Consider the following 57,671-nt stretch of genomic DNA (forward strand, 5'->3'; position numbering starts at 1 on the left):
GACAGCTTCACCTACACCATCAAGGACCAGTCTGGCGTCGAGTCCAACCCGGTCACCGTCAGCATCGGCGTGACCCCGGTGAACGATGCGCCGGTCGCTGTCGCCGACACTGCCACCGTCAACGAAGGCGGCAGCGTCAACATCAATGTGGCCAGTAACGACACGGACGCCGACGACGGCCTCAACCTCGGCAGCATCGTCATCGGCACCAACCCGGCGCATGGCACCCTCACCGTCAATGCCGATGGCACCGTCAGCTACCAGCACGATGGCAGTGAGACCACCGCCGACAGCTTCACCTACACCATCAAGGACCAGTCTGGCGCCGAATCCAACCCGGTCACCGTCAACATCGGGGTCACCCCGGTGAACGATGCCCCGGTTGCCGTGGCCGACACTGCCACCGTCAACGAAGGCGGCAGCGTCAACATCAATGTGGCCGGTAACGACAGCGACGCCGACGACGGCCTCAACCTCGGCAGCATCACCATTACCAGTGGCCCGGCCAACGGCACCGTCATCGTCAACGCCAATGGCACGGTCAGCTACCAGCACAACGGCGGCGAGACCACCACCGACAGCTTCACCTACACCATCAAGGACAAATCCGGCGTCGAGTCCAACCCGGCCACCGTCAGCATCGGTGTCACCCCGGTGAACGATGCGCCGGTTGCCGTGGCCGACACTGCCACCGTCAACGAGGGCGGCAGCGTCAACATCAACGTGGCCGGTAACGACACGGACGCCGACGACGGCCTCAACCTCGGCAGCATCACCATCACCAGCGGCCCGGCCAACGGCACCGTGATCGTCAACGCCAATGGCACCGTCAGCTACCAGCACAACGGCAGCGAGACCACCGCCGACAGCTTCACCTACACCATCAAGGACAAGTCCGGCGCCGAGTCCAACCCAGTCACCGTCAGCATCGGGGTCACCCCTGTGAACGATGCGCCGGTCGCTGTCGCCGACACTGCCACCGTCAACGAGGGCGGCAGCGTCAACATCAATGTGGCCGGCAACGACAGTGACGCCGACGACGGCCTCAACCTCGGCAGCATCACCATTACCAGTGGCCCGGCCAACGGCACCGTCATCGTCAACGCCAATGGCACGGTCAGCTACCAGCACAACGGCGGCGAGACCACCACCGACAGCTTCACCTACACCATCAAGGACCAGTCTGGCGTCGAGTCCAACCCGGCCACCGTCAGCATCGGCGTCACCCCGGGCGATGACTCCCCGGTATTCGGCACCTCCACCAAGACCGCCATCGTCTCGGAAGAGGGCCTGGCCAGTGGCCTGCAGGACACTGCGGGCTCCCCGAGCGATAGCACCAATGCCGTGGTCTCCACCGGCACCTTCGCAATCACCGATGCCGACAGCCCGAGCCTCTCGGTCACCTTGACGGCACCGACCACCGCACTCACCTCCAATGGCGTGCCCCTGACCTGGTCGGGCAGTGGCACCTCGACCCTGAGTGCGAGTGCCGGCGGCCAGCCGATCATGACCATCAGCATCAACAGCGTGGGGGCCTATACCGTGACCCTGCTGGGCCAGTTGGATCATTCGTCAGCCGTGGCGGAAGACCTGCTGAACTTCGGGGTGAAAGTGACCGCCAGCGACGGCGTGAACAGCACTGACGGTACCCTGCAAGTCACGGTCGAAGATGATTCCCCGATCCTGGCGACGCCGATGCAGAGCATCGTGCTGGACGGTGCCGGCTCCACCGCCATCGGCAATCTGAACCTGTCCACCGGTGCCGACGCCAAGGGCGCCAGCGTACAGTTCAACTCCGCCATCAGCGGCGCTGTCGACGCCAGCGGCAATATCCTGAGCACCGTACTGGCCAAGGACGGAAGCGTCGTCAATTCGTCGAGCTACCTGACCTATCAGGGCAGCAAGCTGCACTACGTGTCGGGCACCAACTCCCTGACCGCCGTCGACGTAAATGGCACCGAGGTCTTCAAGATCACGGCCGACGTAGCCACCGGCCATTATCAGGTCACCAACTTCGTCGACCTGGACTCGCCCTCCTCGACCTTCACCAGCTTCAACCTGTCGGGTGGCAACTCAGGTTTGTACGACCTGGGTGCCGACTCCCGGTTCAGCCTCCAGGCCACGGCCACCGAAAACGGTGCGGCCTCCACGGTGAACACCAGCAACAACAGCTTCGGCGTGGGCAGTGGCCAGTCGATCGATACCGGTGATGTGCTCAAATTCACCTTCATCGACAAGACCACCAGCCAAGCCACGGACATGACCTCGATTTCGCTGACCACCGACAAGCTCGGCACTGGCGAAAAACTGACCTGGACCGCATTTGACAGCGCTGGCAACACCGTTGGCAGTGGCACCGTGAACGGGGTGAATAGCGGTACGACCACCTTCACCATCGATGGCAGCCAGCTGAACAGCGGTGTGCATGAGTTCAGCTCCGTCAGCTTCGGTGCAGGCAGCAGTACCACCTACAAGCTGCTGATCAGCTCCATCACCGGACAGACCGAGGCTTACGACCAGAAAATCAACCTGGGCGTCAAGGCCACCGACGGGGACTCCGACAGCACAACCAACCAGTCGCTGCAGATTACCTTCGATTCGGACAACACTGTCCAGGCAGGCTCCAGCGGCACCGCTCTGGGCGGAGGCAATGGTGCGGACAAACTGATTGGCGGCGCAGGCGACGACTTCCTCACCGGAGGCAAGGGCAATGACACCCTGACGGGTGGCAATGGCGGCGACACCTTCGTCTGGAAGTCCGGTCATGCCGGTAACGAGGGCAGCCCCAACCAGGATGTGGTGAAGGACTTCAACAAGGGCGCGGGCGACCGCCTCGACCTGAGCGACCTCCTGCACGGGGAAACCACGGCCAACATCGACAACTACCTCAAGCTGATTGTCGATAACGGCACAGGCAACGCCACCCTGCAGGTCAGTACGGAAGGTCACCTGAACCAGCCCGGCGGCGCAGCCAGCCACGCCGACCTGACCATCACCCTGGAAGGCGCGGCCGCTCAGCTCAGCGGGTCCTCCATCAACTCGTTGATCGCGGGCGCCGATCCGACCATCAAGGTCGACCACAGCTGATGGCTACCCTGTCCGCAATCGCTCCGGCGGTTGCGGACAGGGGGCGTCTGCCGTCATGCTCGCGGCAGTCCTTGACGGAGATTGCCATGCTCTACATCCAGCGTGACGAAGAAGGGAAACTGGTTCGCGTCGAAGCGGCCGAATTCGCAGAAATGACCGGGCAACTGCCTGCCAACGACCAGGAAATCCAGGCCTGGTACGCCAACCTGGCGGTGCAGAGCAGCCTGCTGCAACTGAAGCAGAGCGACCTGGACATGATCCGGGTGCTGGACGACCTGATCACCGTGCTGATGACCAAAGGCGTCATCCGCATCACCGACCTTCCACCGGCAGCGCAATCCAAGCTGCTCAGCCGTAACCAGGCGCGCGAAGCCCTGGGTGGCATTTCCCGCCTGATCGTGGAAGAAGACGACAACGTGGGTTCGGGACTGATCTGAACCTGCCGCTCCCTTTGTCCTAGCCCTGCAGTGCATTGAGGGGCGAATTCATTCGCTCTACAGAACTGCCCTTGGGAGTTTCCAGGGGCACTGCCGGCTTCGTCGCCCGAGACCGTTCACTTCCAACACCTGGCCGACCACTGTTCGCACCAAGCCGTCCCGGCGCACTAACGCCAGGGTGACGGTGCGCCGAACAGCTGGCCCTGGGCGCCCCGGATGCCCATCTCTCGCAGCACCTCAAGTTCCCCCTCGGTTTCCACCCGCTCGGCGATCAGCGGCAGATCGATGCTGTGGGCGGCGCGCTGCATGGCCTCGATGAACAGGCGCTTGTCCGCCTCCCGATCGATGGCGCGGATGTAGCTGCCATCCACCTTGAGGTAGGCCAATCCCAGGCGAGCCAGGTTGCCGATCATGCTGAAACGGCCACCGAAGTGCTGCAGGCTCAGGCTGAAACCCTGCTCCCGCAGGCGGCGGGTCAGTTGTTCCAGCACGGCCTGTTCAGGCAACTGGTCTTCTTCCAGTTCCAGCACCAGGCGTGCGCCGAACCGGGAATGCCGGCGCAACAGTTCGAACGCCTTGTCCAGTTTCTGGGCATCTCGCAGCAGGGCGCCGGACAGGTTTAGCGCCAGGGTTTCTCCATGGCCGGCCATCTGCTCGAACACCAGTTCGAGCATCAGCAGGTCCAGGCGCGCCGTCCAGCCGAAACGCTGCAGCCAGGGCAGGAAACGCCCGGCGGGAATGTATTCGCCGCGCTCGTCGCGCAGGCGCGAAAGCACTTTGTAGTGCAACACTCGCGTGCGATCGCGGCTGTCCACCACAGGCTGGAAGTAAAGCTGGAACTGGCGCTGGGCCAGCGCGTGGTCCAGCAGCCGATGCCAGGCGTGGCGCTCGTCGCCCACGCTGGGCGCCTCACCGCCGGTCAGGGTCGCCCAGGTCCTGTCAGTCTGACTTTCCGCCTTGGCCAGGGCCTCGTCAGCCAGGCGCAGCAGGTCCGCCAAATCGTCGCCAGGGCTGAAGGGCGCCAGGCCGAGATGGGCCACCGGCAGGGCATCCGCCGCCCCGGTGACCACCAGGTTGGCCAGGGCCGCATCCAGGCGCTGCGCCAGTTGCTGGGCCTCCTCGGCCACCAGGCCGGGCATCAGCAGGGCGAAGTCGCCGCCCCGGCTGCGCGCCACCAGTTGGCTGGCGCCCTGCTCCGCCATGGCGTGGGAGAGCAGTTCGGCCACCGCCAGCAACAGCTGGTCGGTGCGCTGGCCCCCCAGGCGCTGGTTGAGGCCGGCGAGGTCATGGACCCGCAGCAGCAGCAGGTAGCCGGCGCTGGCCCGGTCATCGGAGCTCAACCGCGCCTGTAGCTGCATTTCGAAGTAACGGCGGTTGGCGAGGCCCGTCAGGCTGTCCTTGTACGCTTCGTCCCGAAGACGTTCGCTACGCTCGGCCTGCTCCTGGAACAGCGCCTTGAGCTTCTCCACCATCTGGTTCATGGCCTGCACCACGCGGCGCAATTCGGGCGTGCGCGGTAGTTCGGGCAGGCTGAGGAATTCGCGGCGAGAGATGGCGTGGGATTGCTCCACCATGTAGTCGAGGGGTTTCAACTGGCGGCGCAGGAGGAACGCACCGAGGCCCGCACTGACCAGGCCGCAGGCCAGCAGCCAGCCGAGGCTGCCGAGGGCGCTCTGCCAGAGCCGGGCAATGGCGAACAGCGGGTGGCTCTGCACCTCTACCCGCGCCGCCTGCTCCCAGCCACGGCTGACAATGGCGTCACCGCCGGCCGAGTGCAGGTCGATCAGGTCGACGAACCACTGCGGCACCTCAGCGCCCACGGCGTCAGGCACGCCAGTGCGCTCCACCAGCACCTTCCCGGTAGCCAGGTCGATCACACGGATGCTTTCAAAGTAGCCGCTGTCAAAGATGGAGCTGACCATCAGCTCGACCATCGCCGAGTCGTCGATATGCGGGGTCAGCGACAGGCCAAGGGCCGTGGCGGCGTCCTGGGCGTGGGAGCGCAACTGGTTGTTGTACTGCTCCCGCGAGCTTTCCAGGCCGACCATGAAGCTGCCACTGAAAGCGACCACCAGGAACAGACAGATGGCGATCAACAACTGTTTGAACAGGGACATCTCGACTCCTATCGGTCCGGCTCCACTGGGAAGCCCTCGGCCTTCATTTTCCTGAGCAATTCCTGCCAGCGCGACAACCGCTTGGCATCGCCGACCTGTTTGCCGCCACCGCTACCCGCGATCCACAGGCCCTCGGCGTTGAAGGCGTAGACGGGCAACAGGTCGGTCCGTTGGCTGGCGGGGCGGATGATGCCCACCAGGTTGTCCAGCACCAGCGGCACGGAATCCGGCGTGGCGTAGTAGGTCACCACCATGTGCGCCTGGTTCAGGCGCAGCGCCTTGACGTAGGTGATGCGCAGTTTCTCGCTGGGCACCCCGAGCTCGCGCAGGCTGAAGTACTTGGCGATGGCGAAGTCCTCGCAGTCGCCGGCGCCAATGCGCAGCGCCTGCACAGGCGTGGCCCAGTAATCGCTCTCGCCCCAGAGTTCCTGGTCATCGCGGAAACGCAGCTTGGCGTTGAAGAAGCGGTTCACGTCTTCCAGTTGCTTCTTCTCGTCGGCACCCGCCAGGCGCGCCAGCGTGGCCTGCCACTCATCGATACGCTGCTTGCCGGGGCCAAGGGGACCGTAGAGGGCTTCGGCGCGCCGGCTGATGAGGGAGAAATCCCAGTCCGCCTGCAAGGCACCTGCCAGCAGCGCCAGGACCCATGGCACCGCCAGGGCCAGCTTCCGCCGCCCCCGACACCCACGCCAGGCCTGAACGCTACCTCGGAACATCCACCATCCCGCCTCGGGGGCCGTCAGGCCCCGTGGAACAAGCGGCGAATGGTGCGGGGTGAGGCGGGAAAAGACAATGGCATTATGCCGTCATTCGACGCATGCGCGAGATGAGTTGGGCTTCGCGAGCTCAGCCCAACCTGCGGGACTGATCAGCGCAATCCGCGCAGATGCAGGAAACCGAACAGCAGCACCTGTAGCCGCTCCAGCCAGGGGAATGGCCGGTCCTTCAACCTGCGGTTGAACAGCGCAACCTCGAGCACATGGGCCAGCAGCACGGCGCCAGCCGCCAGCAGCAGTGGCCGATGCAGGGGTTCGCCGAAGGGATAGAGGACATTGAGCAGCGCCACCAGCCAGAACATGGCCAGGGCGCCTTTGAGGAAGGAAGGCAGGTGCATGTCGACTCCTGTTGATGCGGACCAGGCGGCCAGTGTGCCGCCTGGTGCCTTCCGGCTCTCCGCACTTTTGGTTGGAGCCTTCCCGCCTCCGGGTCAGCGCAGGGTCAGGGCGATGGGCACTTCCTCGAAGTCGAAGCAGCCGAGGAAGGTCTTGATGTCCAGCAGGTTGCCGTCCACTTTCACGTCCCCGAGCATGGCGCCCTTCAGCAGGCCGTTTTCGCCGCTGATGATGGTGTCGAGGTAGCGCTTGTCGAAGGTCAGCTTGAGCGTCGTACCTTCAGGAATGCCCTCGTGCAGCTCGGCCACGCCGCGCCGGACCTCCAGAGCCCACTCCTCCTTGATGTCAGGGAAGACGAAGCCCAGGGTCAGGTTCACATCGGCGCTTTTTTCCGGGTCGATACGGGTCACCCAGTTCTGCAGAAAGATGCGCGCCGGCAGGTTTTTCAGCATGTCCGGCGAAAGGAAGGCGTTGCGCATGTGCTGGGACAATTCCAACGCGGCATCACCCTCCAACTTGCCCTCCAGTTCCATGGCGCTCATCAGGTACCAGTTGCGCCAGTTGGTGTTCATGCTGGCGTAGCCCAGGCGCCGGAAGCTGCGGGCCTTGATGTCACGGGCCAGCTTGTCGTCGTGGTCGATGCGGATGACGTAGCTGGCCAGCTCGGCGGCCCACTGGTAGTCACCTTTGAGGTAGGCCTCCCCGGCCGCCATCAGCACCTTGTCGCGGCCGCCCATCATCGTGACCAGACGCGTGGCTTTCTCCACCGGCGGCGTCGGATCAAGGTCCACCGGGTCGCCCTGGAACCAGCCCAGGTAGCCTTGGTAGATCTGCCGCACGCTGTGCTTCACGGTGCCGTAGTACTCGCGCAGGTAGGGCGTGTAGCCGGCCAGGTAGGTCGGCAGCTTGACCTTCTCCACCAGCTCGTCCGGGGTCAGTCCCTTGTTCATCCAGCGCACGGTCTGGTCGTGGACGTAGGCGATGGCGTCACGGGTCATGCGCAGCACCTCTTCCACCTTGTCCTTGCCGGACACCGGCCGGCCGTGCAGCGGCACCATGTAGTCGGCCTGGAAGGCGCGCAGTTTGTCGAGGCTGTTCACCCAGACCACCGGATCACGGAACTTGGTGCCGCGCAGGGTATGGATGTTCGGCAACGTCGGGCCCTGGGTCACCTCGGCGCTGATCAGCACCTTGTTGCGCGGCAGGAACAGAACGATCTCGTCCGGCGCTTCGCTGGGCACATGGAGGAACTGCACCGGCAGCCCGGCGATGGTGGTGTCGAGCTTGTCCTTGAAGGTGATTGTGGGGGCGATGAAGGTGGACTTGCCCTCCTGGGGCAGGGGGCCGAGGCCGGCGTTCATGTCCTTCCTGTCGGCGTCCTGCAGGGCGACGCCGAAGCTGTAGCCCGAACGCATGCTGAGGATGGGGCCTACCAACGCGCCCTGGGTCACCACGTTATCCAGCAGGGTTTCCTGGGCGTAGATCTGCACCTCGCCGCTCTCCACCTGCCCCTCGCTGATAAAGCCCTTCACGCCGTTGATATGGTCGGGATGGAAGTGGGTGTAGACGATGGCTTTGATGGGCTTGTCGCTGATCTTGCGGAACTCCGCCAGCACCTTGCGCGACTGCTCGGCGGACTCGCCGGTGTCGACGATGATCAGCCCTTCGGGCGCCTCGATCATCACGCTGTTGGCGAGGTTCCAACCCACCGCCGAGTACACGTTGTCGGCGATCTTGTAGACCTTCTCGCTGAAGTGCTTCGTGTGCTCGGCCAGCTCGGCGTTGATGCTGGGCTCGATGGACTCTTCCGGCAGGGCGGCGTCGGCGCCCAGGGGCAATGCAGCGGCGAGGAGCAGGCCGCTCAAACGAGTGGAGATGCGCATGGTTCGCTCGGATTGTTGTTATTGGGCGCAGACAGGCTGGCAGGGGCCTGCTAATAATTCCAATGCATTCTTTTCTCACCAGCGATGCAATCTGCGCATGAATGACCTTCGCCAGCTCCGCCACTTCGTCGCGCTCGCCGAGCACGGCCACTTCGCCCGCGCGGCGGAGGCGGTCAATCTCAGCCAGCCCGCCCTCAGCCGCAGCATTCAGGCCCTGGAGGCGAGCCTCGGCTGCGCCCTGCTGGATCGTGGCCCACGGCAGGTGAACCTGACCGCCCACGGCCGCCTGGTGCTGGAACATGCCCGACGCCTGCTGGATGGCAATCGGGCGCTACGCAGCGCCGTGACCCAGCTGGACAACCTGGACAGCGGCGAGCTGCGCCTGGGCGCCGGCCCCTACCCCGCCGCACGGCTGGTACCCCGCGCCCTCGGACGTTTTGCCAGCCGTCATCCCGGTGTGCGTGTGCAGCTCAGCCTGGAGAACTGGCACAGCCTGCGGCAACGCCTGCTGGACGATGCGATCGAGCTGTTCGTTGCCGATATCCGCGAACTGGAAGGCGATCCGCTGCTGGAGATCCTTCCCCTGCGCCGACACCCCGGCACCCTCTTCTGCCGGCCGGGCCACCCGCTACTGGGTCAGGAACAGGTGCAGCTGCCAGACCTCGCCCGCTACGCAATGGCCGGCACCCAGTTGCCGGCCGAGGTGGCGCGCGCCATAGGCACCCTCAGCGGCAGCGAAAGGCCCCTGGGCATCGAATGCGACAACTTCATGGTGCTGAAGGCACTGGTGGCCGAAAGCGAGGTGATCAGCATGGCGCCCTGGGACGTGGTGGCCGAGGACGTGCGCGCAGGGCGCCTGGCGGTGCTGAACACGCCCGTCAGCCCCCAGACGTCGTCGGCCTACGGCGTGGTCAGCCATGCCGCGCGCAGCCTGTCTCCAGCTGCGCGGGCGGTGAGGGATCTGTTGGTGGAAGAGGACAGCCGGTTCCCCAGCGCTTGAAGGCTCTGGGCAGAGCCGGTGAGGTGGCCGTTGCAACCTTCAGCGGCGGTTCTCCATCGACCAGTTGCTGCGGTTGCGTTCGTTGTGCCGCGGATTGTGCGGACGCGCATCGTAGCCGGGCTGCACCTGGTACTGCGGGCGGGCACCGGACCGGCGATACCCCGAGTTCAGGTCCCTTGGCTGACGGACATCGGACTGCCGAAAGCCGGACTGGCGGTCAACCGACTGGCGGAGCTCAATCTGGCGGTAGCCGGACTGCCGGTCGTTCATCTGACGGAAGTCAGCCTGGCGATTGCCGGATTGCCGGCCGTTGAACTGGCGGTAATCCGGTTGGCGATACCCCGGCTGGACGTTGTTCTTGCCCCAGGTCTGCAGGCGCGGCGTGTAGTCGTGACGGCGCTCCTGGTAGTCGTCATAGATCGGCTGGTCGTAACGGCGATACGGGCGGTACTTGTAGTCATCGTCGTAGTAACGGCGCTTGTCGTAACGATGCTTGTAGGGCTTGTAGTGGTCCTTGTAGCCATCGTAGTAGCGCTGGTCGTAGGAGCGGCGATCCTTGAAACGATGGTCGTAGTCACTGTCGTAATAGCGGTGGTCGACGATGTAGGCGCCGTTGCGCGGCGAGTCGTAGTCGTGGCGGTAAACCCGGTAATCGTCGTCGTAGTAACGGCGACCGTAGTAATCGTTGTCGTAGTCGTAGGCGGCGCAGCCGCCCAGGGCCAGGGTCAGCAAGGCAAGGAAGAGAGATCGGTAGGACATGGCGGCCTCCTTCGACCGCAAGGGACGGCGCAGACAGATGTCGGCGACAGGGACTTCTCCCACTGCGTTGGACAACGTGCCTACAAAACGGCACGCGCTACCTGTCGGAAAAATCCATTTCCACTTGTTGCAGAAACCCGGGCCGACGCTAACGCCAGGATGAGCGGACAGCCGGCGTTCCAGAGGGCCCGGCTCGCTCGCCCGACCCTGGGTAAGACGCTAGAGTTCAAAGCGGCACCGCACGCATAAGGACCCGCAATGCCGCCGCTCAGTCGCGACCAGGCGCAACACCGCGCCGACGATATCCAGGCCTTCTATCGCGAAGTCCAGCGCCTCCACGAGGAGCAGGTGCTGCTGCTCTCCCCCGCTCAGATCGACCACCTCGGCGACTACCACCGCCAGCTCCTGGCGGATTACCGCAGCGCCTACGACATCGACCCGGACGCCCACGCCCGCCGCCTGTCCCTGGGCATGCGGATCGCCTCGCTGCTGGGTGCCCTGGCGCTCGCCGCCAGCCTGCTGTTCTTCTTCTACCAGTTCTGGGGCCTGTTCCCCGAAACCGCCCAGGTGATCCTCCTCGCCGGCTTCTCCATGGGCAGCCTGCTGCTGACCCTGCTGCTGCGCCAGCGCTCGCCCTCCGGCTACTTCAGCAAACTGGCGGCGAGCCTGGCGTTTGCCTGCTTCGTGCTCAACGTCGTGATGCTGGGGCAGATCTTCAATATCACCCCTAGCGACAACGCCCTGCTGCCCTGGGCCGCCTACGCCCTGCTGCTGGCCTATGCTTGCGAGGTGCGCCTGCTGCTGGGTGCCGGCCTGCTGTGCATCCTGGCGTTGTTCGCCACGCGGATGGCGAGCTGGACCGGGCTCTACTGGCTGGACTGCGCCGAGCGCCCGGAGCACTTGCTCCCGGCCGGCCTGCTGATCTTCCTGGTGCCGCAGTTCGTTTCCCAGACCCGCTACAGCGGGTTCGCCGCGCTTTACCGGGTGATGGGCCTGCTGGGCCTGTTCGTTCCCGTGCTGGTTCTGGCGAACTGGAGCTCAGGCAGCTACCTGCCCTGGTCGAGCAACGGCGTGGAAGGCTTCTACCAGATGGTCGGGTTCGCCGGTGCGGCGCTGGCCATCTGGCTGGGCAACCGGCGTGACTGGACGGAAGTGGTGCACACCGGCCTGCTGTTCTTCGTGCTTTTTCTGTACATCAAGCTGTTCGACTGGTGGTGGGACGTGATGCCCAAGTATCTGTTCTTCCTCGTCCTCGGTCTTGTGGCCGTACTGATCCTGCTGGTGCTCGGCCGCCTGCGCCGAGCCCAGGCCAGGCAGGGAGGCCGGAGCGCATGAAGACACGCGCCGCCTTGCTCTCCGGCCTTGTGCTGATCGGCCTGACCCATGCCATCGCCCTGGCCGGCGTCTGGTACAACCGAAGCGGCGAACCGGAGAGTCGCCTGCTGCTGTCCGAGCGCGAACTGCAACGCAGCTACGACTGGTCCCAGCACGAGAGCAGCGGCCTGTCCTTGCGCCTGGATTGGCGCCATCCCAGCGACCCGAAAATCGACGAGCGCTACCGCAGCCGGATGCTGGATGAACCGCAGCTGCTCGAACTGGGCTTCGAGAAGCCCGTGGATGGCCGCCGCGACCGATTGAGCCGTGAAGTGCTGGTGGTACTGGAACTGGACGGTCCGGCGCGCAAGGCCGAGCTGGAACGCGAACGCCAGCGCCGGGATCAGGCCCGGGCCGCCCTGGCCGCCGCGCCCAAGGACCAGCACCTGCAGGACGCCGACCGCGCTGCCCGCGAGTTCCTTGAGCAGGAAGAGAACCGCGCGAGCCGCCTGTTCGCTGTGGATGTGGGGCTGGACCGAGCGGCCCTGCGCGCCCGCTATCCCGATCGCAGCCGCTACGCCCTGGCCCCCGGTAGCGTGAATGCCTGGATTCACGACGGGCACCTGACCGGACAGATCGGGCAACTGCGCATTGCCGAGATCAATGTGCCCCACGCCTGGAGAGAATGGCTGGATGAACAACTGGTACCGGAGCAACGAGGTTCCGTGCCGGCACGCTTCCGTCTGGAGCTCAGCTTTGGCCAGCGCCTGGAACCCTGGATCAGCGCTGCCCCCGGACTACCGGAGCAAGACCAGCAACGAACGGACACCCACGCCGATAGCCTGGCGTCAGGGACCCGTCCGTGACGCTCGCGTTACAGCAAGATAGCATTGCGCCACCACACTGAGGCCGCGCTTACGATGCCGTTACGAGAACACACCAAGTACAGTCACAGCCTGCTGCTGCTCGCCCTGGTCCTGCTGCTGGGCTGCGGTTTTCTGGCCACGTCCCTGGTGAGCTACCAGGCATCGCTCAAGTCCATCCGCAGCAGCATCGTCAACACCGAACTGCCGCTGACATCCGACAACGTCTACTCGGAGATCCAGAAGGACCTGGTCCGGCCCATCCTGATTTCCTCGATGATGAGCCGCGACACCTTCGTCCGGGACTGGGTGATGAAAGGCGAAAAGGACGTCGAGCAAATTACCCGCTACCTGCGTGAAATCCAGCAGCACTACGGCGCCTTTACCAGCTTCTTCATTTCCGACCGCACCCTCACCTACTACCAGACCAAGGGCGTCCTCAAGAAGGTGAACCGCGAAGAGCCCCGGGACATCTGGTACTTCCGCGTGCGGGAGATGAAAGAGCCGTACGAGATCAACGTCGACGTCGACCTGGCCAACCAGGACCAGCTGACCTTCTTCATCAACTACAAGGTGTTCGACTACGACGGCAAGTTCCTTGGCGCCACCGGTGTCGGCCTGACCGTGGACGCGGTGATCAAGCTGATCGACGAATACCAGCGTCGCTATGACCGCAGCGTGTACTTCGTCGACACCAACGGGCGCATCGTCCTCACCGGGACCGCCGGCGGCCCGATGGGCGCGAAGGTTGGCCAGAAGCTGGCCGAGGTACCGGGGCTGGAAGCACTCCAGGCCAGGCTGGGCCGCCCGCAGACCGGCAAGTTCGAGTATCAGGAGCAGGGCCGCGGCCACTTCCTGAATGTGCGTTACATCCCCGAACTGGACTGGTACCTCTTCGTCGACAAGCACGAAGGCGGGCTGCTGTCCGGCATCCGCAACACGCTTTATCTCAACCTGCTGATCTGCCTGCTGATCACCATCGTGGTGCTGGTGCTGGTCAGCCGCCTGGTGCGCCGTTACCAGCAGCGCATCAGCGCCCTGGCTACCACCGACAGCCTCACCGGACTGCCCAACCGCCGTGGCTTCGAGCTGCTTGCCGGCCAGGCCCTGCAGGAAGCTCGCCGCGACCGCCGGCCGCTGGTTGCGCTGCTGCTGGACCTCGATCACTTCAAGCTGCTCAACGACACCTATGGCCACCAGGCCGGCGATCTGGTGCTGCAGGGTTTCGCGCAGAACCTCCGGGACAGCCTGCGCCAGTCGGACATCATCTGCCGCTGGGGCGGCGAGGAATTCATCATCCTGCTCAAGGACACCGGCAATTCCACGGCCCACCAGTTGGCCGAGAAAGTCCTCGGTGAAGTGGCCTCCAAGCGCTACCCCTTCCGGGGGGTGAACCTGCAAATAACCAGCAGCATCGGCCTGGCCGAGATGCACCCGGACGATTCCCTGGACAGCCTGATCGCCCGCGCCGACCGGGGCCTGTATCGCGCCAAGCAGTCGGGCCGTAATTGCGTCTGCGTTGAGCCGTCCGGCCATGCTGACGTGCAGTGATCCCGTGGCCCTGTGGGAGCGACTTCATTCGCGACTCAGTTCGCCATCCCACCCTTGGTGACCGGTTTCAGGCCAGCAGCGCCACCGACTTGATCTGCGCCCAGATCGTCTGGCCGGGGTAGAGCCCTAGCTGGTCCCGCGAGAAGCGGGTGATGCGCGCCAGCATCGGCGTACCGTCCACGTCCAGACGCACCAGCACGTGGGCCGGATTGGCCGCCGGTAACGCTTCCACCACCCGAGCCGGCAGCAGGTTGAGGATGCTGCTGTCCCGTTGCTTGTCCAGGCTCAGGCTGACGTCCCGCGCCAGGACCCTGAGGCGCAGGTTGCGACCTTCAGGTACCGGGGAATGAGCCACGCGCATGCCCAGGGAACTGCCCGGCAGTGCCAGGGACAACAACTGGTAGCGCTCGTCGAAGCCCTGCACCCGTCCCTCGATCACCACGCCGGCATCGTCTTCCTGGGCGGTGGGCAGATCGAGCCGTGCGAGGGTCCGATCGAGCGGCCCGCTGGCCAGCACCTGACCGTTGTCCAGCAGCACCAGGTGATCGGCCAGACGAGCCACCTCGTCCGGCGAATGGCTGACGTAGAGCACCGGGATATCCAACTCGTCGTGCAGGCGCTCCAGGTACGGCAGGATCTCGCCCTTGCGCTTCAGGTCCAGGGCCGCCAGGGGCTCGTCCATCAGCAACAGGCGCGGACTGGTGAGCAGGGCACGGGCAATGCCCACGCGCTGCCGCTCACCACCAGACAAGCCGCCCGGCATGCGCTCGAGCAGATGGCCGATGCCCAGCAACTCAACCGCCTGGTCCAATTGCACGCGCCGTTCCGGCGCCGCAATGCGGCGCTGGCCGAATTCCAGGTTGCCCCGAACGGACAGGTGCTCGAACAGGCTGGCTTCCTGGAACACATAGCCGAGCGGGCGCTTGTGGGTGGGCAGGAAGTGGCGACGGGTGCTGTCCTGCCAGACCTCACCATTGATTTCCAGGTAACCCTCGGCTGCCCGTTCCAGGCCGGCAATGCAACGCAGCAGGCTGGTCTTGCCGGAACCGGAGTGGCCGAACAGGGCGCTGACGCCACGTCCCGGCAGTTCCAGATCGGCTTCCAGGGCGAAGCCGGGATGGTTCAGGCGAAAGCGTGCACGAATCGTTTGCATGACTCAGGTCCAGCCGGGTTTCAGGCGCCGGCTGGTGTTCAGCGCCAACAGGATGAGGAAGGAGAACAACAACATGCCGCCGGCCAGCCAATGGGCCTGGGCGTATTCCGTGGCTTCGACGTGATCGAAGATCTGCACTGACACCACCCGTGTCTTCTCCGGGATGTTGCCGCCGATCATCAGCACTACCCCGAACTCACCTACCGTGTGGGCAAAGCCGAGGATGGAGGCAGTGACGAAGCCCGGCCGAGCCAGGGGCAGGACCACCGAGAAGAAGGTGTCCCAAGGACTGGCGCGCAGGGTGGCAGCCACCTCCAGCGGGCGAGCGCCAATGGCGGTGAAGGCGTTCTGCAGCGGCTGCACCACAAAGGGCATGGAGTAAATCACCGAGCCCACCACCAGGCCGGCAAAGGTAAAGGGCAAGGTGCCGAGACCGAGGCTCTGGGTGAACTGGCCGATGAAGCCGTGGGGCCCCATGCTCACCAGCAGGTAGAAGCCGATGACGGTGGGAGGCAGCACCAGCGGCAGGGCCACCACCGCTGCCACCGGCCCCTTGAGCCGCGAGCGGGTGCGTGCCAGCCACCAGGCGATGGGCGTGCCCACCACCAGCAGGAGCAAGGTGGTAAGGATCGCGAGTTCCAGGGTGAGCCAGATGGCGGCCAGGTCGGTGCGGTCGAGGGGGAAGCTCATGGGTTGGCCAATTGATCAGATTTCGCTGTGTCGCGAACTATATAGCGAAGCCTGATGGCCAGCCAGAATCATGCGCGTTCGCCGCCTCACCCCTACCCTTTCCGGCGCAGTGCCCTGTCTGCTTCCTCCAGCAGCGCTTCGAGGTTCTTGCCCGGCGTCGACTCGGCGTGGCCGATGCGCAGGGTCAGACGCTGGCCCTCTGCACGATTGAACGCGCCAACGCTGGTACGCAGGCGCTGCACTACGGCTTCCGCGTCGCCGTAGCCGCTGGTCAGTACCATAAACTCGCCACCGCCCAGGCGCGCCAGCAGGTCACCCCGCCGGAACTGTTCCCGCAGCAGACGCGCGGCGGCCATCGGCAGGCTCTCCCCCTGGCTTCCGCCCTCGGCGCTCAGCACCAGGTAGAGCAGCAGGCAGGGGCTGTTGCGCTGGCGTGCCGTCTCCAGCTCTTCGGCAGCGAGGCGGAGAAAGCCGAGGCGGTTGTTGAGGCCGGTCAGCTCATCGGTCATGGCGAAACGCTGGATGTCCTGCTCCACGCGCTCGCGTTCGCAGGCTTCGTCATAGAGCAGACGGTTGGCCGCCACCAGGTCCTGGGTGCGGGCGATCACCCGCTGCTCCAACTCGTTGTAGAGCTGGACGTTTTCCATGGCCACCGAGGTGGAGTCCGCCAGGGCCTGCAGGAGGCCCACCTCCCGCTCGTTTGCGCGGCGTTCCTTGGCCCAGTAGGTGCCGATCGCCCCCACCGGGTCCAGGCTGCGGATGGGCACCATGACCAGGCTTTTCACGAAGGTGGGGCGGTAGGCGTCGTAAGGAATGCGTGAGTCGCGGTAGATGTCTTCGATCACCGCCGGCTCGCGGTTGAGCATGGCCCAACCGCTGATGCAGGTTTCCATGGGGAAACGCAGGCCTTTCCACAGTGGCGAAATGGCGTCCTCGTCCTTGTAGAAGCAGCGATCGCCATCGCGCAGGACGAAGGTGGCGCCGTCGGCGCCCACCAGCTCCCGGGCTGCGCTGCGCACGATCTCGGCGATGCGGTCGAGATCACGGGCCAGGGACAGCTCCTGGATGGCCCTTACCAGGCTTTCGAGATTGCGTTCATAGCTGACAGCGGAACCATCCATAGACCCACGCCTCCAGACCGGGACAAAGACGCCCCGGATTCATATCAGCACAGAGCTTCAGTCCTTGCGAGAGGGAGACAGCAGTTCGATCTTGTAGCCGTCCGGGTCCTCGACGAAGGCGAGGATGCTGGTGCCGTGCTTCATCGGGCCTGGCTCGCGGGTGATCTTGCCGCCGCGGGCGCGGATGTCTTCGCAGGCCTTGTACACATCGTCCACTTCCAGGGCGATGTGGCCGTAGCCGGTGCCCAGCTCGTAGCTTTCCACACCCCAGTTATAGGTCAGCTCGATCACGCTGTTGTGGGCCTCGTCGCCGTAGCCGACGAAGGCCAGGGTGAACTGGCCGTCCGGGTAGTCCTTGCGGCGCAGCAGGGTCATGCCGAGCACTTCGGTATAGAAGGCGATGGATTTGTCCAGGTCGCCGACGCGCAGCATGGTATGCAGCAGTCTCATCATTGGTTCCTCATCGGTTGCCCGTGATCCCGGGCTCAAAACACAAACCCCGGCTCGTGGCCGGGGTTTGTGGGCTCGCTCTGACAAGCTTATCAGAACAGCTTGCGGCCCTTGCCGGCAGCGATACGCATGCGCAGGGCGTTGAGCTTGATGAAGCCAGCAGCGTCAGCCTGGTTGTAAGCGCCGGCATCGTCCTCGAAGGTGGCGATGTTGGCGTCGAACAGGGAGTCGTCGGACTTGCGGCCGACCACGATGACGTTGCCCTTGTAAAGCTTCAGGCGTACCACGCCGTTCACGTTGGTCTGGGAGGCGTCGATCATCTGCTGCAGCATCAGACGCTCCGGGCTCCACCAGTAGCCGGTGTAGATCAGGCTGGCGTACTTGGGCATCAGCTCGTCTTTCAGGTGAGCCACTTCGCGGTCCAGGGTGATGGACTCGATGGCGCGGTGGGCCTTGAGCATGATGGTGCCGCCGGGGGTCTCGTAGCAGCCACGGGACTTCATGCCGACATAGCGATTCTCGACGATATCGAGGCGGCCGATGCCGTTCTCGCCGCCGATGCGGTTCAGCTCGGCCAGTACCTGCGCCGGAGTCATGTCCTTGCCGTCGATGGCGACGATGTCACCGGCGCGGTAGGTCAGCTCGATGTAGGTCGGGGTGTTGGGTGCGGCTTCCGGGGACTTGGTCCAGCGCCACATGTCCTCTTCGTGCTCGGTCCAGGTGTCTTCCAGCACGCCGCCCTCATAGGAGATGTGCAGCAGGTTGGCGTCCATGGAGTACGGGGACTTCTTCTTGCCGTGGCGCTCGATCGGAATGCCGTGCTTCTCGGCGTAGTCCATCAGCTTCTCGCGGGACAGCAGGTCCCACTCACGCCAGGGAGCGATCACCTTGACGCCCGGCTTCAGCGCATAGGCGCCCAGCTCGAAACGTACCTGATCGTTGCCCTTGCCGGTGGCGCCGTGGGAGATGGCGTCGGCGCCGGTCTCGTTGGCGATCTCGATCAGGCGCTTGGCGATCAGCGGACGGGCGATGGAGGTACCCAGCAGGTACTCGCCTTCATAGATGGTGTTGGCGCGGAACATCGGGTAGACGAAGTCGCGAACGAATTCTTCGCGCAGGTCGTCGATGTAGATTTCCTTGACGCCCATGGCCTTGGCCTTGGCGCGGGCCGGTTCGACCTCCTCGCCCTGGCCGAGGTCGGCGGTGAAGGTCACCACTTCGCAGTTATAGGTATCTTGCAGCCACTTGAGGATTACCGAGGTGTCCAGGCCACCGGAATAAGCCAGGACAACCTTCTTTACGTCCGCCATGCCATCAACTCCACGGGGGTTGTACGAAAAACTCGTGATTCTACTGACCCTGGCGGCCAAATTACAGTGGCGCGACAGCTTATGACGACGAGGCGACAGAATCTTTCGGCCGCGCGACGGACGGCGGGCTCAGGAGCCCGGCGGCGCCTGGGGCTTGGGCAGGACCTCCTTGACCCCGGGGCCTCCGGCAGGCGCACCGGATGCGGCGGCCGGAACGCCAGGTGCGGCGGGAGCGTCCGGCGCGGCCGCAGGTGCCGGCGCTTCGGCAGCGGCTGGCGTTGCGGCCGGTGCTTGCGCAGGGAGCTCCACGCGGGACAGCTGGACGGTGGCGCGGCGATTTTTCGTGCGGTTGGCCGCCGTGTTGTTCGGCGCCAGCGGATAGCGCTCGCCATGGAAGCGCATGACCATCTGGGCCTCCGGGAAGCCGTTGGCCCTGAAGTAGTCGTACACCACGAGGGCACGGCGACGGGACAGGTCGCGATTGGTCAGGCGATTGCCGCTATTGTCGGAATGGCCGTCGATCTCGATGTGGTTGACGCTGGGATCGGCTTTGATGAAGTCGAGGATGATGTCCATCTTGGCCCGCCCCATGGCGTCCAGCTCAACGCCGCCGTCCGGGAAGCCGACCTGCACATGCTTGACCTGGTCGAAGTTCACCGGCATCAGCTTGGCGGTGCAATCCAGATAATCCTGATAGGCCTTGTTGAACTTCACCGGCAGCAAGCGCACTTCAAGGGCATCGCCGCCCTGCAGGGTGCGGTGGCGAACCACGGGGCTGCGGCCTTCCAGCAAGCCGGCAAGCAGACGTCCGGCCTGCTGCTGTGAGCTGTTGAAGGGCACCTCACCGCCGCCGACGCTGACTGCGCCCAGGTTGATGTCCCCCCTCCCCGGCTGCCAGGGGGCGGCGGCCGCCAGCAGGGTCGCCGAACCGGCGCCCATCCAGTGCTCCCGGGCCTTCAGGCGGAAGGTGGCCTGCTCACCGGCGCGGCGCACGAACTCGCCGGCACCAAAGTCGGTGATGGGTTGCGACAGCCGGCACTCGAACTTGTCGCCTTCCACCTTCCATTCCACCTTTTCCAGGCGCGTCTGGAAGGTGACGGCCATGGCCGGCAGGCTGGCGAACAAGCTCAGGAATACGAGATAGCGCTGGCGCACGGCGGGCTCCACGGGGAATTGCGGCGTTCCTGATGGATATCGGTGCGGCGCGGCAAAACTTGAGCGGCAAATGGTCGGCGGGATCGCGCCGGCTCATGCCCCCGCGTGCCCCGGAAGGCCTTTTCCGGTAGCATGTCCGCCCAGTTCTGCCCGCCTGGAAGCCCCTCATGTCCGACCGTTTGACCCTCCTGCGTCCCGACGACTGGCACATCCATCTGCGCGACGGCGCCGTTCTGGCCCACACCGTCGCCGATGCTGCCCGCACCTTTGGCCGCGCCATCATCATGCCCAACCTGGTGCCTCCGGTTCGCAATGCCGAGGAAGCCGACGCCTATCGCCAGCGCATCCTCGCTGCCCGCCCGGCCGGCAGCCGCTTCGAGCCGCTGATGGTGCTCTACCTCACCGACCGCACCAGCCCCGAGGACATCCGCGCGGCCAAGGCTTCCGGCTTCGTCCACGCCGCCAAGCTGTATCCGGCCGGCGCCACCACCAATTCGGACTCCGGCGTCACCAGCATCGACAAGATCTTCCCGGCCCTGGAAGCCATGGCCGAAGTGGGCATGCTGCTGCTGGTCCACGGTGAAGTGACCCGTGGCGAGATCGACGTGTTCGACCGCGAGAAGGTGTTCATCGACGAGCACCTGTCCCGTGTGGTCCAGCGCTTCCCGACCCTGAAGGTGGTGTTCGAGCACATCACCACCGGCGACGCGGTGCAGTTCGTGCAGTCGGCCTCGGCCAACGTGGGCGCCACCATCACCGCCCATCACCTGCTGTACAACCGCAACCACATGCTGGTGGGCGGTATCCGTCCGCACTTCTATTGCCTGCCGATCCTCAAGCGCAACGTGCATCAGGAAGCCCTGCTGGACGCTGCCACCAGCGGCAGCACCAAGTTCTTCCTCGGCACCGACTCGGCGCCGCACGCCAAGCACGCCAAGGAAGCCGCATGCGGCTGTGCCGGCTGCTACACCGCGTACGCGGCCATCGAGCTGTACGCCGAAGCCTTCGAGCAGCGCAACGCCCTGGACAAGCTGGAAGCCTTTGCCAGCTTCCACGGCCCGGACTTCTACGGCCTGCCGCGCAACACCGACCGCATCACCCTGGTGCGCGAGGAATGGACCGCCCCCGCCACCCTGCCCCTGGGCGAGCAGGTGGTGGTACCGCTGCGTGCTGGCGAAACGCTGCGTTGGCGTCTGGTGGAGGAACAAGCGTGAGCGAAGACCTTTACGACGACGAACTGGACGGCAGCCTGCCGTCCGGCCCACGCCACCCGATGGCCGCGCGCTTCCGTGGCTATCTGCCGGTAGTGGTAGACGTGGAAACCGGCGGCTTCAACGCCGCCACCGACGCCCTGCTGGAAATCGCGGCGACCACCATTGCCATGGATGAGCAGGGCTTCCTCTATCCGGACCACACCCACTTCTTCCGCGTTGAACCGTTCGAGGGTGCCAACATCGAGCCCGCCGCGCTGGAGTTCACCGGGATCAAGCTGGACCACCCGCTGCGCATGGCGGTGAGCGAGGAGCACGCGCTGACGGAAATCTTCCGTGGCCTGCGCAAGTCGATCAAAGCCAATGGCTGCAAGCGCGCCATCCTGGTGGGTCACAATTCCAGCTTCGACCTGGGCTTCCTCAACGCGGCCGTGAACCGCACCGGGATGAAGCGCAACCCCTTCCACCCCTTCTCCAGCTTCGACACCGCCACCCTGGCCGGCCTCGCCTACGGCCAGACCGTCCTGGCCAAGGCCTGCCAGGCCGCCGGCATCGAGTTCGACGGCCGCGAGGCGCACTCCGCGCGCTACGACACCGAGAAGACTGCCGAGCTGTTCTGCGGCATCGTCAACCGCTGGAAAGAGATGGGCGGCTGGATCGACGACGAGGACTGATCCGCTCCTCGCCTACGTCCAGACATGAAAAAGCCCGGCAGATGCCGGGCTTTTTCTTTGGCTGCTGACGCTTACAGGGAAGAAGCGTTCTCGGCCAGGTACTGGGCAACGCCTTCCGGAGAAGCGGTCATGCCCTTGTCGCCTTTCTTCCAGTTGGCCGGGCACACTTCGCCGTGCTCTTCGGTGAACTGCAGAGCGTCGACCAGACGCAGCAGCTCGTCCATGTTACGGCCCAGCGGCAGGTCGTTGACGATCTGGGAACGTACAACGCCGTTCTTGTCGATCAGGAAGGCACCACGGTAAGCCACGCCATCGGCGGACTCGACGTCATAGGCCTGGGCGATTTCGTGCTTCATGTCGGCAGCCAGGGTGTACTTGACCTGGCCGATGCCGCCCTTATCTACCGGGGTGTTGCGCCAGGCGTTGTGGGTGAAGTGAGAGTCGATCGATACGCCGATCACTTCCACGCCGCGGGCCTTGAACTCGGGAATGCGGTGGTCCAGGGCAATCAGCTCGGACGGGCAAACGAAGGTGAAGTCCAGCGGGTAGAAGAACACCAGGCCGTACTTGCCCTTGATGGCTTCGGACAGGGTGAAGGTGTCGACGATCTCGCCGTTGCTCAGTACAGCCGGAACGGTGAAGTCCGGAGCCTGCTTGCCTACGAGTACGCTCATTTCAAGTCTCCTATGTTCATGAGGAATTCAGTGGGGTCCGGGGTCACAGCCTGGCCGACCATTGTGGCGCCACGGTGACACCGGCTCCTGCAAGGACTGCGCATCATACACGTGGCCCGACTTATGCGCCCACCGCTTTTCCGCGAACGGTTCTGCCCCCGCACATGCTCACCCATCCCCCCGGGAAGGCCTCTGGTCCGGCCCTTCCAGCCAAATCTTTGACAATCATTCTCATTACTATTAGTATCCCATCCATCCAATCACTCCCCCCGAGTCCTGAGTCGCTATGTACGTCTGTCTCTGTCTAGGTGTCACTGACGGTCAAATTCGCGAAGCCATCTATGAAGGCTGCTGCAGCTATCGCGAAGTACGCAACGCCCTCGAAGTGGGAACCCAGTGCGGCAAGTGCGCCTGCCTCGCCAAGCAGGTCGTGAAGGAGACCTTGGCCGAGGTCCAGAGCAGCCAGGCCGCCCTCGCCTATCCAGCCGCATACGCCATCGCCTGACCGTTCGGCGGAAGGAAAAGAAACCGGACCTCAGTGTCCGGTTTTTTTGTGCCTGTTTTTCAAACATTTAGGCTTCAAATGTAGAAGTTAAACATTCTTATTAATATTCAAATTTATTTGTAATTCAAAGACTTACATTTGACATACCCAAGTACGGCGATCAGAATTCGTTGATCCACGACTCTTCACACGGCAGGACTGCACATGAAAGGCGACAAGAAAGTCATTCAGCATCTCAACAAGATCCTCGGCAATGAACTTGTTGCGATCAACCAGTACTTCCTTCACGCACGCATGTATGAAGATTGGGGCCTGAAGAAGCTGGGCGACCACGAGTATCACGAGTCCATCGACGAGATGAAGCATGCGGACAAGCTGATCAAGCGCATTCTCTTCCTCGAAGGCATCCCCAACCTGCAAGACCTTGGCAAGCTGATGATCGGCGAGAACACCAAGGAAATGCTGGCCAGCGACCTCAAGCTTGAGCAGCAGGCCCTGCCGGACCTGAAGACCGCCATCGCGTACTGCGAGAGCGTCGGCGACTACGGCAGCCGCGAACTGCTGGAGGAAATTCTCGAGTCCGAAGAAGAGCACATCGACTGGCTGGAAACCCAGCTGGGCCTGATCGAGAAAGTCGGTCTGGAGAATTACCTGCAGTCGCAGATGGACGAATAATCCCGATCAAAACAGAAAGCCCCGCAATTGCGGGGCTTTTTGTTTGAGCGAGAGTTCCTGGAAGTCGACACGTCGGAACAATTTCCATTTATCAAACGGAACTTTGAATGGCGACTGCTGAAAACGGTTCGCAATAAAAAAGCCCCGCACTTGGCGGGGCTCTTTCATTCGAAGTCGGATCAGGCGCTGGCCTTGCTCACGGCATCTTTCACCAGGGTCTGCAGCTCACCCTTCTCGAACATCTCGGTCATGATGTCGCTGCCGCCGACCAGTTCGCCGCCTACCCAAAGCTGCGGGAAGGTCGGCCAGTTGGCGTACTTCGGCAGGTTGGCGCGGATTTCCGGGTTCTGCAGGATGTCGACGTAGGCGAATTTCTCGCCGCAGGCCATCAGGACTTGCGCTGCGCGGGCGGAGAAGCCGCACTGCGGAGCGTTCGGCGAGCCTTTCATGTACAGCAGGACAGTGTTGTTGGCGATCTGCTCTTTGATGGTTTCGATGATATCCATTGGGCACCTCGGCTGAACTTTCCGACTGGCGAGTCGGCTGGATGGCGGCATTGTATCGGAAAGCCGAGCCACACGCTCGGACTTCCCTTACCTTCAGGCGGCCACCACTTCCACGGGAACGCCATTGAGTGCCGCATTGCCGGAAAGCGCATCCAGCTGGCGCTCATCGGTGAGGTCGTTGGCACTGGCGCCCGGCTGCTCGCTGGCGATCCCCATACGCACGCCGGGCCGCGCATGGCCCCAGCCATGGGGCAGGCTGACCACGCCGGGCATCATGTCCTCACTGGCCCCCACCTCCACTTCGATCACCCCGACTCGCGAACGCACTTTCACCCGTTGCCCGTCCACCAGGCCACGTGCCTCCAGGTCACGGGGATGCATCAGCAACTGGTGGCGCGGCTTGCCCTTCACCAGGCGATGGTAGTTGTGCATCCAGGAATTGTTGCTGCGCACATGGCGACGGCCGATCAGTACCAGCTCGCCCTCTCGGGGTACCGGCTGCGCGGCGAAACGATCGAGGTCACCGAGCAGAATGGCCGGCGCGGCTTCTACCTTGCCACTGGACGTCTTGAGGCGGCTGGCGAGATTGGGCTTCAGCGGCCCCAGGTCAAGGCCGTGGGGATGCTCGCGCAGGCGTGCCACCGAGAGTTTGTGCTCCGAACGATCGCCGTAGGCGCCTACGCGCAGGCCCAGGTCGATCATCTGCTCCGGCTCCAGGGTGGGCTTCAGTTCAATGCCGGTTCGGGCAGCGAAGGCCTTGGCCAGGCCAACGAAGATTTCCCAGTCGTGCAGCGAACCAGCGGGCTTGGCCAGCACCGCCTCGTTGAAGCGGGTGACGTTGCGCACGGCAAAGACATTGAACGTCGTGTCGTAGTGCTCGTGTTCCAGGGGTGCCGTCGGCGGCAGGATCAGGTCGGCGTAACGGGTGGTCTCGTTGATGTAGAGGTCGATGCTGACCATGAACTCCAGGCCGTCCAGCGCCTGTTCCAGCTGGCGCCCGTTGGGGGTGGACAGCACCGGATTGCCGGCGACCGTCACCAGCGCACGCACCTGCCCTTCTCCGGGCATGAGCATTTCTTCGGCAAGGGCCGCCACCGGCAGTTCGCCGCCGTACTCGGGCAGACCGGAAACCCGGCTCTGCCAGCGATTGAAATGCCCGCCCGATGTGGTCGCCACCAGGTCCACCGCCGGCTGGGTGCAAAGCACGCCGCCCGCCTGATCAAGGTTGCCGGTGACCAGGTTGATCAGTTGGATCAGCCACTGGCAAAGGCTGCCAAAGGCCTGGGTGGAAACGCCCATGCGGCCGTAGCAGACCGCGCTCTCGGCCGCCGCGAAATCCCGCGCCAGCTGGCGGATTTGCGCCACCGGAATACCGCAGCGCTGGCTCATGACCTCAGGCGTGAAGTGGGCGATGGCTTCCCGCACCTGTGCCAGTCCCTCCACGGGGAGGTGAGTGGCGCGGCCGAGACCTTCCTCGAACAGGGTGTTGAGCAGACCGAAGAGCAGCGCGGCATCCTGCCCCGGCCGTACGAACAGATGCTGGTCGGCCATGGCCGCGGTTTCGCTGCGCCGCGGGTCCACCACCACCAGCTTGCCGCCACGCGCCTGCAGCGCCTTCAGGCGCTTTTCCACATCCGGCACGGTCATGATGCTGCCGTTGGAGGCCAGGGGATTACCGCCAAGGATCAGCATGAACTGGGTGTGATCGATGTCGGGGATCGGGATCAGCAAGCCATGGCCGTACATCTGGTAGCTGATCAGGTGGTGCGGCAGTTGGTCTACGGAAGTGGCGGAGAAACGCCCACGGGTCTTGAGCAGGCCGAGGAAGTAATTGCTGTGGGTCATCAACCCGTAGTTGTGCACGCTCGGGTTGCCCTGGTACACGGCCACCGCATTGTTGCCGTGGCGCGCCTGAATGTCGGCCAGGCGCTCGGCCACCAGCGCGAAGGCCTCGTCCCACTCGATGGGCAACCACTCGCTGCCGGCACGGCGCATCGGCTGGCGGATGCGGTCAGGGTCATTCTGGATGTCCTGCAAGGCCACCGCCTTGGGACAGATATGGCCACGGCTGAAGCTGTCCTGGGCGTCCCCCTTGATGGACAGGATGCGGCGGCTGCCGTCATCCAGGTCCTCGGTCTCGATGGTCAGGCCGCAAATGGCCTCGCACAGATGGCACGCACGGTGGTGGAGGGTCTTGGTCATCGCCTGGCCTCAGGTTCCTGTTCGAGACGACCGGTCGGGTCGCAAAGAACAGACTATGGAGCCAGTTCCGCCACCCGACCAGCAGCCTCAGCGCCATGAATCGGGAGGCATCAGGGCTGCCGATGCGACTAGACCATCGGCTCGGCCAGGCAGACCTGATTACGGCCGTCCTTCTTGGCCTGGTACAGCGCCGAATCCGCCAGTGCCACCAGCTGTTCCGGGCGGATGGAATCATCGGGCACCAGGCTGTGCACGCCGATGCTGACCGTCACCACGCCGAGCGAGTTGCCGACATGGGCGATCCGCTGCTCGCAGACAGCCTGGCGAATCCGCTCCGCCACCAGCCGCGCGCCGATCAAGTCGGTATGCGGCAGCAGGACGGCGAACTCCTCGCCCCCATAGCGCGCCACCGTATCACCGGCGCGCACCTTGAACCGGCGCAGCACCTCGCTCACCGCCTTGAGGCAGAGATCGCCGGCCTGATGGCCGTAGCTGTCGTTGTAGGCCTTGAAGTTATCCACGTCGATCATCACCAGCGCCAGGGGTGCCTGCACCGTCGCCGCGCGGTGAAACTCGATTTTCAGGGACTGATCGAACTGCCGCCGGTTGGAGATGCCGGTCAGACCGTCGCGGTTGGCCAGGAGGAACAATTCCTCGTTCTCCCGCTCGATGGACTGTGCCGCCACCATGCTCTGGCGCACCCGCGTCACGACGCCGCGGCCCGCGAGCATCAGCGCCAGGATCAGGACAGCGACCAGCCCTCCCACCACCACGGCCTTGCGCCCCCACTCGCCCAGCACCTCATTGCGCGACATGGAGACCGCCACCACGAGCGGGAAATGATCCAGCGCGCGATAGGCGTAGACTCGATCTACCCCATCAAGCAATGAGACGCTTGCCCCCAGGCCCACGGGAGAGCGCTTGAGGTCGGCCTGGAACATATAGCTGTTGGCCATGCTCGCCCCCGTGCTACCGGATTGCTCCGGTCGTCGGTAGATGATCGTGCCGTCGTTCATGGCCATCAGGATGGAGCCTTCGTGACCCACATCGAACAGCTTGTAGAAGTCCCGGAAGTGCGCAATGCGGATGGTCGCCACCACCACCCCGGCGAAATGGCCGTCCTTGCCGTTGAAGCGACGCGATACCGGCAGGACCCAATCTCCGCTCAAGCGACTGCGAACCGGGTTGCTCACTTCGGTATCACGGCTCACCGACTGGCGGTGGTGCTGGAAATAGCTGCGATCGGCGTTATTGACGTCGGGTCTGGAGGGCGGGTTGGAGTAATAGAGCCAGCGCCCTTCGGCGTCGAGCACGGTGATAGCGGCTAACTGCGGGGCGCGCTGCCTGTAGTTCAGCAGCAGCTGGTTGAGCGTCGCCTGGCTGTTTTCGCCGCTTTCCATGAGCGCCACCAGGCCACTCAGGACGATCTCCGCTTCCTTGATGGATTCCTGGGCATGCTGGGCGATGGAATAAGCCAGGTTGGCGTTGGCCTTGTCCGCCTCACGCAGGTAAAGCTGCTTCGAATCCAGCACCTGCAGCAGGTTCACCAGGATTGCGCCCAGCCCTGCCAGCAGGAGCAGGCCATACGCAAGCCAGAGAGAGCGCCGTGTTCCCGAAGACCCCTGAATAGGTCCCGGCCCGGTTCCAGCCATCCACCAAACTCCTCACGGCTCCATGCGTCGGCACAAAATAGACAAGCCACCTCGTCGAAACAATCCTGAAATCCACCGATTGCCAGTCCCTGGGGAGCCGTTGTAAAAGCTCCCATCTGCCGCCAGTGTCAGGCGGGGTGCGGCCTGGCAACCGCTGCCGACGTTCCCGGACGATGTCCTGCCCGCCACGCCCATAGCCAGTAACGACGCGGCTTTCGGCACATATTGGAAAACAGCGACATTTCCTTATAAGATCGCGCCTTCCCCCTAAATCGTCGCCACGTGCGGCTCCAACCGCCCGTCCCGCCTGCTTTGTTCCCGCAGCAATCCCCGGCCAGGACACGCGGCCAGTGGCAAAAGAAGAAAGGTAGTAACCATGAGCGCTAGGCATTTTCTCTCCCTGATGGACTGTACTCCCCAGGAGCTGAACAGCCTGATCCGTCGAGGCACCGAGCTGAAGGATCTGCGCAATCGAGGCGTGCGTTACGAACCCTTGAAAAGCCGCGTACTGGGGATGATCTTCGAGAAGGCCTCCACCCGTACCCGCCTCTCCTTCGAAGCCGGGATGATCCAGCTCGGCGGCCAGGCCATCTTCCTGTCCCCTCGCGACACCCAGCTCGGCCGTGGCGAGCCGATCAGCGACAGCGCCATCGTCATGTCGCGCATGCTCGATGCGGTGATGATCCGCACCTTCGCCCACAGCACCCTCACCGAGTTCTCCGCGCATTCGCGGGTACCGGTGATCAACGGTCTCTCCGATGACCTGCACCCCTGCCAGTTGCTGGCCGACATGCAGACCTTCCTCGAGCACCGCGGCAGCATCCAGGGCAAGACCGTGGCCTGGATCGGCGACGGCAACAACATGTGCAACACCTATATAGAAGCGGCGGTCCAGTTCGACTTCCAGCTGCGTGTCGCCTGCCCCGAGGGCTTCGAGCCCAAGGCCGAGTTCGTCGCCATGGCCGGCGACCGGGTGAAAGTGGTACGTGATCCGCGCGAAGCCGTGGCCGGCGCCCACCTGGTCAGCACCGACGTCTGGACCTCCATGGGCCAGGAAGAGGAAACCGCCCGACGCCTGGCGCTGTTCGCGCCCTACCAGGTCAACAAGGCGCTCCTCGACCTGGCTGCGGAAGACGTGATATTCATGCACTGCCTGCCGGCCCACCGGGGCGAAGAGATCAGCGTCGACCTGCTCGACGATCCGCGCTCCGTAGCCTGGGACCAGGCGGAAAACCGTCTCCACGCCCAGAAAGCCCTGCTCGAACTGCTGGTCGAACACACCCATCACGCATGAATCGCGAAACACTTCTCAGCCTGCGCAACCTCAGCTGCGGTTACCACGACCAGCAGGTTGTGCGGGGTCTGAACCTCCACCTCAACGCCGGTGACATTGGCTGCCTCCTCGGCCCCTCGGGCTGCGGCAAGACCACCACCCTGCGCGCCATCGCCGGCTTCGAGCCGGTGCTGGACGGTGAGATCCAGCTGGCCGAAGACGTCATCTCCCGCGCCGGCTTCACCCTGGCGCCGGAGAAGCGCCGCATCGGCATGGTGTTCCAGGACTACGCCCTGTTCCCCCACCTGACCGTGGCGGACAACGTCGCCTTCGGCATCCGCAAGGAGCCCGACTGCGAACGCAAGGTTGGCGAGCTGCTGGAACTGGTGAAACTGGGGCACCTGGCCGATCGCTACCCCCACGAACTGTCCGGCGGCCAGCAACAGCGGGTCTCCCTGGCCCGCGCACTGGCGCCTGAGCCGCGCCTGCTACTGCTCGACGAGCCCTTCTCCAACCTCGATGGCGAACTGCGTCGACGCCTCAGCCAGGAGGTCCGCGAGATCCTCAAGGCACGTGGCACCAGCGCCATCCTCGTCACCCACGATCAGGAAGAGGCCTTCGCCGTCAGCGACCACGTTGGCGTGTTCAGGAATGGCCTGCTGGAGCAGTGGGACACCCCGTACAACCTCTACCACGAGCCCCTGACCCCGTTCGTCGCCAGCTTCGTCGGCCAGGGCTATTTCATTCGTGGCCAGCTGGTTTCCGCTGATTCGGTGAACACCGAGCTGGGCACCATCCGTGGCAACCGCGCCTACACCTGGCCGTCCGGCTCGGCCGTGGACGTGCTGCTGCGTCCGGACGACATCGTCCATGCGCCGGACAGCGAGTTGCGAGCCAAGGTGATCGGCAAGATCTTCCTCGGCGCCGCCACCCTCTATCGCCTGCAGCTGCCCACCGGCAGCCAGCTGGAATCGATCTTCCCCAGCCACGCGGACCATCAGCCCGGACAGGAAGTCGGTATTCGCATCGCCGCCGACCACCTGGTGGTGTTCCCTGCCCAGGGCAGCGTCGCCGCTCACTTCACGCCGCAGGAATCCGGCGTCCGCCGCATCAGCGGCGCACTCTGAAACGCGAAGGGGCCGCAACGATGCGGCCCCTTCTCTTTCCAGACGACGACTTTCCTAGACCCACAAACGCCCGCTGGCCACCAGCACCGAATGCCCGGCAATGCTCACCCGGTCGCCATCCAGGCGGCACCAGAGATCGCCGCTGCGGGCCGAGCATTGTTCGGCGCGTAGCACGCGCTTGCCCAGGCGATTAGCCCAATAGGGGATCAGGGCGCAATGGGCGGCTCCGGTCACCGGATCTTCGTCGATGCCGATCACCGGGGCGAAGAAGCGCGAGACGAAGTCGTGCTTCATGCCAGGTGCCGTGATGATCACGCCCGACCAGGGCAGGCGGGCCAGAGCCTTGAAGTCCGGGGTGCATTCACGCACCGCCTGTTCCGAGTCCAGGACCGCCAGCAGGAAGTTGGCACCCAGGGCGTCCACCGGAGCGACGCCCAAGGCATGTTCCAGCTCCAGGGTCACACCCGCCTCATGCGGCACCTGAGCGGGGAAATCCAGGGCCAGGCGGCCCTCCTCCTCGCGAATCACCCGCAGCTCACCGGATTTGCTGGTGAACTCCAGGCGGTCACCCGGCTCCTGGTAGAGCTCGAAAAGCACGTGAGCGCTGGCCAGGGTGGCATGTCCACAAAGCGGCACCTCAGCCTTGGGCGTGAACCAGCGGATATGCCAGACATTGCCCTCCCTCACCAGAAAGGCCGTCTCCGAGAGGTTGTGCTCGGCCGCGATGCGCTGCATGAGCTGGTCGTCGAGCCAGGCGTCAAGTCTGTACACGATCGCCGGGTTACCGCCGAAGGGGCGCTGGGTGAAGGCATCGACCTGGTGGAATTCCAGCTGCATGAAAAAGCACCTCGAAAAAAGAAAAGCGGGTGAATCCAGCATGCCAGCCACGGGCCACCCGCGCGCCATACAGTGGCTGGCAACAATTGCCGGTACAGCCAGATCAGTCTAGCGGAGGCCGGCCATGGTGTTTCGGCGTCCGGTCAACCGCCGCTGCGCACCCGCTTCACGGCATCCAGCCAACCCTCGTAAAGCTTCTTCCTGTGGCCCTCGGCCATGCGAGGCGCAAAGCGCTGCTGGCGATGCCAGTGGCTGGCCACCTCTTCCAGGTCGCGGTACAGCCCCGTCTGCAGACCGGCGAGATAGGCCACGCCCAAAGCGGTGGTCTCAGTCACCTCCGGACGCTCCACGGGTACGCCGAGGATATCCGCGAGGAACTGCATCACCCAGTTGTTCTCCACCATGCCGCCGTCCACCCGCAAGGCGCTGGGCGCGGCCGCACCGTCCTGGGCCATCGCCTCCAGCAGGTCGCGGGTCTGGTAACAGACCGACTGCAGACCGGCGGTGACGATCTCCTTGATGCCCGTGTCGCGGGTCAGGCCGAAGATGGCACCCCGCGCGCGCGGGTCCCAGTAAGGCGCGCCGAGGCCGGTGAAAGCCGGTACCAGATAGACGCCGCAGGCATCCCCGGTCTGCTCGGCCAGGGCCTCGGTATCGCGGGCGTGGCTGATCAGCTTGATGCCGTCGCGCAACCACTGCACCGCCGCGCCGGCGACGAAGATGCTGCCTTCCACGGCATAACTGACCTTGCCGCCCAGGCGGTAGCCCACCGTGGTCAGCAGGCGATTGCGCGAAACAACCGGCTGGTCGCCGGTGTTCTGGATCATGAAGCAGCCGGTGCCATAGGTGCTCTTCACCATGCTCGGCTGGAAACAGGCCTGACCGATCAGCGCGGCCTGCTGGTCACCGGCCATGCCGCGCACCGGGATGCTGGCGCCGAGCAGCGCGGCATCGGTGTCGCCGAACTCGGCGGCGCAATCGAGCACTTCCGGCAGCAGGCTGGCAGGAATGTCGAACAGTCGCAGCAGCTCCGCGTCCCATTGCTGGCTGTGGATATTGAACAGCAGGGTTCGCGAGGCGTTGGTGGCGTCGGTGCGGTGCACCTTGCCGCCGGTCAGGCGCCACAGCAGAAAGCAGTCCACCGTGCCGAAACGCAGCTCGCCGCGCTCTGCACGCTCCCGTGCGCCCGGCACGTTTTCCAGAACCCAGCGCAACTTAGTGGCGGAGAAGTAGGGATCGATCAGCAGGCCGGTGCGATTGGCGACGTCCGTCTCGTGGCCGGCCGCCTTCAGCTCGGCGCAGTAGTCGGCCGTGCGGCGATCCTGCCAGACGATGGCAGGGTGGATCGGCGTACCGGTGGCGGCGTCCCAGACCAGGGTGGTCTCGCGCTGGTTGGTGATGCCGATGGCGGCGATCTCACCGGGATTCAGGCTGCTCTGTTCGATGGCCTCGCGACAGACCTTGAGGGTGGTCAGCCAGATCTCCTCGCCGTCATGCTCCACCCAGCCGTCCTTGGGGAAATACTGCTTGAACTCCTGCTGGGCGCGAGCCACCGGCAGGCCCTGCGCACTGAAGACGATGGCGCGGCTGCTGGTGGTGCCCTGGTCGATGGCGAGCAGGTAGTGGGCCATGGCGATGCTTCCTTGTTGTTATTGGTCTTAAGGGCGGCCGATATCGGCGAAATTGCCTTGAGTGTGAGCGGCCAGGGTGTCGGCGCTCAGTTCGACTTCCAGTCCGCGACGGCCGGCGCTGACATGGATGCTCTCGAAATTGCGGGCGCTGTTGTCGATGAAGGTGCGAAGGCGCTTCTTCTGCCCCAGCGGGCTGATGCCGCCCACGAGATAGCCCGTGGCGCGCTGGGCCTGGTTGGGGTCGGCCATCTCCGCCTTCTTCGCTCCAGCCGCATGGGCCAGGGCCTTGAGATCCAGGCTGCCGGCCACCGGCACCACCGCCACCAGCAGCTCGCCCTTTTCGGTAGCGGCCAACAGCGTCTTGAACACCCGCGCCGGGTCCAGGTTGAGCTTCTCGGCAGCTTCCAGGCCGTAGGACGGCGCCTTGGGATCGTGGTGGTAACTGTGCACTTTGTGCTCAGCCTTGGCTTTTTTCAGCAGATCGATGGCGGGAGTCATGTTCGAATGTGAAAATCCTGCGGCAGATTCGGCGTACCTTAGCGGAAAAGCGGTGATTCGGCAGCACGCCGCTATAATGCCGCGCAAAACTAGGAGCCAGCATGAACCTGGGCCCACGGCAACAAGACATCCTCGACCTCGCCCGCGAGCGCGGCTACGTCAGCATCGACGAGCTGGCCCAGGCCTTCGCCGTCACCCCGCAGACCATTCGCCGCGACATCAATCAACTCGCCGAGCACGGTCTGCTGCGGCGCACCCATGGCGGGGCGGCCAGCGAAGCCTCGAGCATCCAGAACACCGCCTACGCCATGCGCGCCGGGCAGAACCGCGACGAGAAGCAGCGCATCGCCGACGCCGTGGCCGAGTACATCCCGGACAACGCTTCGCTCTTCATCAACATCGGCACCACCACCGAAGCCATCGCCCGCGCGCTCATGGGCCACAAGGGCCTGAAGGTGATCACCAACAACCTGCACGTGGCCGCCCAACTGGCCGACAAGCCCGATTTCGAAGTGCTGGTGGCCGGCGGGACGGTACGCAGCGACGGCGGCATCGTCGGGCAGGCGGCCGTGGATTTCATCCAGCAGTTCAAGGTGGACTACGCCCTGGTGGGCATCAGCGGCATAGACGAAGACGGCAGCCTGCTGGATTTCGACTACCAGGAAGTCCGCGTCTCCCAGGCCATCATCGAGAACGCGCGGCAGGTGTTCCTCGCCGCCGACTCCAGCAAGTTCGGTCGCAACGCCGTGGTGCGCCTGGGCTCCATCGCCCTGGTGGACCGCCTGTTCACCGACCACCAGCCCTCCCCCGCCCTGGCCCGCCTGCTGACCCAGCACAAGGTGCATCTGGAACAGGTCTGACCCCATTCGTTTCCTGTGAATTTCTCATGACCACCTGGCGCGAAAGCGCGCATCAGGCTGGTCATGCTGTGTTCATTCGACTAGGCTATTTTCGAAAATGAACATTGAAAGTTCGATTTCGACCTTGGTGCCTGCCCATGAACCACAACCATTCCCCCATCGCCGAAGTCTATGACCTTGCGGTCGTCGGCGGCGGCATCAATGGCGTCGGCATCGCCGCCGATGCGGCAGGCCGGGGCCTGTCGGTATTTCTCTGCGAGAAGGACGACCTCGCCCAGCACACCTCCTCCGCCAGCAGCAAGCTGATCCACGGCGGCCTGCGCTACCTGGAGCACCACGAATTCCGCCTGGTGCGCGAGGCCCTCGCCGAGCGCGAAGTGCTGCTCGCCAAGGCCCCGCACATCGTCAAGCCGCTGCGTTTCATCCTGCCGCACCGGCCGCACCTGCGCCCAGCCTGGATGATCCGCGCCGGCCTGTTCCTCTACGACCACCTGGGCAAACGCAAGCGCCTGCCCGGTTCCCGTGGCGTGCGCTTCGGGGCAGGCAGTCCGCTGCAATCGGAGATCACCCAAGGCTTCGAGTACTCCGACTGCTGGGTGGACGACGCCCGGCTGGTGGTCCTCAACGCCATGGCTGCCCGCGAACACGGCGCCCATGTGCATACCCGCACCCGCTGTGTCAGTGCCCGGCGCAGCAAGGGGCTCTGGCATATCCATCTGGAGCGGGAAGACGGCAGTCTGCTGTCCATCCGCGCCCGCGCCCTGGTGAATGCCGCCGGCCCCTGGGTGGCACGCTTCATCGAGCAGGACCTCAAGCAAAAAGCCCCCTACGGCATCCGCCTGATCCAGGGCAGTCACATCATCGTGCCGCGCCTGCATGACGGCGAGCAGGCCTACATCCTGCAGAACGAGGACCGCCGCATCGTCTTCGCCATCCCTTATCTGGAGCGCTTCACCCTGATCGGCACCACCGACCGCGAGTACCAGGGCGACCCGGCGAAGGTGGCGATCACGCCTGAAGAGACTCGCTACCTGCTGGACGTGGTCAACCGCCATTTCAAGCACCAGCTCAGTGAGCAGGACATCGTCCACAGCTACGCCGGCGTGCGCCCGCTGTGCAATGACGAGTCAGCCGATCCGTCAGCGGTGACCCGCGACTACACCCTGGCCCTGTCCGCCCACCCTGGCGAAGCACCGCTGCTGTCGGTGTTCGGCGGCAAGCTCACCACCTACCGCAAGCTGGCCGAAGCCGCCCTGCAGCAGCTGCAGCCCTGGTTCCCCTTCGCCAGCGGCCCCTGGACCGCCACTGCCCCGCTACCCGGCGGCGAACAGATGGAAAGCCGCAGCGCCCTGGTGGAAGCCCTCTGCTCCACTTTCGGTTGGCTGCCCACCTCCGTTGCCCGGCGCTGGGCGAATCTTTATGGCAGCCGCTGCTGGCACCTGGTGCGCGGCGTGCAGGAACTGGCCGACCTCGGCGAACACCTGGGCGCCGGGCTGTATGCGCGGGAAGTGGACTACCTCTGCCAGGAGGAATGGGCGATCACCGCCGAAGACATCCTCTGGCGCCGCACCAAGCTGGGCCTGTTCATGAGCCCCGTCCAGCAGGCGCGCCTGGTTCAGTACCTGAAGCACGAGCATCCGCGCCGGCCGAGGGTGGATGCGGCCTGACCATTTACGCTCAATCCTGTAGGGGCGAATGAATTCGCCTCTACATAAGCACTCGAACGCCAACCACAAGGCTGATCAGAGTTGCGCCACATGCCCCTCGGCGCGGCGGTGGGCCATCAGGTGCGGCAGCACGGCTGAGAGCAGCGGCTCCTTGAAGGCCTCCTGGAAGCGATGGGCAAGGCCCGGAATCAGTTTCAGTTCCGAACCCTTGATATGGGCCGCCACATGGACCCCGTGCATCACCGGCAACAGTGGATCGGCAGTGCCGTGCACCACCAGCGTCGGCACCCGCAGGCGATTGAGCAGGTCGACGCGGCTGGGTTCGGCGAGGATGGCCAACATCTGCCGCTGCACGCCTTCAGGATTGAAGGAGCGGTCGTAGGCGCGGGCGGCCTGTTCGACCAACTGTTCGCGATCGTCACTGACCTCCGGACTGCCCAGGGCGGCCAACAGGTCGGCCTGCTGCTGGATGGCCACTTCCCGGCTCGGCGCTTCACGCCGCGCCAGCAGGTCCAGCAGGGCTGCGCTCGGCGCCGGCAGTCCCTGGGCCCCCGAACTGGTCATCACCAGGGTCAGGCTGAGCACCCGTTCCGGCGCCATGTCAGCCAGGTACTGGGCAATCATCCCGCCCATGCTCGCACCCAGCACGTGGGCCTGCTGGATGCCCAGGGCGTCCAGCAAGTGCAGCGAATCAACCGCCATGTCGCGAAGGCCATAGGGCGCCGATACCGGCAGGCCCAGGCGATAACGCACCACTTCATAGGGCAGGTTCACCGACGGCGCCGCACCGATCCAGGCGGACAGGCCGACGTCGCGATTATCGAAGCGAATGACCCGAAAACCGCTCTGGCAGAGCCGCTCCACCACCTCGTCCGGCCAGTGGATCAGTTGCCCGCCCAGTCCCATGATCAGCAGCAACGCCGGGTCCCGCTCGTCTCCCACACTCTGGTACGCCAGGCGCACGTCGGCCAGGTCGACGGTTTCCGTCGGCACGGTCACATCGCAGCGGGCAAAAGCAAAAGAAGGCAGGCCGCAAATGAGCGCGGCGAGCAGGATCAGCACACGCATGTTGGAAATCCAGAACGCAAAACCCCAGTCAGACGCGATTCTGATGAATTCCCGTGATTCGCTCTGCCACAGAACCGTGACAATTTAATGACGAGCGCCGAACGGTCGTTGCCAGGCTCGGGGAGGCGGCTGGCGTGGCCCCCTCCCCGGCCCCGGACTCAGACGCGGACCTGGCGAAGGGGGGCGTTGGTGCGCTGGGCGGTTTCCCAATTGGCGGCCAGGCCCACCGGCATCTCCTCAGGAGCCAGCGGCCTGCGACCGCGCACCAGGTCCGAGGCGCGCTCGGCGAGCATGATGGTGGGCGCGTTGAGGTTGCCGTTGGGCTCGGTGGGGAAGACCGACGAGTCGATCACCCGCAGCCCCTGGATGCCACGGACCCGCAACTCCGAGTCCACCACCGCCATGTCGTCCTCACCCATGCGGCAGGAACCGCAGGGGTGCATGGTGCTTTCCATGTTGGCGCGCACGAAGGCATCGATTTCCTCATCGGTCTGCACATGGGCACCGGGCGCCAGTTCCTCGCCCCGGAAACGGTCCATGGCCGGCTGGCCCAGGATTTCCCGAGTCAGGCGCACGCAGCGACGGAAGCCCTCGCGGTCCTCTTCGCTTTCCAGGTAGTTGAAGCGGATTTCCGGGTGCTGGTAGGGGTCGGCAGACAGGGCATGGACATGGCCCCGGCTCTTCGGCTTGTTGGGGCCGGTCAGCACCATGAAGCCATGGCCCTTGAACGGCTTGTCACCGTCGTAGCGCATCGCCGCCGGCAGGAAATGGAACTGGATGTCCGGCCATTTCAGACCCTGCTCCGAGCGGATGAAGCCGCCCGCCTCGAAGTGGTTGCTGGCCCCCAGGCCGTCCTTGAACAGCAGCCAGCGCAGGCCGATCAGCGCCTTGGCGAACAGGCCCATCTTGCTGTTCAACGTCACCGGCTGCTTGCATTCGTACTGAATGTAGATCTCCGAGTGGTCCTGGAGGTTTTCCCCCACGCCGGGCAGATGATGGCGGACCTCGATGCCGGCTTTCTTCAGAACCTCCTGCGGACCGATGCCGGAACGCTGCAGCAGGTGTGGCGAACCGATGGGCCCCGAGGACACCAGCACTTCGCGATTGCAGTAGACGGTGTGGGTCTGGCCGCCCTGGTCGTATTCCACACCGACGGTGCGTTTGCCATCGAGGAGGATGCGCCGGGTCATGGCGTGGGTGACCACCGTCAGGTTGGGGCGCTCCATGGCCGGCCGCAGGTAGGCGTTGGCGGTGGACCAGCGCACGCCATCCTTCACGGTCATGTGCATGGCGCCGAACCCTTCCTGCATATAGCCATTGCAGTCGTCGGTCTTGATGTAGCCGGCCTGGGCGCCGGCCTCCACCCAGGCCCCATAGAGCGGGTTCTGCATGTTGTTGCCGTTGTTGGTGGACAGCGGGCCGCTGGCGCCCCGGTAGTCGTCGCCACCGAACTTGTAGTTCTCGGCACGCTTGAAGTACGGCAGGCAGTTGCGATAGCCCCAGTTCTTCGCGCCGAGCGACTCCCACTCATCGAAGTCGTAGGCATGGCCACGGATGTAGACCAGACCGTTGATGGAAGACGAGCCGCCAAGCACCTTGCCGCGCGGGCAGTGCAGGCGACGGCCATCCAGGTGCGGTTCGGCCACGGTCTCGTAGCGCCAGTTGTACTTCTTGGTGTTCATCGGGATGGAAAAGGCGCTGGGCATCTGGATCAGCACGCTGCGGTCGCTGCCGCCGAATTCCAGAACCAGCACGGAGGTGCCGGCGTCCTCGGTCAAGCGGTTGGCCAGAACGCAGCCGGCCGAACCCGCACCAATGATGATGTAGTCGTATCTGTTAGCCATGATCTTTCTCGCAATGAAACTGGACGGGCTGGGTGGTTACCAGGCTTTACCCGTCGTGAATTGGGGGGCGTCTTTCTCGATCTGGCGAATGAGGCTTTCCTCTTTCTTCAGGTCGAGCGACAGGCACAGCAGGTAGTAAGCGACACCCGAAACGATCAGGCCGACCAGCCACGCCATGTCCACGCTGCCGATCATCCTGGCCAGCGGGCCGACGTAGACTTCCTCGGCGCCGCTGAAGATGGTGAAGAACGGGATCATCACCACGAAGCCGATCAGGTAGGCGATCAGGCCGCGGCTGCCCCAGTGGCCATAGATGTTGTCGTGCGGCAGGAAGAAGTGCGGGATGGCATAGCGGCCCTTGCGCACGAAGAAGTAGTCGGTGAGGTTCACCGCCGTCCACGGCACCAGGAAATACAGCATCACCACCAGGTACATGTTCAGCATCGACAGGCCCGAACCTGAGGCATTGATGCTGATCGCCACGCCCAGCTGCAGGAGCACCACGAAGAGGATCGCCCAGATGCGCACCCGTGCCGTGGGCTTGATCTTCCTGAACGAGTCCACGCCCGTGATGGTGGTGAGCTTGGCGCTGTAGATGTTCATCGCGATCACCGGCAGGAAGGCCAGGATGGTGATCGCCACCACCACGGTGCCCAACTGCGGGGCGAAGCTGGCGCCGACGCTGTTGAGCGCGACGAGGACATCAGCCGTGCGCAGGTGTTCAGCCAACCAGCCGCCAACCGAGATCATCCAGGCGCCCGAGAGCGAAGCACCGATGAATACAGCCGCGATCAGCTTGCCGCTCGAGGTGTTCTTCGGCAGGTAACGGGAGTAGTCCGAGACATAGGGCGCATAGGCGATGTTGTAGCTGGCGGCGGCGGCGAACTGGGCGACGAAACCGGTCAGGGTGAATCCAAGCTTGACCGTTTCGGCACCATCGGCCGGCGGCGGAGCGGAGGGGACCCATCCCAGCAGTACCGCCATCGTCACCAGCCCATAGAGCGGCAGCGAGAGGAACAACGACCATTTGAAGGTCTTGTGCATCCAGTCATGGCCGAGGATGGCCAGGACCGTGGCAGGCACCGAGACGACCAGGGCGACGGTCATCGGTTCCCAGTGAAACAGCGTCTCCAGCCCTTGCATCATCAACACCAGGTTGACGATGTTGAAGCCGGCGAAGACGAACAGCGTCGCCAGCAACACCAGCACCACACCGCGATAGCCGAACTGGGCGCGGGACTGGATCATCTGCGGCAGGCCGAGGTGCGGCCCCTGCGAGCCGTGGAATGCCATGAACAGGGTGCCGAACATGATGCCCAGGGTGCCGGCGATCATGGTCCAGAACGCGCTCAAACCCACGCTCGGCCCCACGAAGCCGATGGTCATGGTGAAGAAGGTGAAGTTGCCAACGAACCAGAAGGGGCCCTGGGCGGACAGCTTGTCGGTTCTCTCGTTCTCCTGGATGAAATCGATGGAATGGCCTTCGATTTCCAGTCCGCGTTGTCCCTCGGTCGCGGACAGGCTTTGCGATGCTGATTTCATGGTATCTCCGCTCTTATTTTCGTATGGAGTATCACCAGGGTCCGCACCCCGGCAGCCCGTAAGGAACTGCCTGGCAAGGCGGGTGCGGACCGATCATGCGGCGGCAGCGGGGACTGCCGACGCTTCAGCTGAAATCACTTAAGGAAGTGTGATCCACACCGCCTTGGTTTCCAGCAGGTAATCCAGCTGTTCCGACCCGAGGTCCTTGCCGTAGCCCGACTGCTTGTAGCCGCCGAAGGGCATGGAGGGATCGAGGGTGCTGTGGGCGTTGACGTAGACGGTGCCCGCACGCAGGCGCGGGATAAGGCTGTGGACCCGCCCGAGGTCGTTGGAGTAGAGCGCCGCAGCCAGGCCGAACAGCGAATCGTTGGCCAGGGCCAGGGCTTCTTCCTCGGAATCGAAGGGCGCGGTCACCAGCACCGGGCCGAAGATCTCCTCCTGGACGATGCGCATGTCATTGCGGCAGTTGGCGAAGACGGTCGGCTGGACGTAGAAGCCGGGGCCCTCGACGGGTTCGCCGCCGGAATAGAGCTCCGCGCCCTCGGCCTTGCCGGTCTCGATGTACTCCAGCACCCGTTGCTGTTGCTGGCGCGACACCATCGGGCTGATGAAGCAGTCCGGGTCCAGACCGGGGGCGATCTTCAGGGTCGCGGTGTAGTCCGCCAGCTCCTTCAGGAATTCGGCGTAGACGCTGCGGTGGACATAGGCGCGGGTACCGGCGTCGCAAACCTGGCCAGAGTTGAAGAACACACCGTTGGCCACCGCCTGGGCCGCCGCCTTGATATCGGCATCGGCGAAGACGATCACCGGCGACTTGCCGCCCAGTTCCAGGGTCAGGCGCTTCATCTGGTCGATGGCCGCCTTGCCGACCGAGCAGCCCACCGGGGTCGATCCGGTGAAGCTCAACTTGTCGATGCCCGGATGATTGGACATCGCCGCGCCGACCACGCTGCCGCGCCCGGTGACGATGTTCACCACGCCATCGGGAATGTCTGACGCCTGCACCAGCTCGGCAAAACGCAGGGCCGACAGGGAGGTCAGCTCAGCCGGCTTCACCACCACGGTGCAACCCACCGCCAGGGCGGCGCCGAGCTTCCAGGCCATGGTCTGCAGGGGGAAGTTCCAGGGCACGATGACGCCCACCACCCCCACCGGCTCCTTGCGGGTGTAGGCCAGGTAATTGCCCGGCAGCGACGGCTCCACGGTGCGCCCGTGGATCTTGCTGGCCCACCCGGCGAAATAACGGAAGGTGTCGATGGTGCCCTGGATATCCACAGCTCGGGCCTGGGCGACCGACTTGCCCATGTCGATGGACTCGATCTCCGCCAGCTCATCAGCATTGGCCTCGATCAGGTCGGCCAGGCGATGCAGCAGGCGCTCGCGCTCCAGGGGCTTGAGCTGGCTCCAGGCGCCACCGTCGAACTGCGCGCGGGCAGCCTGCACGGCGCGGTCCAGATCGTCTGCGGTGCCCATGGGAATGCGGGTGAGCACGCCACCGGTGGACGGCTCGATCACCTCGGCACTGTCAGCCGACTCCAGCCAGGCGCCGCCGACAAACATCTTCTGGACCTTGCCGAGAAAACGCTGGGTCGCCTCGGACACACCAAATTTCTGCAGATAGTCTTTAACCTTGATGTCCACTCTCTATTCCTCCTGGCCTGTCAGCGGTTGCGGGCGCGTTCGTGGAAGATGAAACCAATGCTGTTCATCAGCAGTTGCGCCGCGAGGATCGAGGTGGCGCCAGTGGGGTCGTAGGCAGGTGCGACCTCTACCAGGTCCATGCCGACGACCCGGCCCTGGCTCCGTTTGGCCAGCGCCTGGATGATCTCCAGCACCTCGTAGTAGAGGAAGCCGCCATGGCTGGGCGTGCCGGTGCCGGGGGCGATGGACGGGTCGAAGCCGTCGATGTCGATGGTGATGTAGTAATCCAGGCCTTCCGGAATCATCGCCATGACGCCTTCCGTGCCCAACCGGCGCACATCGCGCACCGACAGGATCTGCGAACCGGCGGCGCGGGCGGCGTCGTAGTCATCGCGGTTGGAGGAGGACACGTTGCGAATACCCATCTGGGTCATGCCGACGATGTGGTCCAGCTCGGAGGCGCGGCGCAGCGGGTTGCCGTGGCCGTAGCGCACGCCGTGGCGCTCGTCGACGAAGTCCAGGTGGGCATCGAAATGCACGATATGGATGGGCGCGTGGCCCTCGAAGGCCTTGATCACCGGGGCATGGATCGAGTGGTCACCGCCCAGCACCACCGGCATGGCACCGGATTCGAGAATCTTGCGTACGGCGAACTCGATGTTGTCGTTACTGCTGGCCATGTCGGTGTGGACGATGTCCGCATCGCCGACATCCACCATGCGTACCTGGTCTTCGGTCAGGTAAAGGGCATCGTCTTCGTGGTCGTAGGCGCCGGAATGGCCAAAGGAGAAGAGCGTGGAGGCTTCGCGAATACTGCGCGGTCCGAAGCGTGCCCCGGAGCGCCACTGGGTGCCCATGTCATTGGGCGCGCCGAGCACGGCGACGTCCGCGTTTATGGCATCCCAATCGGTGCAGATCGGGGACTTGGCAAAGGTGCAGTGACCTACGAAAGGCAGGTTCAACCGTCCGGATTCATAAGCATTCTTCGACATCGTGGTGCGCCTCGCTTCTTGTTTTCTGTCGTCGGCGAACCGGCTTGGAATTCGCCGTTGCAGGGACTATGGGCGCAGATTTATTTTGTAAAAATGCAAAACATCAGATGCTCATATCGCAGCCTCCGATGTTTCCATCGACTGGGAGGCACACCGTGATCCAGCTGCATGATGTCGACCTGAAGCTCCTCCGCGTCTTCGCCACGATCGTCAAATGTGGGGGCTTTTCCGCCGCCCAGGCCGCGCTCAACGCAGGCCAGTCCACCATCAGCGAGCAGATGAGCCACCTGGAAACCCGCCTCGGGGTCAAGCTCTGCCAGCGTGGCCGCAGCGGCTTCCGCCTGACCGAGCAAGGCGTGGCCATTCACGAGGCGACCCAGCGCCTGCTCTCGGCGGTCGAGGCCTTCTGCATGGACGCCGATGTGCTCAAGCAGAGCATCAGCGGCAAGCTCAACCTCGGCATCATCGACAGCACCCTGACCGACCGCGACTCTCCCCTGCCCCGCGCCACCCAGCGCTTCGTCTCCCGCGGGCATGACGTGCACCTCAGCGTCTACGTCGGCGCACCTGCGGAGTTGGAAGAGCGGGTCCTCGACAACCGCCTGCACCTCGCCATCGGCCACTTTCCGGCACGGGTGTCCGGTCTCAACTACTCGCCGCTGTACCGGGAAGCGCTGGGCCTCTACTGCGGGCGTCATCACCCGCTGTTCAAGAGTTCGCTGAACGGGGCGGCCCTGCGCGAAGCCGTCGGCGCAAGCCGCATCGTGGTACGCGGCTACATGCAGCAGTACGACCTCGACGTGCTCGGCGTGAGCAAGGCGGCGGCCACCGTGGACAACATCGAAGCCCTGGCGATCCTGGTCATATCCGGTGCCTATCTCGGCCTGCTGCCCGTGCACGTAGCCGACCATTGGGTCAGCACCGGAGAAATGCGGCGTCTTCCCATCACTCAGGAGCAGCTGGAATCGCCCTTTGACGTCATCACCCGTCGCGCGGCGCCGCCACCCATCCTCCGTGCCTTCCTCGAAGACCTGACCGCCTGCTCGGGCGGCGTGACCAAGGGCTGACCAGCCAGCAGGCGAAACCCCATGCGCATCCATGTCACTTTCATCGACCGCGTCGGCATCACCCAGGAAGTCCTCGCCCTGCTGGGTGGCCGCAACCTCAACCTCGAAGCCGTGGAGATGATCCCGCCCAACGTCTACATCGACGCCCCCACCCTCGGCCCCGAGGTGCTCGACGAACTGAGCGGTGCATTGCTGGCCGTGCGCGGCGTGCAGGCGGTGAAGATGGTGGACATCCTCCCCGGCCAACGCCGACGCCTGCAGCTCGATGCCCTGCTGGCCGCCGTCAGCGACCCGGTGCTGGCGGTGGACGACAGCGGCCACGTGCTGCTGGCCAACCCCTCGCTGATCGGCCTCTACGGACGCGACCCCACGGGCGAGCCGCTGTCGAACCTGTTCGATGATCCCGGCCTCGCGCAGACCCTGATCGACCGGGGTTTCCGCCTGCCCATGTGCGACGTGGCGTTCAAGGGACAATCACTGCTGCTGGACGCCACCCCGGTCAGCGGTACTGCGGACGCCGGATCGCAGGACCTGGCGGGCGGCCTGCTGACCCTCTACCCGCCCAGTCGCATCGGCGAGCGCCTGGCCTCCCTGCGCCACGAAAGCGGCGAGGGGATGGAAAACCTGCTGGGCAAGTCACCGCCCCTGAAGCAACTCAAGACGCGCCTGCGCAAGGTCGCTCGGCTGGAAGCGCACCTGCTGATTCGCGGCGAAACCGGCACCGGCAAGGAACTGGTGGCCCGTGCCTGCCATGCCCTGAGCGATCGGCGGGATGCCCCGTTCCTGGCCCTGAACTGCGCGGCACTGCCGGAGAGCCTGGCCGAAAGCGAACTCTTCGGTTATTCGGCGGGCGCCTTCACCGGTGCCCAGCGTGGCGGCAAGCCGGGCCTCCTGGAACTGGCCGACGGCGGCACGGTGTTCCTCGACGAGGTTGGCGAGATGTCGCCCTACCTCCAGGCCAAGCTCCTGCGCTTCCTCAGCGACGGCTGCTTCCGCCGGGTCGGCGGCGACCGGGAAGTCCATGTGAATGTGCGGGTCCTCGGCGCCACCCACCGGCACCTGGAACGCATGGTCAGCGAAGGCAGCTTTCGCGAGGACCTGTTCTATCGCCTCAACGTGCTCAACCTGGATGTGCCGCCGCTACGCGAACGCGGTCAGGACATCCTCCTGCTCGCCGAGCACTTCCTCGACCAGGCCTGCGCGCAGATCCAGCGCCCGTCCTGCCGCCTGGCCCCGGCCACCTACCCGGTGCTGCTGGGCAATCGCTGGTCGGGCAACGTGCGCCAGTTGCAGAACGTGATCTTCCGCGCCGCCGCCATCAGCGAAGGCGACCTCATCGACTGCGACAGCCTGGAGCTTGCCGGCACCGCCCTCGGCACGCCCCAGGCCGATCCCCTGGCGATCACCAGCCTGGAGGACGCGGTGCAGGGCTTCGAGAAAAACCTGCTGCAGCAGCTCTATGCCGCCTACCCTTCGACACGGCAATTGGCGGCTCGGCTGAACACCTCCCACACCGCCATCGGCCAGCGGTTGAGGAAATACGGCATCTCCCGTTAGGACTGGCGTAGGGCCGCTTTTCCTGTGGGGTCGAATGAATTCGACCCCTACACGTCCTCTGCCCCGGTTCGATTCCATTCCAGTGGAGCGATTTCGCTCCATTTGCCTGAAACCCTCAGATTTCGGGAGCTTCCCGCATCCGCCCCGGCAGAAGGGCCAACTCGACCCGGAGCGATATCGTTCCATCCATTGGCTCACCGACGTCGACAAAACCCATCAAACCATTGATTTACAAGGACTTCCAAGAGTTGGCACCCACCTTGCTCTTGTTCCATCAGCCGAGCCGGATTCCAGCGCTCGGGACCCAACCTGATAACAAGAGGAAGATCCATGACCACTCTGCGTTTCACTCCCGAGCACGAATGGCTGCGCATCGAAGCAACCGGTGAAGTCACCGTCGGCATCACCAGCTTCGCCCAGGAAGCCCTCGGCGACGTGGTATTCGTCCAGCTGCCCGACGCCGGCCGCTACGAGCAGGGCGCGGAAGTCGCCGTGCTGGAATCGGTGAAGGCCGCCAGCAACATCGTCATGCCCCTGGACGGTGAAGTGGTCGAAGTGAACCAGGCCCTGGCCGACAGCCCCGAACTGGTCAACGAAGCGCCCATGGACGGCGGCTGGTTCTTCCGCATCCGCCTGGACGATCCGGAGGCCCTTGCCGGCCTGATGGACCAGGCTGACTACGACGCCTTCCTCGCCGACAACGCCTGAGCCGGAGGAGCCGCCATGAGCCTCGCCCAATTCCCCCTGGACACGCGCAACGAGTTCGTCCCGCGCCATATCGGTCCCCGTGACGCTGACGTCCAGGCCATGCTGGAACTGCTCGGTTTCGACGGCCTGGACGCGATGATCGCCAGCGTGGTGCCCGACAGCATCAAGGGCACCAGCGTACTCGACCTGCCGGCCGGCCAGGGCGAGGCCGAAGCCCTCGCCGCGATCAAGGCCATCGCCAGCAAGAACCAGCTGTTCAAGAGCTACATCGGCCAGGGCTACTACCCCTGCCACACCCCCAGCCCGATCCTGCGCAACCTGCTGGAAAACCCGGCCTGGTACACCGCCTACACCCCCTACCAGCCGGAAATCTCCCAGGGCCGCCTGGAAGCCCTGCTGAACTTCCAGACCCTGGTCAGCGACCTCGCCGGCCTGCCGGTGGCCAACGCCTCGCTGCTCGACGAAGGCACCGCCGCCGCCGAAGCCATGACCTTCTGCAAGCGCCTGGCGAAGAACAAGGCCAGTAACGCCTTCTTCGCCTCGCAGCACTGCCACCCGCAGACCCTCGACGTGCTGCGCACCCGCGCCGAGCCGCTGGGCATCGAGGTGGTGATCGGCGACGAGCGCGAGCTGACCGACGCCAGCGCCTACTTCGGCGCCCTGCTGCAGTACCCGGCCGCCAACGGCGACCTCTTCGACTACCGCGAACTGGTGGCGCGCTTCCACGCCGTGGGCGCGCTGGTGGCGGTGGCCGCCGACCTGCTGGCGCTGACCCTGCTGACCCCGCCCGGCGAGTTCGGCGCCGACGTCGCCCTCGGCAGCGCCCAGCGCTTCGGCGTGCCGCTCGGCTTCGGCGGCCCGCACGCGGCCTACTTCGCCACCCGCGACGCGTTCAAGCGCGACATGCCCGGCCGCCTGGTCGGCGTCTCCATCGACCGCCACGGCCAGCCGGCCCTGCGCCTGGCCATGCAGACCCGCGAGCAGCACATCCGCCGCGAGAAGGCCACCAGCAACATCTGCACCGCGCAGGTGCTGCTGGCCAACATCGCCAGCATGTACGCCGTCTACCACGGCCCGCAGGGCCTGACCCGCATCGCCCAGCGCGTGCACCAGCTGACCGCGATCCTCGCCGCGGGCCTGACCCAGCTCGGCGTGACCGTCGAGCAGGAAGCCTTCTTCGACACCCTGACCCTGGCCACCGGCAGCCAGACCGCCGAGCGCCACGCCCAGGCCCGTGCCCAGCGCCTCAACCTGCGCGAAGTGGACGCCGCGCGCCTCGGCCTGTCGCTGGACGAAACCACCACCCCGGCCGACGTCGAGCAGCTCTGGGCGCTGTTCGCCGACGGCCAGGCCCTGCCGGTCTTCGCCGAGCTGGCCGCCCGCGTCGGCAGCCGCCTGCCGGCCGCCCTGAGGCGCCAGAGCGCCATCCTCAGCCACCCGGTGTTCAACCGCTACCACTCGGAAACCGAGCTGATGCGCTACCTGCGCAAGCTCGCCGACAAGGACCTGGCGCTGGACCGCAGCATGATCCCGCTGGGCTCCTGCACCATGAAGCTGAACGCCGCCAGCGAAATGATCCCGGTGACCTGGGCCGAGTTCGGCGCGCTGCACCCCTTCGCCCCGGCCGAGCAGTCCCAGGGCTACCATGAGCTGACCAGCGAGCTGGAAGCCATGCTCTGCCAGGCCACCGGCTATGACGCCGTGTCGCTGCAGCCGAACGCCGGCTCCCAGGGCGAATACGCCGGCCTGCTGGCGATCCGCGCCTACCACCACAGCCGCGGCGACGACCAGCGCGACATCTGCCTGATCCCGCAATCGGCCCACGGCACCAACCCGGCCACCGCCGCCATGGTCGGCATGCGCGTGGTGGTCACCGCCTGCGACGCCCGCGGCAACGTCGACCTCGCCGACCTCAAGGCCAAGGCCGAGGAACACCAGGAGCGCCTCGCCGCGCTGATGATCACCTACCCGTCGACCCACGGCGTGTTCGAGGAAGGCATCCGCGAGATCTGCGCGATCATCCACGCCAACGGCGGCCAGGTGTACATCGACGGCGCCAACATGAACGCCATGGTCGGTCTCTGCGCCCCGGGCCAGTTCGGCGGCGACGTCTCCCACCTGAACCTGCACAAGACCTTCTGCATCCCCCACGGCGGCGGCGGCCCGGGCGTCGGCCCGATCGGCGTGAAGGCGCACCTGGCGCCCTTCCTGCCCGGCCACGCGCACATGGCGCGCAAGGACGGCGCAGTGAGCGCCGCGCCCTTCGGCAGCGCCAGCATCCTGCCGATCACCTGGATGTACATCCGCCTGATGGGCGGCGAGGGCCTGCGCCGCGCCACCCAGCTGGCGATCCTCAACGCCAACTACATCGCCCGCCGCCTGGAGGAGCACTACCCGGTGCTCTACACCGGCAGCAACGGCCTGGTGGCCCACGAGTGCATCCTCGACCTGCGCCCGCTCAAGGAGACCAGCGGCATCAGCGTCGACGACGTCGCCAAGCGCCTGATCGACTTCGGCTTCCACGCCCCGACCATGAGCTTCCCGGTGCCCGGCACGCTGATGATCGAGCCCACCGAGAGCGAATCGAAGGAAGAGCTGGACCGCTTCTGCGACGCCATGATCCGCATCCGCGAGGAAATCCGCGCGGTGGAGAACGGCGAACTGGACAAGGACGACAACCCGCTGAAGAACGCCCCGCACACCGCCCGCGAACTGGTCGGCGAGTGGACCCACCACTACAGCCGCGAACTGGCCGTGTACCCCACCGCCAGCCTGGTGGACGGCAAGTACTGGCCGCCGGTGGGCCGCGTGGACAACGTCTACGGCGACCGCAACCTGGTCTGCGCCTGCCCGTCCATCGAGGCCTATATGGACGCCTGACGGCAGCCATTCCTTGTAGGGGCGAATTCATTCGCCCCTACAAGGAAGCTTCCAACCCATTCGAACAAGAAGGAATCCGACCATGTTCCACAAGAGCCTGACCCTCTCCGATTTCGACCCCGCCCTGGCCGAGGCCATCCACCAGGAAGCCGTGCGCCAGGAAGACCACATCGAGCTGATCGCCTCGGAGAACTACACCAGCCCGCAGGTGATGGAAGCCCAAGGCTCCGTGCTGACCAACAAGTACGCCGAAGGCTATCCGGGCAAGCGCTACTACGGTGGCTGCGAGTTCGTCGACAAGGTCGAGCAACTGGCCATCGACCGCGCCAAGCAGCTGTTCGGCGCCGACTACGCCAACGTCCAGCCGCACTCCGGCTCCCAGGCCAACAGCGCCGTCTACCTGGCCCTGCTGCAGGCCGGCGACACCATCCTCGGCATGAGCCTGGCCCACGGCGGCCACCTGACCCACGGTGCCAAGGTCTCCTCCTCCGGCAAGCTGTACAACGCCGTGCAGTACGGCCTGGACACCGCCACCGGCCTGATCGATTACGACGAGGTCGAGCGCCTGGCCGTCGAGCACAAGCCGAAGATGATCGTTGCCGGCTTCTCCGCCTACTCCAAGACCCTCGACTTCCCGCGCTTCCGCGCCATCGCTGACAAAGTGGGTGCGCTGCTGTTCGTCGACATGGCCCACGTCGCCGGCCTGGTGGCCGCTGGCCTGTACCCGAACCCGCTGCCCTACGCCGACGTGGTCACCACCACCACCCACAAGACCCTGCGCGGTCCGCGTGGCGGCCTGATCCTGGCCAGGTCCAACGAAGAGATCGAGAAGAAGCTGAACGCCGCGGTCTTCCCCGGCGCCCAGGGCGGCCCGCTGATGCACGTGATCGCCGCCAAGGCGGTGTGCTTCAAGGAAGCGCTGGAACCCGGCTTCAAGGACTACCAGGCCCAGGTGATCAAGAACGCCCAGGCCATGGCCGGCGTGTTCATCAAGCGCGGCTACGACGTGGTTTCCGGCGGCACCGACAACCACCTGTTCCTGGTCAGCCTGATCAAGCAGGGCAAGACCGGCAAAGAGGCGGACGCCGCCCTCGGCCGCGCCGGCATCACCGTGAACAAGAACGCCGTACCGAACGACCCGCAGTCGCCCTTCGTGACCTCGGGCATCCGCATCGGCACCCCGGCGGTGACTACCCGTGGGTTCGAGTTGCCGGAGTGCCGGGCCCTGGCCAGTTGGATCTGCGACATCCTCGACCACCTCGGCGATGCCGATGTCGAGGCCCAGGTGGCGCGCCAGGTGGCGGCGCTGTGCGCCCGTTTCCCGGTGTACCCGGCCTGATCCCTGTCCGGGAGTCGAGATATGTCGCTAAGCGTTTTCGATCTGTTCAAGGTGGGCATCGGCCCCTCCAGCTCCCACACCGTGGGGCCGATGCGCGCCGCCGCGCGCTTCGCCCTCGGGTTGAAGTCGGACGGGCTGCTGGGCCGGGTGGCGAGCGTCCGGGCGGAGCTGTACGGCTCCCTCGGTGCCACCGGCAAGGGCCACGGCAGCGACAAGGCCGTGCTGCTGGGCCTTGAGGGGGAGCTTCCAGACGTGGTGGACACCAGCACAGTGGATCTGCGTCTGGCGACCATCCGGGAAGTCGGGTCCATCAACCTCCTGGGCGAACAACCGATCCGTTTCGTGGAAAAGGAGCACCTGGCGATGATTCGCAAGCCGCTCCCCTACCACCCCAACGGCATGATCTTCCGCGCCTTCGACGACGCCGGTATCCAGATCCGCGCCCGCGAGTACTACTCGGTGGGCGGCGGCTTCGTGGTCGACGAGGAAGCCGCCGGCCTCGACCGCATCGTCGAGGACCGCACGCCGCTGCCCTACCCGTTCAAGACCGCCAAGGACCTGCTTGCCCACTGCACCGCCACCGGGCTGTCGATCAGCAGCCTGATGCGCGAGAACGAACAGGCCTGGCGCCGCCCGGAGGAGACCAGCGCCGGGCTGCTGAAGATCTGGCGGGTGATGCAGGACTGCGTGACCGCCGGCTGCCGCAAGGAAGGCATCATGCCCGGCGGGCTCAAGGTCAAGCGCCGCGCCGCCGCGCTGTACCGCCAGCTCAGCGAGCACCCGGAGGCCAACCTCAAGGACAGCCTGTCGGTGCTCGACTGGGTCAACCTCTACGCGCTGGCGGTGAACGAGGAGAACGCCACCGGCGGCCGCGTGGTCACCGCGCCCACCAACGGCGCGGCCGGCATCGTCCCGGCGGTGCTGCACTACTACAGCCGCTTCGTCCCCGGCGCCAACGACGACGGCGTCGAGCGCTTCCTGCTCACCGCCGCCGCGATCGGCATCCTCTACAAGGAGAACGCCTCGATCTCCGGTGCCGAGGTCGGCTGCCAGGGCGAAGTGGGCGTGGCCTGCTCGATGGCCGCCGGCGCGCTCTGCGAAGTCCTCGGCGGCACCCCGCAGCAGGTGGAGAACGCCGCCGAGATCGGCATGGAACACAACCTCGGCCTCACCTGCGACCCGGTCGGCGGCCTGGTCCAGGTGCCCTGCATCGAGCGCAACGCGATGGGTTCGGTGAAGGCGATCAACGCCGCGCGCATGGCCCTGCGCGGCGACGGCCAGCACTTCATCTCGCTGGACAAGGTGATCCGCACCATGCGCCAGACCGGCGCCGACATGAAGAGCAAGTACAAGGAAACCGCTCGCGGCGGCCTCGCCGTGAACATCATCGAATGCTGAGCAACCGTCCGTAGGGTGCGCCGCGCGCACCACAGACGTTCATCGGTGCGCATGGCGCACCCTACTGGAGATTCCGCGTGACTACCGAAACCCTCGCCCAAACCCCGCTGCACGCCCTGCACCTCGAACTCGGCGCGCGCATGGTGCCCTTCGCCGGCTACGACATGCCGGTGCAGTACCCCCTCGGCGTGCTCAAGGAGCACCTGCACACCCGCGCGCAGGCCGGCCTGTTCGACGTCTCGCACATGGGCCAGATCCGCCTGCGCGGCGAGCACGCCGCCCAGGCCCTGGAAAGCCTGGTGCCGGTGGACATCCTCGACCTGCCGGTCGGCCTGCAGCGCTACGCGCTGTTCACCGACGCCAACGGCGGCATCCTCGACGACCTGATGGTCGCCCGCCTGGCCGACGACGAGCTGTTCCTGGTGGTCAACGCCGCCTGCAAGGCGCAGGACCTGGCCCACCTGCAGGCGAAGATCGGCGAGCAGTGCGCCATCGAGTCGCTGTTCGACAGCCGCGCCCTGCTCGCCCTGCAAGGGCCGGCCGCCGCCACGGTGCTCGGCCGCCTGGCGCCGGAGGTGCAGGCGATGACCTTCATGCAGTTCCGCGCCGTGCGCCTGGCCGGCGTCGACTGCTACGTCAGCCGCTCCGGCTACACCGGCGAGGACGGCTACGAGATCTCCGTGCCCGTGGCCGACGCCGACGCCCTGGCCCGTGCCCTGCTGGCGCAGCCGGAAGTCCAGCCGATCGGTCTCGGCGCGCGCGACTCGCTGCGCCTGGAAGCCGGCCTGTGCCTCTACGGCCACGACATGAGCAGCGCCACCACGCCGGTCGAGGCCAGCCTCACCTGGGCCATCTCCAAGGCCCGCCGCGCCGACGGCGTGCGCGCCGGCGGCTTCCCCGGCGCCGCGCAGGTATTCGCCCAGCAGCAGGCCGGCGTGGCGCGCAAGCGCGTCGGCCTGCTGCCGCAGGAGCGCGTGCCGGTGCGCGAAGGCGCGGAGATCGTCGACGCCGACGGCGCGGTGATCGGCCAGGTGTGCAGCGGCGGCTTCGGCCCCAGCCTGGGCGCGCCGGTGGCCCTGGGTTACCTGGACGTCGCGCATGCCGCCCTGGACCACGAAGTCTGGGCCGTCGTGCGCGGCAAGCGGGTGGCCATGAAAGTGGCCAAGACCCCCTTCGTGCCGCAGCGCTATTACCGCGGCTGAAGACGTGCGCCTTCCTTGAACGGGTAGGAGCGAGCTCTGCTCGCGAAGCTGTTCGCGAGCAGAGCTCGCTCCTACAAAAAACGCCGAGCCTTCGGAGCAAGAAAATGACCGAACCCCAGATCACCCCGCGTCCGCAGCCCTTGCAGGCTGGCGTCAAACTGCGCGGTGCCGAGAAGGTGGCGCGCATTCCGGTGAAGATCATTCCCACCGAGGACGTGCCACGCAAGCCGGACTGGATACGGGTGCCCATCGCCGCCTCGCCGGAAGTGGCCCGGATCAAGCAGCTGCTGCGCCAGCACAAGCTGCACAGCGTCTGCGAGGAAGCCTCCTGCCCGAACCTGGGCGAATGCTTCTCCGGCGGCACCGCCACCTTCATGATCATGGGCGACATCTGCACCCGTCGCTGCCCCTTCTGTGACGTCGGCCACGGCCGGCCAAAACCGCTCGACCCGGACGAGCCGAAGAACCTCGCGGTGGCCATCGCCGACCTGCGCCTGAAGTACGTGGTGATCACCTCGGTGGACCGCGACGACCTGCGCGACGGCGGTGCCCAGCACTTCGTCGACTGCCTGCGGGAAATCCGCAAACTGTCCCCCGGCATCCAGCTGGAAACCCTGGTGCCGGACTACCGCGGCCGCATGGACGTGGCGCTCGCCATCACCGAGCAGGAACCGCCGGATGTGTTCAACCACAACCTGGAAACCGTGCCGCGCCTCTACAAGGCCGCGCGTCCGGGCTCGGACTTCGAGTGGTCGCTGGACCTCTTGGAGAACTTCAAGCATCGCGTGCCCCACGTGCCGACCAAGTCCGGCCTGATGCTCGGTCTGGGCGAGACGGACGACGAAGTGATCGAGGTGATGCAGCGCATGCGCGAGCACAACATCGACATGCTGACCCTCGGCCAGTACCTGCAACCGTCGCGCAGCCACCTGCCGGTGCAGCGTTTCGTCCACCCGGACACCTTCGCCTGGTTCGCCGAGAAGGGTGCCGAGATGGGCTTTGCGAACGTGGCGTCCGGCCCCCTGGTGCGCTCCTCGTACCACGCCGACCAGCAAGTCCACCGGGCCAGGAAAGACGATCTGTAGGGTGCGCCATGCGCAGCGGCGGTTCGAGGGGGCAGTCCCAGAGGGTGGATGGTGCGTTTTCCATCCACCAACGGCGCTATACCCGGCCTCGAATGGTGGACCGGTGAAGCGTGGTCCACCCTACGGCTGGCTACCGATACAACGCTCGCCCGGTCGTTTGAGGGGACGAATTCATTGGCAAAAGCAGGCTCAGACGCGCCTGCACCTCCGCATTGTGGATGCGCGGCGACGCGGCGCGGCTTGCTTGTGCGGCACGGTTGAGGGCCAGGGCGTCCAGCACCTCGGGGGCTTCCGGCTCGGCCAGCGCGCGAGCCAGCAGCGCAACCTCTTCGCACTTCTGCACGGCGAAGGCCAACCAGCCTTTCAGTTCGGCATCCAGCGGGTCTTCGCCGGAAAGGTCTACCGGGCAGTGCAGCAGGGAGCAGGATGGCGCCACCCAGAGGCGCTCACCGAGACGTTCATGGGCATGACGCAGCACATCGAGCGTTTTCTCCAGGTCGCAGCGCCAGATGTCGCGGCCGTTCACCACGCCCAGGGACAACACTTTGTAGGCCGGCAGGCGGTCAAGGATGGTGGGGAACTGCTCGGGGGCGCTGACCAGGTCGATGTGCAGGCCGTCCACCGGCAGGCTGGCGGCCAGGCCGAGGTTGTCCGCCAGGCCGCCGAAATAGGTGGCGATGAGTTTTTTCAGCGGGTCGCGCTGGATCAGGTTGTAGGCACGCTCGAAGGCGGTCCTCCAGTCCTGGGGCAGCTCCAGCGCCAGGATGGGTTCATCGATCTGCACCCACTCCACGCCCTGGTCGGCCAGCCGCTGGAAGATTTCGCCATAGACCGGCAGCAGGCGCTCCAGCAGGTCCAGCTTGTCGAAGCCCTCGGTTTCAGCGCCAGCCCCCTTGGCCTTGCCCAGCCAGAGGTAGGTCAGCGGGCCGATCACCACCGGCTTGACGGCGTGTCCCAGTGCCTTGGCTTCCTCCACCTCCTCGAACAGTTGCTCCCAGCTCAGGGCGAACTGCTGGTCGACGGAAAACTCCGGGACCAGGTAGTGGTAGTGGGTATCGAACCACTTGGTCATCTCTTGGGCACGGGCGCCGCCGCCCCCGGTGCTAGCACCACGGGCCATGGCGAACAGGGTCTCCAGGCCCGGCTTGCCGCTCGCCGGGCGGAAGCGCTCAGGGATGACGCCGAAGGTGAGGGAATGGGTCAGCACCTGGTCATACCAGGCGAAATCGCCTACCGGCAGCAGCTCGATGCCGGCGTCCTTCTGCAACTGCCAGTGCGCGGCACGCAGCTGGCGGCCGACGGTGCGCAGGCCGGCTTCATCCAGTTCGCCCTTCCAGAAGGCTTCGAGGGCCTTCTTCAGTTCGCGGTCTCGGCCGATGCGCGGGAAGCCGAGGGAATGGGACAGGGCCATGTGTCGAATCTCCAAACAGTTGATGGAGGTGATTGTCGACAGCCAGGGGCACTTGAGACAAACTCAACAAATTCGTGTTCATCTCAAATTTTTCTCATGGAAGGCCCTCCCATGCTCGAGTTGCGCCATCTCAAGACCCTGCACGCCCTGCGCGAAGCCGACAGCCTGGTGGAAGCCGCCGATCGCTTGCACCTGACTCAGTCCGCCCTCTCCCACCAGTTCAAGGAACTGGAGGAGCGCCTCGGCATGCCGCTGTTCGTGCGCAAGACCAAGCCGGTGCGCTTCACCAGCGCAGGCTTGCGCCTGTTGCAACTGGCCGACAGCGTGCTGCCGCAACTGCGCAGTGCCGAACGGGACATGGCGCGCCTGGCTGGGGGCACCGCCGGGCGGCTGCACATGGCCATCGAGTGCCACAGCTGCTTCCAGTGGCTGATGCCCACCATCGACCAGTTCCGTGACGCCTGGCCGGAAGTGGAACTGGACCTGGCCTCGGGCTTCTCCTTCGCCCCCCTGCCCGCCCTCGCCCGCGGCGACCTGGACCTGGTGGTGACCTCCGACCCGGTGGACCTGGCCGGCATTACCTATGTGCCGCTCTTCACTTACGAGGCCCTGCTGGCTGTGGATAACCAGCATGCCCTGGCGGGGAAACCCTTCATCGTTCCCGAGGACCTGGCCAGCCTGACGCTGATCACCTACCCGATCGAGCGCGATCGCCTGGACATTTTCACGCGCTTCCTCGAACCGGCGGACGTGGAGCCAGCCCAGGTCCGCACCTCGGAACTCACGGTGATGATGATGCAACTTGTGGCCAGCGGACGCGGTGTCTGCTGCCTGCCCAACTGGGCGCTGCACGAGTACAGCTCGCGGGGCTATGTGACCGCCAAACGCCTGGGGGAAAAGGGCCTGTATTGCACCCTGTATGCGGCGATTCGCGCCGATATGCTGGATGCGCCGTTCATGCGCGACTTCCTGCTGACGGCGAAGGACACGTCGTTTGCGACGCTCGAAGGGGTGAGTGCGGCGCGGTGAACCGCCCCTCCCCACCCACCCTCACGGATGCATCGGCAGCGACGGTCCCAGGTAGGCATTGGCCTGCTGGATGTCATCCTCGCCCAACGCCCCCACCGCCGCCGCCAAACGCAAGCGGGACAGCAGGTAGCGCAGCTTGGCCTCCAGCAGGTCGCGGCGAGCGATGAAGTTCTGCTCCTCGGCGTTGAGGATGTCCAAGTTGGTACTGGTGCCCGCCTGGAAGCCCTTGCGCGCCGAGTCCTGGGCGCGTTCGCTGGACACCACCGCCTTCTCCAGCGCCCTCACCCGCTGCTCGCCGCTCTGCACCCCGCGAAACTCGCGAGTGGTGCCGGACAGCACTTCCTCGCGGCTGGAATTCAACTGGTCGTTGGCCAGTTCGCGGTTGGCCGCAGCCTGGCGCACCTGGGCGTTGGTGGCGCCACCGGCGAAGATGGGCATGCGAAACTCCACACCCACCGAGCCGTATCGGTTCGTCTCGTTCCGGGTAGACACCGAGTCGCTTTCCGCGTCATTGTAGGCGGCAACGAAATCCAGGGTCGGCCAGTGTCCCGCCTTGGCCCGGTTCACCTCTTCGTCGGCAATATCCACGCTGCGACTGCGGGCGATGATCGTGGGGTTGTTCGCCTTGGCGTCGCTGATCCAGTCCTGCAGGCTCGGCGGCTCCAGGGGTGGCGTGGGGAATTCGGTGCGCAGGGTGGCCATTTCCTCCGGCACCACCCCCAGCAGTTCCTGCAGCAGGCGCCGGGCCACCAGCAGGTTGTCTTCGGCCTCGATCAACTCGGCCTGGGCCAGGTCGCGCCGGGCGGATGCCTGGTCGACATCGATCACCGTACCGTCGCCCAGCTCGTAACGCCGCTTGGCCGCCATCACCTGCTGTTCCAGGTTCTTCAGCTTGACCCTGGCCAGGTCGATGG

47 protein-coding genes and 1 pseudogene (1 of these 48 running past the window's edge) are annotated in these 57,671 nt (G+C 65.2%); 23 read left to right on the forward strand and 25 right to left on the reverse strand.

The annotated features are described in order from the left end of the window. Positions 1 to 3,087, forward strand: a 3,087-nt coding sequence (locus TQ98_RS27805; RefSeq protein ID WP_158249367.1) for an Ig-like domain-containing protein, incomplete at its 5' end; no start/stop codon positions are given. Between the two features lie 86 nt (positions 3,088 to 3,173). Continuing rightward, positions 3,174 to 3,524 (forward strand): hypothetical protein, encoded by a 351-nt coding sequence (locus TQ98_RS19985; RefSeq protein WP_044870633.1) that lies wholly within the window; start codon positions 3,174 to 3,176, stop codon positions 3,522 to 3,524. A gap of 167 nt (positions 3,525 to 3,691) precedes the next feature. Here the strand turns inward: TQ98_RS19985 and lapD are convergent, their stop codons facing one another. From lapD to TQ98_RS20005, 4 genes are all read right to left on the reverse strand, one after another. After that, a complete protein-coding gene (gene lapD / locus TQ98_RS19990) occupies positions 3,692 to 5,641 on the reverse strand; it encodes a cyclic di-GMP receptor LapD (protein ID WP_044870634.1) in 1,950 nt (649 codons plus the stop codon). Between the two features lie 8 nt (positions 5,642 to 5,649). After that, positions 5,650 to 6,357: a cysteine protease LapG gene (gene lapG / locus TQ98_RS19995; RefSeq protein ID WP_082073139.1), complete on the reverse strand. Its 708-nt coding sequence runs from the start codon at positions 6,355 to 6,357 to the stop codon at positions 5,650 to 5,652. A 152-nt stretch (positions 6,358 to 6,509) separates the two neighbouring features. Continuing rightward, positions 6,510 to 6,755 carry a DUF1145 domain-containing protein gene (locus TQ98_RS20000; protein WP_044870635.1) on the reverse strand — a complete coding sequence of 82 codons (246 nt, stop codon included), beginning with the start codon at positions 6,753 to 6,755 and terminating at the stop codon, positions 6,510 to 6,512. Between the two features lie 93 nt (positions 6,756 to 6,848). Continuing rightward, complete coding sequence (locus TQ98_RS20005) at positions 6,849 to 8,636, reverse strand: alkyl sulfatase dimerization domain-containing protein (RefSeq protein ID WP_044870636.1); 1,788 nt, start codon at positions 8,634 to 8,636, stop codon at positions 6,849 to 6,851. 97 nt (positions 8,637 to 8,733) lie between these two features. On the opposite strand from TQ98_RS20005, the gene TQ98_RS20010 reads away from it, so the two are divergent. Beyond that, positions 8,734 to 9,636, forward strand: a complete 903-nt coding sequence (locus TQ98_RS20010) for a LysR family transcriptional regulator (protein WP_044870637.1) — start codon at positions 8,734 to 8,736, stop codon at positions 9,634 to 9,636. A gap of 39 nt (positions 9,637 to 9,675) precedes the next feature. Here TQ98_RS20010 and TQ98_RS27810 read toward each other — a convergent pair whose 3' ends face one another. Continuing rightward, positions 9,676 to 10,395 (reverse strand): hypothetical protein, encoded by a 720-nt coding sequence (locus TQ98_RS27810; RefSeq protein ID WP_044870638.1) that lies wholly within the window; start codon positions 10,393 to 10,395, stop codon positions 9,676 to 9,678. A 258-nt stretch (positions 10,396 to 10,653) separates the two neighbouring features. Here TQ98_RS27810 and TQ98_RS20025 point away from each other — a divergent pair, with 258 nt between their 5' ends. From TQ98_RS20025 to TQ98_RS20035, 3 genes are read left to right on the forward strand one after another with little or no spacing between them, the layout of a single operon-like run. Beyond that, complete coding sequence (locus TQ98_RS20025) at positions 10,654 to 11,730, forward strand: DUF2157 domain-containing protein (protein ID WP_044870639.1); 1,077 nt, start codon at positions 10,654 to 10,656, stop codon at positions 11,728 to 11,730. Continuing rightward, entirely contained in the window at positions 11,727 to 12,575 is an 849-nt protein-coding gene (locus tag TQ98_RS20030; RefSeq protein ID WP_052659140.1) for a DUF4824 family protein, read from the forward strand. The genes TQ98_RS20025 and TQ98_RS20030 overlap by 4 nt, the downstream gene beginning before the upstream one ends. Positions 12,576 to 12,629: 54 nt before the next feature. After that, positions 12,630 to 14,123: a sensor domain-containing diguanylate cyclase gene (locus TQ98_RS20035; protein ID WP_044870640.1), complete on the forward strand. Its 1,494-nt coding sequence runs from the start codon at positions 12,630 to 12,632 to the stop codon at positions 14,121 to 14,123. A 67-nt stretch (positions 14,124 to 14,190) separates the two neighbouring features. On the opposite strand, the gene modC is transcribed toward TQ98_RS20035, so the two are convergent. The 6 genes from modC to TQ98_RS20065 all read right to left on the reverse strand — a co-directional run bounded on the left by modC (position 14,191) and on the right by TQ98_RS20065 (position 20,002). Further along, entirely contained in the window at positions 14,191 to 15,276 is a 1,086-nt protein-coding gene (gene modC / locus TQ98_RS20040; protein ID WP_044870641.1) for a molybdenum ABC transporter ATP-binding protein, read from the reverse strand. 3 nt (positions 15,277 to 15,279) lie between these two features. Continuing rightward, a complete protein-coding gene (modB, locus tag TQ98_RS20045) occupies positions 15,280 to 15,966 on the reverse strand; it encodes a molybdate ABC transporter permease subunit (RefSeq protein WP_044870642.1) in 687 nt (228 codons plus the stop codon). Positions 15,967 to 16,058: 92 nt separating this feature from the next. After that, entirely contained in the window at positions 16,059 to 17,087 is a 1,029-nt protein-coding gene (locus TQ98_RS20050; RefSeq protein WP_044870643.1) for a sensor domain-containing diguanylate cyclase, read from the reverse strand. A gap of 57 nt (positions 17,088 to 17,144) precedes the next feature. Further along, positions 17,145 to 17,537: a lactoylglutathione lyase gene (gloA, locus tag TQ98_RS20055; RefSeq protein ID WP_044870644.1), complete on the reverse strand. Its 393-nt coding sequence runs from the start codon at positions 17,535 to 17,537 to the stop codon at positions 17,145 to 17,147. 92 nt (positions 17,538 to 17,629) lie between these two features. Next, positions 17,630 to 18,847 carry an argininosuccinate synthase gene (locus TQ98_RS20060; RefSeq protein ID WP_044870645.1) on the reverse strand — a complete coding sequence of 406 codons (1,218 nt, stop codon included), beginning with the start codon at positions 18,845 to 18,847 and terminating at the stop codon, positions 17,630 to 17,632. A gap of 129 nt (positions 18,848 to 18,976) precedes the next feature. Next, positions 18,977 to 20,002: an OmpA family protein gene (locus TQ98_RS20065; protein ID WP_177410188.1), complete on the reverse strand. Its 1,026-nt coding sequence runs from the start codon at positions 20,000 to 20,002 to the stop codon at positions 18,977 to 18,979. Positions 20,003 to 20,169: 167 nt separating this feature from the next. On the opposite strand from TQ98_RS20065, the gene pyrC reads away from it, so the two are divergent. Together pyrC and rnt are read left to right on the forward strand one after the other, a co-directional pair. Further along, the gene (gene pyrC / locus TQ98_RS20070) at positions 20,170 to 21,216 is read left to right on the forward strand and encodes a dihydroorotase (protein ID WP_044870646.1); all 1,047 of its coding nucleotides are present in this window, start codon (positions 20,170 to 20,172) and stop codon (positions 21,214 to 21,216) included. Next, positions 21,213 to 21,887, forward strand: a complete 675-nt coding sequence (gene rnt, locus TQ98_RS20075) for a ribonuclease T (protein WP_044870647.1) — start codon at positions 21,213 to 21,215, stop codon at positions 21,885 to 21,887. The genes pyrC and rnt overlap by 4 nt, the downstream gene beginning before the upstream one ends. A gap of 71 nt (positions 21,888 to 21,958) precedes the next feature. On the opposite strand, the gene TQ98_RS20080 is transcribed toward rnt, so the two are convergent. Then, positions 21,959 to 22,561 (reverse strand): peroxiredoxin, encoded by a 603-nt coding sequence (locus TQ98_RS20080; protein WP_044870648.1) that lies wholly within the window; start codon positions 22,559 to 22,561, stop codon positions 21,959 to 21,961. A gap of 286 nt (positions 22,562 to 22,847) precedes the next feature. Between TQ98_RS20080 and TQ98_RS20085 the strand changes: the two genes are divergently transcribed. Further along, positions 22,848 to 23,066 carry a bacterioferritin-associated ferredoxin gene (locus TQ98_RS20085; RefSeq protein ID WP_044870649.1) on the forward strand — a complete coding sequence of 73 codons (219 nt, stop codon included), beginning with the start codon at positions 22,848 to 22,850 and terminating at the stop codon, positions 23,064 to 23,066. Positions 23,067 to 23,270: 204 nt separating this feature from the next. Further along, positions 23,271 to 23,741: a bacterioferritin gene (bfr, locus tag TQ98_RS20090; protein ID WP_044870650.1), complete on the forward strand. Its 471-nt coding sequence runs from the start codon at positions 23,271 to 23,273 to the stop codon at positions 23,739 to 23,741. A 179-nt stretch (positions 23,742 to 23,920) separates the two neighbouring features. Here the strand turns inward: bfr and grxD are convergent, their stop codons facing one another. From grxD to TQ98_RS20105, 3 genes are all read right to left on the reverse strand, one after another. Beyond that, entirely contained in the window at positions 23,921 to 24,247 is a 327-nt protein-coding gene (gene grxD / locus TQ98_RS20095; protein ID WP_044870651.1) for a Grx4 family monothiol glutaredoxin, read from the reverse strand. A 93-nt stretch (positions 24,248 to 24,340) separates the two neighbouring features. After that, positions 24,341 to 26,449 carry a molybdopterin oxidoreductase family protein gene (locus TQ98_RS20100; RefSeq protein WP_044870652.1) on the reverse strand — a complete coding sequence of 703 codons (2,109 nt, stop codon included), beginning with the start codon at positions 26,447 to 26,449 and terminating at the stop codon, positions 24,341 to 24,343. Positions 26,450 to 26,577: 128 nt separating this feature from the next. Continuing rightward, on the reverse strand, positions 26,578 to 27,996 hold the full coding sequence (locus TQ98_RS20105) for a sensor domain-containing diguanylate cyclase (RefSeq protein WP_052659141.1): 1,419 nt from the start codon (positions 27,994 to 27,996) through the stop codon (positions 26,578 to 26,580). A gap of 481 nt (positions 27,997 to 28,477) precedes the next feature. Between TQ98_RS20105 and argF the strand changes: the two genes are divergently transcribed. Next, positions 28,478 to 29,395, forward strand: a complete 918-nt coding sequence (gene argF, locus TQ98_RS20110) for an ornithine carbamoyltransferase (protein WP_044870654.1) — start codon at positions 28,478 to 28,480, stop codon at positions 29,393 to 29,395. After that, positions 29,392 to 30,501: an ABC transporter ATP-binding protein gene (locus tag TQ98_RS20115; RefSeq protein ID WP_044870655.1), complete on the forward strand. Its 1,110-nt coding sequence runs from the start codon at positions 29,392 to 29,394 to the stop codon at positions 30,499 to 30,501. Before argF ends, TQ98_RS20115 begins: the two co-directional genes overlap by 4 nt. A 54-nt stretch (positions 30,502 to 30,555) precedes the next feature. Here the strand turns inward: TQ98_RS20115 and TQ98_RS20120 are convergent, their stop codons facing one another. From TQ98_RS20120 to ybaK, 3 genes are all read right to left on the reverse strand, one after another. Beyond that, entirely contained in the window at positions 30,556 to 31,338 is a 783-nt protein-coding gene (locus tag TQ98_RS20120) for a PhzF family phenazine biosynthesis protein (RefSeq protein ID WP_044870656.1), read from the reverse strand. Between the two features lie 143 nt (positions 31,339 to 31,481). Continuing rightward, positions 31,482 to 32,969 carry a glycerol kinase GlpK gene (glpK, locus tag TQ98_RS20125; protein WP_044870657.1) on the reverse strand — a complete coding sequence of 496 codons (1,488 nt, stop codon included), beginning with the start codon at positions 32,967 to 32,969 and terminating at the stop codon, positions 31,482 to 31,484. Between the two features lie 27 nt (positions 32,970 to 32,996). After that, on the reverse strand, positions 32,997 to 33,467 hold the full coding sequence (ybaK, locus tag TQ98_RS20130; RefSeq protein ID WP_044870658.1) for a Cys-tRNA(Pro) deacylase: 471 nt from the start codon (positions 33,465 to 33,467) through the stop codon (positions 32,997 to 32,999). 101 nt (positions 33,468 to 33,568) lie between these two features. On the opposite strand from ybaK, the gene TQ98_RS20135 reads away from it, so the two are divergent. Further along, positions 33,569 to 34,327 carry a DeoR family transcriptional regulator gene (locus tag TQ98_RS20135; RefSeq protein WP_044870659.1) on the forward strand — a complete coding sequence of 253 codons (759 nt, stop codon included), beginning with the start codon at positions 33,569 to 33,571 and terminating at the stop codon, positions 34,325 to 34,327. Between the two features lie 137 nt (positions 34,328 to 34,464). Next, on the forward strand, positions 34,465 to 35,994 hold the full coding sequence (gene glpD, locus TQ98_RS20140) for a glycerol-3-phosphate dehydrogenase (RefSeq protein WP_103103017.1): 1,530 nt from the start codon (positions 34,465 to 34,467) through the stop codon (positions 35,992 to 35,994). Between the two features lie 75 nt (positions 35,995 to 36,069). Here the strand turns inward: glpD and TQ98_RS20145 are convergent, their stop codons facing one another. The 5 genes from TQ98_RS20145 to speB all read right to left on the reverse strand — a co-directional run bounded on the left by TQ98_RS20145 (position 36,070) and on the right by speB (position 43,081). Then, positions 36,070 to 37,062, reverse strand: coding sequence for an alpha/beta hydrolase (locus TQ98_RS20145; RefSeq protein WP_044870660.1), 993 nt, complete (start codon positions 37,060 to 37,062; stop codon positions 36,070 to 36,072). 158 nt (positions 37,063 to 37,220) lie between these two features. Next, a complete protein-coding gene (betA, locus tag TQ98_RS20150) occupies positions 37,221 to 38,906 on the reverse strand; it encodes a choline dehydrogenase (protein ID WP_103103018.1) in 1,686 nt (561 codons plus the stop codon). A gap of 36 nt (positions 38,907 to 38,942) precedes the next feature. Then, entirely contained in the window at positions 38,943 to 40,448 is a 1,506-nt protein-coding gene (locus TQ98_RS20155) for a cytosine permease (protein WP_044872336.1), read from the reverse strand. Positions 40,449 to 40,586: 138 nt separating this feature from the next. Beyond that, positions 40,587 to 42,089, reverse strand: coding sequence for an aldehyde dehydrogenase family protein (locus TQ98_RS20160; protein WP_044872335.1), 1,503 nt, complete (start codon positions 42,087 to 42,089; stop codon positions 40,587 to 40,589). A 20-nt stretch (positions 42,090 to 42,109) separates the two neighbouring features. After that, positions 42,110 to 43,081, reverse strand: coding sequence for an agmatinase (gene speB, locus TQ98_RS20165; protein ID WP_044872334.1), 972 nt, complete (start codon positions 43,079 to 43,081; stop codon positions 42,110 to 42,112). A gap of 155 nt (positions 43,082 to 43,236) precedes the next feature. On the opposite strand from speB, the gene TQ98_RS20170 reads away from it, so the two are divergent. The 8 genes from TQ98_RS20170 (at position 43,237) to lipA (ending at position 54,317) form a co-directional block, all read left to right on the forward strand. Then, positions 43,237 to 44,148, forward strand: a complete 912-nt coding sequence (locus tag TQ98_RS20170) for a LysR family transcriptional regulator (RefSeq protein ID WP_044872333.1) — start codon at positions 43,237 to 43,239, stop codon at positions 44,146 to 44,148. A gap of 21 nt (positions 44,149 to 44,169) precedes the next feature. After that, positions 44,170 to 45,705 (forward strand): sigma-54-dependent transcriptional regulator, encoded by a 1,536-nt coding sequence (locus TQ98_RS20175; RefSeq protein ID WP_044872332.1) that lies wholly within the window; start codon positions 44,170 to 44,172, stop codon positions 45,703 to 45,705. Between the two features lie 330 nt (positions 45,706 to 46,035). Beyond that, positions 46,036 to 46,413, forward strand: coding sequence for a glycine cleavage system protein GcvH (gene gcvH / locus TQ98_RS20180; protein ID WP_044872331.1), 378 nt, complete (start codon positions 46,036 to 46,038; stop codon positions 46,411 to 46,413). A 15-nt stretch (positions 46,414 to 46,428) separates the two neighbouring features. Continuing rightward, entirely contained in the window at positions 46,429 to 49,293 is a 2,865-nt protein-coding gene (gcvP, locus tag TQ98_RS20185) for an aminomethyl-transferring glycine dehydrogenase (RefSeq protein ID WP_103103019.1), read from the forward strand. An 82-nt stretch (positions 49,294 to 49,375) separates the two neighbouring features. After that, positions 49,376 to 50,632 carry a serine hydroxymethyltransferase gene (gene glyA, locus TQ98_RS20190; protein ID WP_103103020.1) on the forward strand — a complete coding sequence of 419 codons (1,257 nt, stop codon included), beginning with the start codon at positions 49,376 to 49,378 and terminating at the stop codon, positions 50,630 to 50,632. Positions 50,633 to 50,653: 21 nt separating this feature from the next. Further along, positions 50,654 to 52,030, forward strand: a complete 1,377-nt coding sequence (locus tag TQ98_RS20195) for an L-serine ammonia-lyase (protein ID WP_103103021.1) — start codon at positions 50,654 to 50,656, stop codon at positions 52,028 to 52,030. A 77-nt stretch (positions 52,031 to 52,107) separates the two neighbouring features. Then, on the forward strand, positions 52,108 to 53,232 hold the full coding sequence (gene gcvT, locus TQ98_RS20200) for a glycine cleavage system aminomethyltransferase GcvT (protein WP_103103022.1): 1,125 nt from the start codon (positions 52,108 to 52,110) through the stop codon (positions 53,230 to 53,232). Positions 53,233 to 53,336: 104 nt separating this feature from the next. Next, a complete protein-coding gene (gene lipA, locus TQ98_RS20205) occupies positions 53,337 to 54,317 on the forward strand; it encodes a lipoyl synthase (RefSeq protein ID WP_044871391.1) in 981 nt (326 codons plus the stop codon). Positions 54,318 to 54,498: 181 nt separating this feature from the next. Here lipA and TQ98_RS20210 read toward each other — a convergent pair. Then, positions 54,499 to 55,728 (reverse strand): annotated as a pseudogene (locus TQ98_RS20210) (5-methyltetrahydropteroyltriglutamate--homocysteine S-methyltransferase); the annotation flags it as partial. A 111-nt stretch (positions 55,729 to 55,839) separates the two neighbouring features. On the opposite strand from TQ98_RS20210, the gene metR reads away from it, so the two are divergent. Further along, entirely contained in the window at positions 55,840 to 56,757 is a 918-nt protein-coding gene (gene metR, locus TQ98_RS20215; protein WP_044871392.1) for a transcriptional regulator MetR, read from the forward strand. 21 nt (positions 56,758 to 56,778) lie between these two features. Here metR and TQ98_RS20220 read toward each other — a convergent pair whose 3' ends face one another. After that, positions 56,779 to 57,671, reverse strand: partial view of a TolC family outer membrane protein gene (locus tag TQ98_RS20220; RefSeq protein WP_044871393.1) — the 3' portion only. The gene runs 448 nt beyond the window's last position; 893 of the gene's 1,341 nt are visible here — the last part of the coding sequence; its start codon lies beyond the right edge, outside the window; it ends in the stop codon at positions 56,779 to 56,781.

Origin of the sequence: Pseudomonas sp. LFM046, from assembly GCF_000949385.2 — a bacterium.
GTDB lineage: Bacteria > Pseudomonadota > Gammaproteobacteria > Pseudomonadales > Pseudomonadaceae > Metapseudomonas.

Coding starts and splice junctions, on each gene's coding strand:
- TQ98_RS20000 (WP_044870635.1), bottom strand. CDS start 6,755: ATGCACCTGCCTTCCTTCCTCAAAGGCGCCCTGGCCATGTTCTGGCTG.
- glpK (WP_044870657.1), bottom strand. CDS start 32,969: ATGGCCCACTACCTGCTCGCCATCGACCAGGGCACCACCAGCAGCCGC.
- glpD (WP_103103017.1), top strand. CDS start 34,465: ATGAACCACAACCATTCCCCCATCGCCGAAGTCTATGACCTTGCGGTC.
- lapG (WP_082073139.1), bottom strand. CDS start 6,357: ATGTTCCGAGGTAGCGTTCAGGCCTGGCGTGGGTGTCGGGGGCGGCGG.
- speB (WP_044872334.1), bottom strand. CDS start 43,081: ATGTCGAAGAATGCTTATGAATCCGGACGGTTGAACCTGCCTTTCGTA.
- TQ98_RS20195 (WP_103103021.1), top strand. CDS start 50,654: ATGTCGCTAAGCGTTTTCGATCTGTTCAAGGTGGGCATCGGCCCCTCC.
- pyrC (WP_044870646.1), top strand. CDS start 20,170: ATGTCCGACCGTTTGACCCTCCTGCGTCCCGACGACTGGCACATCCAT.
- TQ98_RS20115 (WP_044870655.1), top strand. CDS start 29,392: ATGAATCGCGAAACACTTCTCAGCCTGCGCAACCTCAGCTGCGGTTAC.
- metR (WP_044871392.1), top strand. CDS start 55,840: ATGCTCGAGTTGCGCCATCTCAAGACCCTGCACGCCCTGCGCGAAGCC.
- TQ98_RS20085 (WP_044870649.1), top strand. CDS start 22,848: ATGTACGTCTGTCTCTGTCTAGGTGTCACTGACGGTCAAATTCGCGAA.
- argF (WP_044870654.1), top strand. CDS start 28,478: ATGAGCGCTAGGCATTTTCTCTCCCTGATGGACTGTACTCCCCAGGAG.
- modC (WP_044870641.1), bottom strand. CDS start 15,276: ATGCAAACGATTCGTGCACGCTTTCGCCTGAACCATCCCGGCTTCGCC.
- bfr (WP_044870650.1), top strand. CDS start 23,271: ATGAAAGGCGACAAGAAAGTCATTCAGCATCTCAACAAGATCCTCGGC.
- gloA (WP_044870644.1), bottom strand. CDS start 17,537: ATGAGACTGCTGCATACCATGCTGCGCGTCGGCGACCTGGACAAATCC.
- TQ98_RS20010 (WP_044870637.1), top strand. CDS start 8,734: ATGAATGACCTTCGCCAGCTCCGCCACTTCGTCGCGCTCGCCGAGCAC.
- TQ98_RS20035 (WP_044870640.1), top strand. CDS start 12,630: ATGCCGTTACGAGAACACACCAAGTACAGTCACAGCCTGCTGCTGCTC.
- grxD (WP_044870651.1), bottom strand. CDS start 24,247: ATGGATATCATCGAAACCATCAAAGAGCAGATCGCCAACAACACTGTC.
- TQ98_RS20175 (WP_044872332.1), top strand. CDS start 44,170: ATGCGCATCCATGTCACTTTCATCGACCGCGTCGGCATCACCCAGGAA.
- TQ98_RS20025 (WP_044870639.1), top strand. CDS start 10,654: ATGCCGCCGCTCAGTCGCGACCAGGCGCAACACCGCGCCGACGATATC.
- gcvP (WP_103103019.1), top strand. CDS start 46,429: ATGAGCCTCGCCCAATTCCCCCTGGACACGCGCAACGAGTTCGTCCCG.
- TQ98_RS20155 (WP_044872336.1), bottom strand. CDS start 40,448: ATGAAATCAGCATCGCAAAGCCTGTCCGCGACCGAGGGACAACGCGGA.
- TQ98_RS20135 (WP_044870659.1), top strand. CDS start 33,569: ATGAACCTGGGCCCACGGCAACAAGACATCCTCGACCTCGCCCGCGAG.
- TQ98_RS20145 (WP_044870660.1), bottom strand. CDS start 37,062: ATGCGTGTGCTGATCCTGCTCGCCGCGCTCATTTGCGGCCTGCCTTCT.
- lapD (WP_044870634.1), bottom strand. CDS start 5,641: ATGTCCCTGTTCAAACAGTTGTTGATCGCCATCTGTCTGTTCCTGGTG.
- lipA (WP_044871391.1), top strand. CDS start 53,337: ATGACCGAACCCCAGATCACCCCGCGTCCGCAGCCCTTGCAGGCTGGC.
- TQ98_RS20120 (WP_044870656.1), bottom strand. CDS start 31,338: ATGCAGCTGGAATTCCACCAGGTCGATGCCTTCACCCAGCGCCCCTTC.
- TQ98_RS27810 (WP_044870638.1), bottom strand. CDS start 10,395: ATGTCCTACCGATCTCTCTTCCTTGCCTTGCTGACCCTGGCCCTGGGC.
- TQ98_RS20030 (WP_052659140.1), top strand. CDS start 11,727: ATGAAGACACGCGCCGCCTTGCTCTCCGGCCTTGTGCTGATCGGCCTG.
- TQ98_RS20080 (WP_044870648.1), bottom strand. CDS start 22,561: ATGAGCGTACTCGTAGGCAAGCAGGCTCCGGACTTCACCGTTCCGGCT.
- gcvH (WP_044872331.1), top strand. CDS start 46,036: ATGACCACTCTGCGTTTCACTCCCGAGCACGAATGGCTGCGCATCGAA.
- TQ98_RS20060 (WP_044870645.1), bottom strand. CDS start 18,847: ATGGCGGACGTAAAGAAGGTTGTCCTGGCTTATTCCGGTGGCCTGGAC.
- modB (WP_044870642.1), bottom strand. CDS start 15,966: ATGAGCTTCCCCCTCGACCGCACCGACCTGGCCGCCATCTGGCTCACC.
- glyA (WP_103103020.1), top strand. CDS start 49,376: ATGTTCCACAAGAGCCTGACCCTCTCCGATTTCGACCCCGCCCTGGCC.
- betA (WP_103103018.1), bottom strand. CDS start 38,906: ATGGCTAACAGATACGACTACATCATCATTGGTGCGGGTTCGGCCGGC.
- TQ98_RS20100 (WP_044870652.1), bottom strand. CDS start 26,449: ATGACCAAGACCCTCCACCACCGTGCGTGCCATCTGTGCGAGGCCATT.
- ybaK (WP_044870658.1), bottom strand. CDS start 33,467: ATGACTCCCGCCATCGATCTGCTGAAAAAAGCCAAGGCTGAGCACAAA.
- TQ98_RS20050 (WP_044870643.1), bottom strand. CDS start 17,087: ATGGATGGTTCCGCTGTCAGCTATGAACGCAATCTCGAAAGCCTGGTA.
- TQ98_RS19985 (WP_044870633.1), top strand. CDS start 3,174: ATGCTCTACATCCAGCGTGACGAAGAAGGGAAACTGGTTCGCGTCGAA.
- TQ98_RS20005 (WP_044870636.1), bottom strand. CDS start 8,636: ATGCGCATCTCCACTCGTTTGAGCGGCCTGCTCCTCGCCGCTGCATTG.